Raw genomic sequence first — 57671 nt, forward strand, 5'->3', positions numbered from 1 at the left:
CGAAGCAGTGCACCCACGGCAGCTGTATCCGCGGCCGTGACCACTACCAGCCCGCCGTCCGCCGCCGGACGCACCAGAGCGGCTGCATTGAACCACCGACGCACCGTATCCTCGCCGGCGCGCAGCGTCTCCCGGCGCAGGAGTGAATCACCGTCCAGGAGCAGTGCAGCCGCGTATCCCCCGTCCGCTACCGGTTCGGCCCCCACAGTCGCGACCACCAGTGCCTTGCCCGGACCCACCTCAGCCTTTACCTGGTCTCCCGAGGAAGTAACGACGGTCTTCCCGGGAAAGGCACGGCCGAGTTCCTCAGCTGTCCTGATCACTCCGGTGGCACCCTTGCGCAGGCGCCTGCCGCCGCAGTGCACGCAGTGCCAGTCCGGCGCCGGGGTGGAGCACCAGCGGCATTGGGGCATGGCGGACGTGCCGCTGGCGCCTGCCACGGCCAGTGGTCCCTGGCAGCTGCCGCAGCGCGCCGGCTCCCGGCACATCTCACAGGCCAGTGACGGCGCATAACCGGCGCGGGCCACCTGGACCAGGACCGGTCCGCGCTCCAGCCCCTCCTTGGCGGCCCGCCACGCGGCGCCGGGCAGGCGGGCGATCCTGGCCAGCGGATCCCGCTCCTGCTCGAAGCTGTCAGCAGTGTTGACGATGCGCGGAACTGTCCTGCGGACGTCAGGTCGGCCGGCTTCGACCGCACGTGCCCAGCCCGCTTCTACCAGCCGCTGGGCTTCCGTGCTTCGGGAGTGGCCTGCAAGGAGGCACGCGGCATCCTCCTGCCCAGCCCGCAGGAGCAGCACCTCGCGGGCGTGCGCATACGGGGCGCGCTGCTCGATGTGGAGGTCGTCCCCGTCGTCCCAGCAGGCCACCAGGCCCAGGTCCCGGACCGGGGCAAAAGCTGCGGACCTGGTGCCGATGGCAACCCGGGCGGTCCCTGCCAGGAGCCGCAGGAAACTCCGGTAGCGCGGGGTGGGACCGTCGTCGGCAGTCAGCCGGGCAACTGCGTCTTCGGGCAGCAGGCAGTGGAGCGCCTCTTCAAGGCGGTCAAGGTCGCGGTAATCGGGCACAACCACCACGGCGCCGCGCCCTGATGCGTACGCGGCGGCCACGGCCTCCGCCAGCAGCTGGGGCCACCCACCCGGACCGAATCCCTGCAGCGGGTTCAGCACGGCCCTGGGCGAACCGCCACCGGCCAGGTGCTGCAGGAAGGCCTGGCCGTTATGGTAGGCCGCCCAGGCACTCGGCAGGGCGTCCTGCGCGGGACCGGCCTGCAGGGCCGTGGCCTCGCGGGGTTCTGCCTGGTCCGGGACTGCCGGCCCCCCCGGCTCCGCTGACGCGAACTCCTTTTCCAGCCTGGCCACCCTGGGCGGGACGGCGACGCGGAGGACATCGCTGACCGTCCCGGCGTAGCGTGCGGCGACGGAGGAAACAAGCTCCCGGACGGCGGGCGTCAGCACCGGCACCGGGGACACAACCTTCGCCAGCGGCACCAGGGTGTGCCCGGCGTCGGACTCTGCCACCCGCTCCATGATGAACCCGTTGAGGTCCTGGCCGTTGAACTTGACTTTGACCCGGACTCCCGGCTTGGCGGACTCGTCGAGGGCCTCCGGAACCCCGTAGTCGAAAAGCCGGTCCAGGTGCGGAAGGGAGGATTCCACCAGGACCCTGGCCACGGGCATGTTCTTTGACAGCTGCGGTCCGGGCGGCCGGGACGCGGAAGGAAACCCCTGCAGCAGGGTAGGCTGCACGGCGTCCGGGATGTCCAGGAATGGCTTGAGGGTCCTGTCAGCAGCGATGGCCGTTACCTCCGTTCAGCTCCCGCGTGGACATGTCCAGCCAACCACAGGGCGGTGACATTCCGCCGAAGGCAATGATTCCCAAGGCAAAAAAGGCTCAGGGCGGCCCACCGGGGCTTAGGCGTTGAAGAACGCCTTCAGGTCATCAACGCGGTCCAGCCGCTCCCAGGTAAAGTCCGGCTCGTCGCGGCCAAAGTGGCCGTGGGCTGCCGTCTTGGCATAGATGGGGCGCTTCAGGTCCAGTGCATCGATGATGGCGCGGGGGCGCAAGTCGAAAATTTCCGCGATGGCGGCGCTGATCCGGGCCGGATCGACGGTTTCAGTCCCGAAGGTTTCCACGTAGGTACCTACGGGACGGGCCTGGCCAATGGCGTACGCAATCTGGATCTCCGCACGCTTGGCGAGTCCTGCCGCCACCACGTTCTTGGCAACCCACCGCATGGCGTAGGCAGCCGAGCGGTCCACCTTGGACGGGTCCTTGCCGGAGAAGGCCCCGCCGCCGTGCCTGGCCATGCCGCCGTACGTGTCCACGATGATCTTGCGGCCGGTGAGGCCGGCGTCGCCCACGGGCCCGCCAATCACGAACTCACCGGCAGGGTTGAGGATGTTGCGCACCCGGGACAGGTCCAGGTTGGCACCTGCGAGCACCGGTTCGATGACGATCGACGCGAGGTCGGCGCGGAGCTGGTCAAGACTTGCACCTTCGGCGTGCTGGCTTGAGATAACCACCGTTTCCACCGAGACCGGAACGTCTTTGTCGTATCCGACCGTCACCTGGGTCTTGCCGTCCGGACGCAGGTAGGCCAACTGGCCCGACTTGCGCACTTCGGTGAGTCGTTCGGACAACCGGTGTGCCAGCCAGATGGGCACGGGCATGTAGGAGGGGGTTTCATCGCTGGCGTACCCGAACATGAGGCCTTGGTCGCCGGCGCCCTGAAGGTCGTAATCGTCTTCCTGGCGCCCCTCACGGGCCTCCAGGGAGTTGAACACGCCCCCGGCGATGTCGTTGGACTGCTGGCCGATGGATACGGACACTCCGCAGCGGGCGCCGTCGAATCCATTGGCTGAAGAGTCGTAGCCGATGCCCAGGATGGTTTCGCGCACGATCTGCGGAATCTCCACGTAGGCATCGGTGGTGACTTCGCCTGCAACGTGGACCAGGCCGGTAGTGGCCATTGTCTCCACCGCGACCCGGGATTCGGGGTCGGCGGCCAGCAGCGCGTCCAGGATGGCGTCACTGATCTGGTCGCAGATCTTGTCCGGGTGGCCCTCGGTGACCGACTCGGAAGTGAAGAGCCGAAGCGCGGGAGGCGTGGCCCCGGAAGTGTGGGGAAGGTGCAGCGGTAAAGTCACTTAACTACCTTACTGGTTGGAATACGCCCGCCCCGCAGGAGACGCCGGGAGATGTCTCCGTGCTAAGCAAACGTGGCCTGAAACACTCAGGCGCGGGGCGAAACGGCATTCAGTTCAAAGGCGATCCGGCTGATGATGGCCGCTGACACCTCGGTCTTGGTTCCGGACGCCTCCTGTGGTTCGGACCCGGAGCGGGCAAGGATGACAACCGAAGTGGTGTCCTGGCCAAACACTTTGTCCGTACCCACGTGGTTGACCACCAGCAGGTCGCAGCCCTTGCGTTGCAGCTTCGCTTCGGCGTGGGCCAGGACATCGCCGTCGCTGTCTCCGGTCTCCGCCGCGAAACCGACAATCAGCTGGTGCCCCTCCCCCCGGACGGTACTGTTGCGCAGTTCCACCAGTTCAAGCAGGATGTCCGGGTTGCGGACCAAGGTGATCACGGGATCGGACCGGTCATCACGTTTCTTGATCTTGGTGTCCGAGACCTCCGCGGGGCGGAAGTCCGCCACTGCCGCGGACATGATGACGACGTCGGAATCAGCTGCCGCCGCCAGCGCCGCCTCCCGCAATTGCAGGGCGGTCTCCACTTGGACAACCTCGACGCCGGCCGGCGGCGGAACTTCCATGTGCGCTGCGAGGAGCCGGACGTTTGCCCCTGCATTCCGGGCGGCTACGGCCAGGGCGACACCCTGCTTGCCCGAGGACCTGTTGCCGAGGAACCGCACCGGGTCCAGGGGCTCGCGGGTGCCACCGGCGCTGATGGTGATTGTGCGGCCGGCCAGCGGAAGCTGAAAGTCCTGCCGGCCCTCCACCAGGGCCATGGCGGCGGCGAAAATGGCTTCCGGCTCGGGAAGCCTGCCGGGGCCCGAATCTGCACCCGTGAGCCGCCCGGTGGCCGGCTCCAGGACCGCGGCCCCGCGCCCGCGGAGGGTCTCGACATTGGCGCGGGTGGCCGCGTGCTGCCACATTTCGGTGTGCATGGCGGGGGCAAACAGCACCGGCCCGTGAGCCATCAGCAGCGTGTTCGTCAGGAGGTCCCCGGCCTGTCCGGTTGCAGCCTTCGCCAGGAGGTCCGCCGTGGCCGGAGCGACGACCACGAGGTCTGCCTCGTGGCCGAGACGCACGTGGTTGACCTGGTGGACGTCGTCAAAGACGCTGTTGCTGACCGGATTCCCGGATAGCGCCTCCCAGGTGGCGCTGCCCACAAAACGTGTGGACGCCTCCGTGGGAATCACGGTCACGTTGTGCCCGGCTTCAGTAAAAAGCCGGAGGAGCGACGCCACCTTGTAGGCGGCAATCCCTCCCCCGACTCCGAGGACTATGCGCACGTGGCCTCCGTCACCAGTACGTCAGGCGGCAGTTTTACTCTGCCGGCTGGATCGGCGTGGAGACCAGCTTGCCTTCGTTGATCTCGCGAAGGGCGATCGAGAGGGACTTCTCGTTCAGCTTGGTGTCAACCAGCGGGCCGACGTATTCGAAAAGGCCCTCGTGCAGCTGGGCGTAGTAGGCGTTGATCTGACGAGCACGCTTGGCACCGAAGATCACCAGGCCGTACTTGGAATCCGCCGCTTTAAGCAGCGAGTCGATCGGCGGGTTGATGATGCCTTCAAGGTTCGTGGACACGAATTCTCCAAAGTTCTAGCGGGTTGACGGTTCCGGCAAACCGTGCGGATGCGGGGTCAGCCCCATGAGTGAAACAAGCTCGTCCGCTGCCCGGCGAACGTCGTCGTTGATGACGGTATGGTCGAACTCCGGTTCAGCAGCAAGTTCCAGTTTAGCGGTTTCCAGGCGTCGCTGCTGTTCCTCGGGGGATTCCGTGCCGCGGCCCACCAGGCGGCGCACCATTTCGTCCCAGCTGGGCGGGGCCAGGAACACAAACTGGGCGTCCGGGACAGCGGCCTTGACCTGCCGGGCACCCTGCAGGTCGATTTCCAGGAGCACGGACCGGCCCTCGGCGATGGCATGGTCCACCGTGCTCTTCAAGGTCCCATAGGTGTTCTGGCCGTGGACCACTGCCCATTCGAGGAGTTCACCGTCAGCCACGAGTTTTTCGAACTCTTCCTTGGACTTGAAAAAGTAGTGGACCCCGTCCTGCTCTCCGGGGCGGGGTGCGCGGGTGGTGGCGGATACGGACAGCCAGACCTCGGGATAGTTGTCCCGGATGTAGGTGGACACGGTGCCTTTGCCAACAGCCGTCGGGCCAGCGAGGACTGTCAATCCAGGTTTCTTGCTCACGTATTCCTTTGCCGGGGTTTGGGTTAAGGCGGGTTTAGGGCCCGCCCTGGTTATCGTCTATAAAATCTACCAGCGCCCGGCGCTGGTGAACGCCCAGGCCGCGGACCCTGCGGGAAGCGGCGATTCCCAACTGGCCCATGATGATCGCGGCCCGGACCTTTCCGATGCCCGGAAGGGCCTCGAGCAGCTCCGAAACCTTCATCCGCGCAAGGGCGTCGTCCTGCTGCGCGGAGTCGATGATGTCCGCCGCGGACCTCTCACCGTTCTTCAGGCTTTCCTTGGCCGCCGCGCGGGTGGCCCTGGCTGCTGCTGCCTTGTTCAGCGCGTCAGCCCGTTCCGACGCGGATAACGGTCGCAGGACCATGTGGACACCCCCGGATTCGGCGGACTGTGTCCAAAGGCGGCCGCCCTTGGACCTGTCCTGAAACTACCCTTTGGTGCTGCCCGAATCAATGCATCCGGTGAAACCCGCCGCTATTCGCTGCGGAGGCCGTGCAGGGTCCGCTGCGCGGCGTCCCGCAGGCCGCGCAGGTCCGGCCCGGCGGACAGGATGTCCCGGCTGGATGTTCCGAGGACCTGCGGGTAGGCCGTACCGAACGTGGCGCGGAGGTCGGCGGGCGTGGCGCCCTGGGCCCCGAGGCCCGGCGCCAGGAGCGGGCCGCGGACCGCGGCAAGGTCCAGTTCCAGTTCAGCGAGGGCCGAGCCCACGGTTGCACCCACCACCAGGCCCACGGAGCCCAGGTTCCCCGGGTAGCGCCGGTTTTCCGCCGCGGCGGCTTCGGTAATCCTCCGGGCCACCGAATCGGTTCCGCCGACGTGCTGGACCGAGGCGCCCTCCGGATTGGACGTCAGGGCAAGGACGAAGACGCCGCGGCCGGTCGCGGCAGCGAGGTCCAGGGCTGGCCGCAGGGACTCAAAACCCAGGTACGGGCTGAGTGTCACCGAATCCGCTGCCAGCGGGGAATCGTCACGGAGCCAGGCGTCTGCGTAGGCGGCCATGGTGGATCCGATGTCGCCGCGCTTGGCATCGGCGATGGTGAGCACCGACTCATCGCGCGCTTCGGCAAGAAGCTCCTCCAGGACAGCCATGCCGGCGGACCCGTGGCGCTCATACAGCGCCACCTGCGGCTTGATGGCGGCAGCGAGCGAACCCACGGCCTCCAAAACTGTCAGCGAAAACCGCCTCAGCCCGCCGGCGTCGTCCGCCAGCCCCCAGGCCTTCAACAGCGCAGGGTGCGGATCGATCCCGACGCAGAGCGGACCCCGGGCTGCCATTGCCGCGCCAAGCCGGGAGCCGAAGGGCTCCCGGCCCTGCCCTGCGGGGGACGCTGGTGCCTGCTCAGGCACGCTGCAGCGCCGCCTTCTGGGACTCGGCCAGGGCAGCGGCATGCTCCTGCAGGCTGGTGACCGACCATTCGTAGGTCCGCATGGCCTCGATGGCCTGCACTGCGGCGTTGAACTCGGCCACCGTGGTGATGCAGGGGATGCCGATGGACGTCGCCGCGGCCCGGAGTTCGTAGCCGTCGCTGCGGGCCTCGCCGCCGGAAGGCGTGTTGAAGACCATGTCGATCTCACCCGCGATCACGAGGTCGGCGATGGTGCCTTCGCCTTCGGCGCTGCTGCCTTCTGCCACCTTGCGGACCGGCGTTGCCTGGATGCCGTTGCGGCGCAGGACGTCGGCGGTGCCGCCGGTGGACACGATCTCGAAACCGAGGTCGGAGAGCCGCTTGACGCCCATGATCACCGAGCGCTTGTCCCGGTTGGCCACGGAGACAAAGATCTTGCCTTCGGTGGGCAGTGCGTTGTTGGCGGCGGCCTGGCTCTTCGCGAAGGCGGTGTCGAAGTGCTTGTCGATGCCCATCACCTCGCCGGTGGAGCGCATTTCCGGGCCGAGCAGGGAATCCACAACCTTGCCTTCCAGCGTACGGAAGCGGCTGAACGGCAGGACTGCCTCCTTGACGGAGACAGGGGCGTCCAGGGGCAGGGTGGATCCGTCACCGGTCTCCGGCAGCATCTTGTAGGCGCTGCGGAGCTGGTTGATGGTCACGCCGGTGCCGATCAGCGCGGCGGCCTTGGCCATCTGCACGCCGGTGGCCTTGGAGACGAACGGCACCGTGCGCGATGCGCGGGGGTTGGCTTCCAGGACGTACAGCACATCCGAGGCGAGGGCGAACTGGATGTTGATCAGGCCGCGGACGCCCACGCCTTCGGCGATGGCGCGGGTTGCCGTGCGGACCCGTTCCAGGACATTGGTGCCGAGGGTGATGGGCGGCAGGACGCAGGCCGAGTCGCCGGAGTGGATGCCGGCTTCCTCGATGTGCTCCATGATGCCGCCCAGGTACATGTCCGTCCCGTCGAAGAGCGCGTCGACGTCGATTTCGACGGCGTCCTCCAGGAAGCGGTCGATCAGCACCGGGTGGTCCGGGGTGATTTCCGTGGCGTTGGCGATGTAGCGGGACAGGTTGGGCTCGTCGTAGACGATCTCCATGCCGCGGCCGCCCAGCACGTAGGACGGGCGGACCAGGACCGGGTAGCCGATCTCGTCGGCGATCTTCTTGGCGTCCTCGAAGGACACGGCGGTGCCGTTCTTCGGGGAGATGAGGCCGGCCTTGTCGAGCACCCGGGAGAAGGCGCCGCGGTGCTCGGCGAGGTCGATCGCCTCCGGGGAGGTGCCAAGGATGGGGACGCCGGCGTCGGCCAGCTGCTGGGCCAGCTTGAGGGGGGTCTGGCCGCCGAGCTGGACGAACACGCCCATCACGCCGCCGGTGCGTTCCTCGGCGGCGATGACCTCCAGCACGTCCTCGAGCGTGAGCGGCTCGAAGTACAGGCGGGTGGAGATGTCGTAGTCGGTGGAGACGGTTTCCGGGTTGCAGTTAACCATGACGGTCTCGTAGCCGGCCTTGCGCAGCGCCATGGAGGCATGGACGCAGGAGTAGTCGAACTCGATGCCCTGGCCGATGCGGTTGGGGCCGGAGCCGAGGATCAGGATGGACGGCTTGGAGTGCAGCGCAACCTCGTCCTCCTCGTCGTAGGCCGAGTAGTGGTAGGGCGTGTACGCGGCGAACTCGGCGGCGCAGGTGTCCACGGTCTTGTAGACGGGGCGGATGCCCAGGGCCTGGCGCACTCCGCGGACCACGGCCTCGGAGTTGTGGGTGAGGGAGCCGATCTGCTCGTCGGAGAAGCCGTGGCGCTTGGCCCGCTTGAGCATGTCAGCCGTCAGCGCGCCGGCCTGGCGGATTTCCCGGGAGATCTCGTTGAGGAGCTGGAGCTGGTCGAGGAACCAGGGGTCGATCTTGGTGGCTTCGAAGAGCTGTTCAACGGTGGCACCGCCCAGGAGGGCGCGCTGCACCTGGTGGAGCCGTTCCGTCGTCGGGCGCTTTGCCTTCTCGATGAGGTCCGGCACTTCCCATTCCGGGACGGAGCTGAAGTCCAGCTGCGAACCCTTCTGCTCCAGGGAGCGCAGCGCCTTCTGCAGGGCTTCGGTGAAGTTGCGGCCCATGGCCATGGCCTCGCCCACGGACTTCATGGTGGTGGTGAGGGTGTTGTCCGCCGCCGGGAACTTCTCGAACGCGAACCGCGGAACCTTGACCACAACGTAGTCGAGCGTGGGCTCGAAGGACGCCGGAGTCTTCTGGGTGATGTCGTTGGGGATCTCGTCCAGCGTGTAGCCGAGGGAAAGCTTGGTGGCGATCTTGGCGATCGCAAACCCCGTGGCCTTGGACGCCAGCGCCGAGGACCGGGACACCCGGGGGTTCATCTCGATGACCACGACGCGGCCGGTGGCGGGGTCGATGGCGAACTGGATGTTGCAGCCGCCGGTGTCCACGCCAACTTCACGGATGACGGCGATGGAGATGTCGCGCAGCCGCTGGTATTCCCGGTCGGTGAGGGTGAGGGCCGGCGCCACCGTGATGGAGTCGCCGGTGTGGACGCCTACGGGGTCGAAGTTTTCAATGGAGCAGACCACCACGACGTTGTCGTTCTTGTCGCGCATCATCTCGAGCTCGTATTCCTTCCAGCCGAGGATGCTCTCTTCGAGCAGCACCTCGCTGGTGGGGCTGTACTGCAGGCCCTGGCCGACGATGCGGCGGAGGTCGTCCTCGTTGTAGGCGAGGCCGGAGCCCAGGCCGCCCATGGTGAAGGACGGGCGGACCACCATCGGGTAGCCGAGGTCCTCGGCGGCTTTCAATGCCTCGTCCATGGTGTGGATGATGTGGCTGCGGGCGGACTCGGCGCCGCAGCGCTCCACGACGCCCTTGAACTTCTCGCGGTCCTCGCCAAGCTCGATGGCGGCGATGTTGGCGCCGATCAGCTCCACGTTGTACTTCTCCAGCACGCCGTTCTTGTCCAGCGCGATGGCCGTGTTCAGCGCGGTCTGCCCGCCCAGTGTGGGCAGTACGGCGTCGGGGCGTTCCTTGGCGATGATCTTCTCCACCACCTCGGGGGTGATGGGCTCGATGTAGGTGGCATCGGCGAACTCGGGGTCCGTCATGATGGTGGCCGGGTTGGAGTTGACCAGGATGACCCGCAGGCCCTCCTCCTTCAGGACGCGCAGCGCCTGCGTGCCGGAGTAGTCGAACTCGGCGGCCTGGCCGATGACGATCGGGCCGGAACCAATGACGAGGACGCTTTTGAGATCTGTACGTTTCGGCATTACTTCTTGTCCTCAGTCTTGTTGTCGTTGTTGTGGCCGGTACCAGCGGCGGCACCGGCAGCGGGATGGGCGGAGTCCACCGGTTCCTTGGACAGGTTGGCGGTCCTGCCGTCCCGGGCGCCCTCCATCAGGTCAATGAAGCGGTCGAAGAGGTACGCAGCGTCGTGCGGTCCCGCGGCTGCTTCCGGGTGGTACTGGACGGAGAAGGCGGGGATGTCCAGGCAGGCGAGGCCTTCCACCACATCGTCGTTCAGGCTGACGTGGCTGACTTCGACGCGGCCGTAACGTGCCTCCGGTGCCTGCGTGGCGCCGTCGAGCGGTGCATCCACGGCAAAGCCGTGGTTCTGGGAGGTGATCTCCACCTTGCCGGTGCGCCGGTCCATGACTGGCTGGTTGATGCCGCGGTGGCCGTACTTCAGCTTGTAGGTGCCGAAGCCGAGCGCACGGCCCAGGATCTGGTTGCCGAAGCAGATGCCGAAGTAGGGCAGCTTTTCGTCCAGGACGGAGCGGAGGAGCTTGACCTGGGCGTCGGCTGTGGCGGGGTCCCCGGGGCCGTTGGACATAAAGAAACCGTCCGGGTTGACGGCTTTGACGTCCGCCAGGGTTGCGGTGGCCGGAAGCACGTGCACGCGGACGCCGCGCTCGGCGAACCGGACCGGGGTCATGGCCTTGATGCCAAGGTCGATGGCGGCGATGCTGAAGCGGGGTTCGCCGTCCCAGCCGTGGTCCTTGGGTTCCACCACGTAGGCTTCGTCGATACTGACTTCCTCGGCCAGCCGGGCGCCTTCCATCGGGGCGCTGGCCAGCACGGCGTCGAGCAGTTCCTTGTCCGTGGCCTGGGCGGCCTCGCCGGAGAAGATGCCGGCGCGCATGGTCTTGTGCTCGCGCAGGTGGCGGGTGATGGCGCGGGTGTCCACGCCCTGGATGCCGACGATGCCCTGTGCCACCAGCTCCTCGTCCAGCGAACGCTCGGAGCGCCAGTTGGACGGGCGGCGGGCGGCATCGCGGACGATGTAGCCGGCGACCCAGATGCGGCGGGACTCGGCGTCCTCATTGTTCACGCCGGTGTTGCCGATGTGCGGAGCGGTCTGCACTACGAGCTGGCGGGCGTAGGAGGGGTCCGTGATGGTTTCCTGGTAGCCGGTCATGCCGGTGGCGAAGACTGCTTCGCCCAGCGCGGTTCCAGTGGCGCCGTAGCTGCTTCCGCGGAAGATGCGGCCGTCTTCGAGCACCAGCGCAGCTGGAGCGGACACGGGAGCGGAAACTGGGGCGGTTACTGCGGTGTTTGTTGTCACTGTCTTACTTTCCACTATTGGCATCAGCCGCGGGGGCCGAAGAAATCAATTCCTGAAGTGCTGCGATGAGCACGTCCCTGTCCTCTGCGCGCCTGGTCCGGAAGCCGGTGTCCAGCACATGGCTGCCGTGCGCCCAGGCAAGGACCAGAAGGCCGTCCTTCTCCACGAACTTTCCGGCCATCCCGCTGTCCAGCCGCACGCCGGCCAGGGACGCCGCCGGGATATAGAGCGCCGGAGCCCCGGAACGGTCAAAGAGGACGCCGTGCGGGTAGACCTCCAGCGTGGCATTGGTGCGGATGCCCAGCGCATGCACGGCAATCCGGTCCAGCCAGTCACCGGCGGTGGTGGATGCTACATACTGGCCCTCGGCTGCGGCGAGCGGCTCCCCCGGCGCCTCCGGCACCACGGGCAACCGTTCGACGTCGGACTGGCGTCGGAGTCGGTTCCGCCAGCCCATCCAGATAAGGGCAAATGCTATGGCGATGAGGCCCAGCGTGATGACCAGCGAAAGCAGCTTGGTGTCCATCAGGCTGCGCCTGCGGTTGTGGCCGACCCGTACGGGTACGGGGTGTTGAGCTCGCCGTTGAGGACGGTGGGGTGGCCCTTGAAGAACGTGGCCACCACCTTGCCGGGCAGTTCCATGCCCTTGAACGGGGAGTTCCGTCCCATCGTGGCCATCTTTGCGGGCTCCACGGTCCAGCGCGCGGCCGGGTCCACCAAGGTGATGTTGGCGGGCTCCCCTGCTTCCAGCGGCCGGCCCTGGTCCTCGAGGCGGCCGATCGCCGCAGCCGCCGTGGAGGTCACCCTGGCAAAATCCGCCCAGGTGATCAGGCCGGTTTCGATCATGGTGTGCTGGACCACGGACAGGGCAGTTTCCAGTCCGGTCATTCCCATGGCCGCCTGCGCCCACTCGCATTCCTTGTGCTCACTGGGGTGCGGCGCGTGGTCCGTGCCCACGACGTCGATGGTGCCGTCCGCGAGGCCGGCGCGCAGGGCCTGGACATCGGCGTCGGTCCGCAAGGGCGGGTTCACCTTGTAGACGGGGTCGTAGCTGCGGACCAGGTCGTCGGTCAGGAGCAGGTGGTGCGGGGTGACCTCGGCGGTGACGTTGATGCCGCGCTCCTTGGCCCAGCGGATGATTTCCACCGAACCGGCGGTGGAGACGTGGCACACGTGGAGCCGGGACCCGACATGCCGGGCCAGCAGGACGTCGCGGGCAATGATGCTTTCCTCGGCCACCGCGGGCCACCCTGCCAGCCCCAGCACGGCGGACACTTCGCCCTCGTTCATCTGGGCGCCGGCTGTCAGTCGGGGTTCCTGCGCGTGCTGGGCCACCACGCCGTCGAACGCCTTGACGTATTCCAGCGCACGGCGCATGAGGACGGGATCGTGGACGCAGATGCCGTCGTCGGAGAACATCCGGACCCTGGCGCGGGAATCGGCCATGGCGCCCAACTCGGCGAGCTGTTCCCCGGCCAGGCCCACGGTGACGGCGCCGACGGGCCGGACGTCCACCCAGCCGGCCGTTTGGCCGAGGGTGTAGACCTGTTCCACCACGCCGGCGGTGTCAGCCACGGGAGTGCTGTTGGCCATCGCATGGACAGCGGTGTAACCGCCCAGCGCGGCGGCCCGGGTTCCGGTCTCCACGGTTTCGGCGTCTTCGCGGCCGGGTTCGCGGAGGTGGGTGTGGACGTCCACCATGCCCGGCAGTGCCACCAGGCCGGCGGCGTCGACCACTGTGGCTCCGTCGGCTGAAAGACCCGTCCCACGCTCAGCGATCAGCCCGTCGCGGATCAGCAGGTCCGCCGGTTCGCCGCCCAGGATCGAGGCGCCGCGGATCAGGTAGGTTCCGGTGTTGGCTGCCATCAGTTGCTCTCCTTGGTGGGATGGGTGCCGGCGTACGCCAGGGCGGGGGTGGCGGCTGGTCCGCGGGTGTCCCCGGAGAGCAGCAGGTAGAGTGCGGCCATGCGCACCGAGACGCCGTTGCGGACCTGGGCCAGCACGGTGGAACGCGGTGAATCAGCGGCTGCCGCCGAAATTTCCAGGCCGCGGTTCATCGGGCCGGGGTGCATGATGATGGTGTCCTTCATGCCCAGGGTGTCCAGCGCCCGCAGACGGTTGTCATCAAAGCCCCAGCGGCGGGAGTACTCACGGGTACTGGGGAAGAAGGATGCATTCATGCGTTCACCCTGAACGCGGAGCATCATGACGGCATCAACGCCCTGTTCGAGGGTCTCGTCCAGGTTGTAGCTGACCTTGCAGGGCCACTTTTCGACGCCGATGGGCAGCAGGGTGGGCGGCGCCACGAGGGTGACGTCGGCACCGAGCGTACGCAGGAGCCAGACGTTGGAGCGCGCCACCCGCGAGTGCAGGACATCCCCGGCAATGGCCACCCGCATGCCCTTGAGGTCTGAGCCTTCGGAACCGGTGCCGGCCAGGCGGGCCCAGTGCCGGCGCATGGTGAACGCATCGAGCAGTGCCTGGGTCGGGTGTTCGTGGGTGCCGTCCCCGGCGTTGATGACGGCGGCGTCGATCCAGTCGGTTGCGGCCAGGCGGTGCGGCGCACCGGAGGCCCAGTGGCGGATCACGACGGCGTCCGCGCCCATGGCGGACAGCGTCTGGGCGGTGTCCTTCAGGGACTCCCCCTTGGACACCGAGGATCCCTTGGCGGCGAAGTTGATGACATCCGCCGAGAGCCGCTTGGCGGCGGCCTCGAAGGAGATGCGGGTGCGGGTGGAATCTTCGAAGAAGAGGTTCACCACGGTACGGCCGCGAAGGGCCGGGAGCTTCTTGACCTCGCGGTCGCCCACGGCAGCCATCTCCTCGGCGGTGTCGAGGATACGGATCGCGCTGGCAAGGCTGAGGTCCTCGGTGGAGAGCAGGTGCTTCATGAGCGGCCCTCGATGACTACTTCGTTGACGGGTGCGCCGCCGGGGGCGGTATCGGTTTCCTCCAGCCGGACCCTGACCTTTTCCGCGGATGACGTCGGCAGGTTCTTGCCGACGTGGTCGGCCCGGATGGGAAGCTCCCGGTGGCCCCGGTCGATCAGGACGGCGAGCCGGACGATGCGGGGGCGGCCGAGGTCCACGAGGGCGTCCAGGGCGGCGCGGATGGTGCGGCCGGAGTAGAGGACGTCGTCGATCAGGACCACCACCTTGTTGTCGATGCCCGTGCGCGGCAGCTTGGTGGGGTACGGCGGCCGGGTGCCCTGGTGGGAGAGGTCGTCGCGGAACATGGTGACGTCCAGCTGGCCGACGATGGCCGCTGCGTCAACGGTGGGATCCGCGGCGGCGATTTTTTCGGCGAGCCGGACAGCCAGCGGGAAACCGCGGCGCGGGATGCCCAGCAGGACGAGGTCCTGCGATCCCTTGTTGGCCTCAAGGATCTCATGGGCGATACGAGTGAGCGCCCGGTCAATGTCCGCCTGGCTGAGGACAACCCTGGCTGGAACCGGTGCGCTGGTGACAGAAGTCAACGCTCGTCTCCCCTTTCCCCGCCTCACGGGACGGAATTAAAAAAGGATCATGTGCGTCTCAAAATTACCACAGCGGCCTCCCTGGACATGCGTCGGGAGGACGCGGTGATGGTCACACCCAGGCGGCTTAGTGGAACCGGCAAGGCGTGGTCTTAGGCGTCCGGGCGACTCACACCTAGGCTTTTCGGTATGTCGATGCATCCGAGCAACCCTGCGTCCGGCCGGCCGGAAGACCCCTGGGGGCGGGGAACGGCGCCGCTGCCCGCCCAGGCCAACCCCAGCTGGATGGGGCACGTGCAGCCCGGGAACTACCGTCCGGCGCCCGGGCATGAGGGGGCACCGGTTGGAACTGTGGTGCCGCCGCAGGACCAGGGAACCATGGTGAAGGCGGCCAGGTCCCGCAGCGGCCTGCTGGGTTTGACCGTCGGCGTCAGTGTCCTGGCCCTCCTGAGCCTTTTCCTGGTGGTGCCGTTCCTGCTGTCCAGCACGGGGGCGGCCGGGTTCGTTGTGGGGTTCCTCGCATCATTGATCCCCCTGTCCGTGGTGCTCCTGGCCGTGCACATCATCGACAAGTGGGAGCCCGAGCCAAAGCGGCTGCTGTACTTCGCCTTCACGTGGGGCGCCGCCGTATCCATTGCGGTGACCCTGCTCATCCAGCCGTTTTTCGTCCTGGCGTTCCAGTTTTCTGACGAGGCGGACCTCCGGACCTACATGGCCACGGTGCAGGCGCCCGTCGTGGAGGAGTTCGCCAAATCCCTGGGGCTGCTGATGCTGCTCCTGCTGGCGAGGAAACACTTTGACGGGCCGGTGGACGGCGTGGTCTTCGCGTTCACCATCGCCGGGGGTTTCGCTTTCACCGAGAACATCCTGTACTTCGGCAGGGCCATCGCTGAGTCGGCAGATCCCGCAGGCGACTTCGCCCAGGTCTTTTTCCTCCGCGGGGTCATGTCGCCCTTTGCGCATGCGATCTTCACGGGCACCACCGGGCTGGTCATGGGGTTCGCCGCCCGGCGCTGGCATACCGGCGCCTCGGTGGCCGCTTTCCTGGTGGGGCTGCTGCCTGCCATGTTCCTGCACAACCGCTGGAACAGCATGGGGCAGGGCTTCCTGGCGGACTACATCCTGGTCCAGGTGCCCATCTTCCTCCTCGCTCTAGGCGGCATCATCCTGCTGCGCGTCGCGGAGAAGAGGCTGACCCGGCAGCGGCTGCTCGAGTACTCGGCGGCAGGCTGGTTCACTCCCGCTGAGGTGGAGCTCCTGGCCACCGTGGGCGGACGGCGGACGGCGTTGAACTGGGCCGGCAGCTATGGCAGGAAAAGGCAGATGAGGGAGTTCCTGAAGGCCGCCACGCATCTGGCGAATACCCGGCAGCGCATCCTGAGCGGCCGCGATGTCCAGCTGCACCAGGCTGAGGAGCGCCAGCAGCTGCAGCGCATCCTGGCCCTGCGGGCCGCCGTGGCCAGCTGATGTCCCGCCCGCTCACCTCGCGGGGTACGCCCTCGATGTCAGTGCCAGCGCCTCGTCCAGTACCTTCCCGAAGTTGGCGGGATCGTGGGCAAAGCGGCCCAGGAACAGCCCGGAAACGCCGCTGAGCCTGGGCAGCACGCCGGGCTTGGCTGACCCGCCGTAGATGACCGGGAGCCCCACTAGCCCATGCCCGGCGAGCAGCGCGCGGAGGTGGCTGACGACGTCGGACACGTACCCGGCGTCCGCCGGCTCTGCTGCCCCGATGGCCCAGACAGGTTCGTAGGCCACGATGACCCGGGCGGCCAGCGCCCAGTCGCCGCCAACGGCCGCCCGGATCTGCCTGTACACAACGACGGCGGCGTCACGGGGGGAGCCTTCCCCCAAAGAGTCTTCTCCCACGCAGAGCAGCGGCGTCAGCCCGGCGTCGTCCGCTGCCCGGACCTTGAGCGCCACAATGCCGTCAGTTTCGCCGAAGTGGGCGCGGCGTTCGGCGTGGCCGATCTCCACCAGGAGGACGCCCAGATCAGCCAGCATGGACGGAGCCACTTCCCCCGTCCAGGGCCCGTCCGCCCAGCCGCAGTTCTGCGCGCCGAGGCGGACCGGCGACCCTTCGAGGATCCGGCCGGCGGCCGGCAGCACCGGAAAACTGGGGACGACGAACGGGACCACCCGCCCGGCCGCAAGGGCCGGACGGGTGTCCACTTCGTGCCGGATGCCGGTGAGCCACTCAAGGGAGTCGGCGTACCCCAGGTACATTTTGGTGCTGACGCCGACGTACACCGTTTCGGTGCCCTGGCGGTCCGATGTGCTGCAGTCGGGCATGGGTTCGATCACTTGTGGTCGAGCAGGTCGTCCGCCTTGTTGCGGAACCGCTTGGTGGCGTACATCATGATGGCGGCCACGAACGGCAGGACGCCCAGCGCGTAGACCCCCATGGTGCCGGTGTCGGACGCCGTAACCTGGTTGACCGTTGTGCGCAGGATCGGGGCCACGAAGCCGCCCAGGTTGCCCAGCGAGTTGATCAGGCCAATGCCCGCGGCGGCTGCCGTTCCGGTGAGGAAGGCCGTGGGGTAGGACCAGGCGATGGGGCCGATGGACAGGAAGCTGCACACCGCCAGGGTGATGAAGAGGATGCCCAGGGCCGGGATATGGTTTGCTCCCGCCCAGGCAGAGCCGAAGATGCACAGGCCGGTGGAGAGGAACAGGCCGGTGCCCCAGACACGGCGGCGGACAATGGTGTTGGCGGCCCGGCCGATGAAGTAGCAGGCGAAGATGCCAAAGAACCACGGGATCGCTGCCAGCAGGCCAACCATCAGTCCGACCTTTTGGCCGGTCAGCTGGGACACCTGCTGCGGCAGGTAGAACGTCACGCCATACACAGCCACCTGGAGGCAGAAGTAGATGGCCGTGAAGTACCAGACCTTGCGGTTCTTCATGGCGGCGACGACGCCTCGGGGGCCGGTTTCTTCCTTGACGGTGTCCTCCAGCGCCATGACATCCAGCAGGGCCTGTTTTTCCCCGGGGTCCAGGAATTTGGCGTCCTGGGGGCTGTTGATCAGGAAGAAGTAGGCGGCGATGCCGGCCACAACGGCGAGCATGCCTTCCACGAAGAACATGACCTGCCAGCCGGCCACGCCGGGAACCTGGTCGCCGATGTTTATCAGCCAGCCGGACAGCGGGGCACCCATCATCTGCGAGAACGGCTGCGCGAGGTAGAAGATGGCGAACATTTTCACGCGCACCTTGTTGGGGAACCAGGCAGCGAGGAACATGATGACGCCGGGGAACAGGCCTGCTTCGGTTACACCCAGCAGGAAACGCAGGATGATGAAGGAAGTCTCGCCCTGGACGAAGGCGAAGCAGGCGGACACGATGCCCCAGGTGATGGCGATGCGGGCCAGCCACACCTTTGCGCCGAACTTGGTCAGGAGCAGGTTGCTGGGAATTTCGAACAGTGCGTAGCCGATGAAGAAGATACCGGCGCCAAGGGCGTAGGCCCCCGCGGTGACCCCGCGGTCCACCCCGAGCGCCGCCTCCGCGAAGCCCACGTTGGTACGGTCCAGGAACGCAACGATGTACAGGATGACGAGCATCGGCATGAGCCGGAAGGAGGCCTTGGAGATCGCCGACTTAAGGACCGGCGAGTCCAGGAGCTCCTTGGTGGATGCTGCTGTTAGGGACATCTAAACTCCTCTTTGAGTATGTAAGCGTGGAAATCGGTGCACGTTGGTGCCCGGTTACAGCGGGAAGGCGATGAGAACCACGCCCGCCAGGCAGGCGAGCACGCCGATTGCCAGGTAGATCCGTCGTTCCTTGGTCCAGGCGCCCATGGGGGTCCTTTCCTAGTGCATGTAGAGGCCGCCGTCCACATTCAGCGTCTGGCCGGAGATGTAGCCGGCGTCCTCGCTGATGAGGAAGGCGATGGCGGCAGCGATGTCGCGGGGGGATCCCACCCGGTTGACCACCAGGTCGCGGGTGAGTTCTTCCTTGCGTTCCTCGCTGAGGGTGCCGCCCATGATGTCGGTATCGATCGGGCCCGGGGAGATGGCGTTCACGGTGATGTCGTACTCCCCCAGTTCGCGGGCGGTGGAGCGGGTCAGCCCGATCACGCCGGCCTTCGCCACCGAGTAGGGCGTTTTGGAGAACGTTCCGCCGCCCCGCTGGGCGGACACCGAAGAGATATTGACGATCCGACCGATCCGGTTCTTAACCATTGACTCCGCGACCCGGCGGGTGGCGTAGTGGACGCCGTTCAGGTTGATGTTCAGCACGCGGTCCCACTCGGTCGCGTCAAGGTCCAGGTACGGAACCGGGGAGCTGACGCCGGCAATATTGGCCAGGGCCACCACCTGCGGCAGCTCGGCTTCGATTGAGTCGACCGCGGCGCGGACGGAGCCTTCGTCAGCCACATCGGCACCGGCGCCATGGGCCTGCACGCCGTAGCGGGATGCCAGTTCCTTGGCCGTGGCCTTGCACAGTGCGTCGTCGAGGTCGATGATGCCGATGTTCCAGCCCTGGGCCGCAAGGTAGTTGGCGGTGGCCCGGCCGATGCCGCGCTCAGAGACCGCCCCGGTGACGATGGCGGTGCGTCGTGCAGGGAAAACACTCATGGTTGCTCCTGGGAGTAGGAAGGGATGGTCAGCCGATGGGTGCCGGGCCGAGCTCATCAAGCAATTTCTGCATGGCCACGTAGGCCCTGTTGCGGTAGGCGATGAGCTCGGGGGTGCGCTCGGCCGGGACATTGAGGAAGCCGGCGCCGGTCTTCGTGCCGAGCTTCCCGGCCTCCACCAGGTCGCTGAGGATCCTGGGCGTGGCAAACCTCTCAGGGAAGTCGGTCTGCAGGGACTTGTAGCAGAAGTTGTAGACATCCAGCCCGGCCATGTCCGCGATGGCGAAGGGCCCAAAGAACGGCAGCCGGAAACCAAAGGTGGTGCGGACCAGTGTGTCGACGTCGTCCGCCGTCGCAATCCCCTGCTCCACCAGCTGGGCAGCTTCGTGGAACAGCGCATACTGCAGGCGGTTGAGCACGAAGCCTGTGACGTCCTTGACCACTGCTGTCTGCTTGCCGGCGGCGTGGACCAGGTCGCGGGCTGTCCCCACTGTTGATGCGGACGTGCCGGCGTGGGGAATGATTTCCACACCGGGGATGAACGGCGACGGGTTGGAGAAGTGGACGCCCAGGAAGCGCTCCGGGTTGATGACCGGCCCGGACAGTTCGGCGATGGAAATGGTGGAGGTGTTGGAGCCGATGATGGCATCCGGCCGCGCCGCTGCGCTGATGCGGGCCAGCGTCTGATGCTTGATGGCGGTGACCTCGGGGACGGCTTCTTCGATGAAGTCAGCGTCCGCCACCGCTTCCTCGATGTCCTTGGCGGCCCAGAGGTTCTGCTTCAGGATCTCTGTGGAACCGGCGGGGAAAAGGCCGTCGGCCACGAACTGGTCCGATTCGGCCAGAAGGCGGTCGTAGTTGCCCCGGGCCACTTCGGCGGACACGTCCGCCAGTGCCACGCGCGCTCCGCCGAGCGCCAGGACCTGGGCGATGCCGCCGCCCATGTAGCCGGAGCCGACGACGGCGACCTTCCGCGCGCTGTTGGCGTCCGTTGGAGTCGGGGTGCTTGCTGTTTCGGTCATGGTCAGACTGCCTTCGTGTAGTCGGGCTCATAGGAGCAGATGGCGTCCACCTTGGCGGCGGAGGCTGAAGTCTCATCGAAGCGGTAGTCGAGCCATTCGCCCACCAGCTTCTTGGCCAGTTCGAGGCCGATGACGCGCTGGCCCATGGTGAGGACCTGGGCGTTGTTGCTCAGGACCGAACGTTCCACGGAGTAGCCGTCGTGGGCCGTAACCGCACGGACGCCCGGGACCTTATTGGCCGCGATGGCCACCCCCAGGCCGGTACCGCAGATCAGCAGGGCGCGGTCTGCCTCACCGTCTGCCACCTTGCGGGCGGCGTCCACGGCCACGTGCGGGTACGCGGTCGAGTCGTTCGCCCCTACGCCGATGTCGACGACGGACGCCACGCGGCTGTCTGCCTCGAGCAGCGCCCTCAGGGCATTCTTGTACTCGACCCCGGCTTCATCGTTGCCAATGACGATGCGCCACCCTGCTGCCGCGCCCTGTCCGGGATTCTGTCCTGTGTTCTGTCCTGCGCTCATTCTTGTGCTCCATTTCCGGCCGCGGAAGCGGCCAGCCGGGAATCAGTCAGTGGGTTGTCGGCTGTGCCGGATTCGGCATAGCGTGCTATGCGGGAGGCGATGAGGCCGAAGGATACGGCTCCGGGGTCGGGATGCCCCAGGCTCTTCTCCGCCAGGGGCCGGGCACGGCCCTTGAGCGGTCGGAGGGAAGCCGTGGCATCGGCCGCCTCCCGGGCAGCAGCGGCCGCCGCCGCCAGTGCCCCCTTGACCTGCGTGCCGCCGTCGAACGCTGCCCGGAAAGCCTCCTGGTAGGGAAGCAGCGCGTCCACCATGGTTTTGTCGCCAGGTTCAGCCCCGCCCAGTCCGGTGATGGCATCCACGAACGCGGTCACGGCAGCGGCCGCGTCGCCGCCGCGGTACGAGTCCTTGTTGCCGAGCGCGAGCCCGGCCGCAATCACGGCTGATCCCCACAACGCACCGGAGGTGCCGCCGGCACGTTCACTCCAGGCCTCCCCGGCCGACGTCAGCACGCGCTCCACGGAAACTCCGGCAGCCGCTGCTTCAGCCGCGGCCGCCGCTGCCGCGTCCACGCCGCGGCGCATGCCGATGCCGTGGTCGCCGTCGCCCGCGATGGCGTCCAGGTTCCCCAGTTCCTCTTCATGCTCGACGACGACGCCCTGCACCTGGGCGAGCACGGCGGCGGCCAGCCGGCCCAGCTCGGCTGCTGCCGCCGTCGTGTTCTCCGCTTCACCGGCCACGGCGTCTTCCGGTCCGGCCAGCTCACGGCGGGCCCGCGGAGCCAGGTTGCCCTTGCGGAAGGCGGGGGTGTCGGCAGGTGCGGCCCAGTACCGCTCCAGCTCGTCGTCCAGCCAGAGCAGGGTGAGGGAGAGTCCGGACATGTCCAGGCTGGTGACCAGCTCGCCGCACTCGGGCTCCACCACCGTCAGGCCGGCGGCGGTGAGGAGCTTTTCGATCTTCCCGAAAAGCAGGAACAGCTCGTCGTACTTGACCGTGCCCAGGCCGTTGACGATGGCCACCACACGGTTCCCGGCGTCGTCGGGCTTGTCCGCCAGGAGCCTGGAGACCAGCAGTTCGGCGAGTTCGGAGGCGGTGGGCATGGGGTGTTCGGAGATGCCCGGCTCGCCGTGGATGCCGAGGCCCAGCGACATCTGCCCGGCGGGCACGTGGAACAGCGGCGCGTCCGCTCCCGGCAGCGTGCAGCCGTCAAAGGCCACGCCCAGGGAACGGGTGCGGTAGTTGGTCCGGATGGCCAGGCGTTCGACGGCGCCGAGGTCCAGTCCTGCTTCGGCCGCGGCGCCGGCAATTTTGAAGACCGTCAGGTCCCCGGCAATGCCGCGGCGCTTCTCGATCTGGTCCAGCGGAGCGCTGGCGATGTCGTCCGTGACCAGGACGGTGCGGGTTTCGATGCCTTCGGCGTTGAGCCGCAGCTGGGCCTGGCCGAAGTGGAGCACGTCGCCGGCGTAGTTGCCGTAACTCAGCAGCACGCCCCCGCCCGCGTTGGCGGCCTTGGCCACCCGGTAGACCTGGCCGGCTGCCGGGGAAGCGAACATGTTGCCGCAGGCGGAGCCCGTGGCGAGGCCCGGTCCCACGAGGCCTGCGAAGGCCGGGTAGTGGCCGGATCCGCCGCCCACCACCAGGGCCACTTGGCCGGCGGGCACCTCGGTGGAGCGGACCACGCCGCCGTCCACCCGGGCGACGTACCCGCGGTTGGCTGCCACAAAGCCGTCCAGTGCCTCATCCGCGAAATCAGCGGGGTTGTCGAAGATCTGGGTCATGGTTTCCTCATTGAATCCGAGTTGGAGAAGTAAAGCCGGGAGTCTGAATTGGTGCGGCCGCCACCGAATGCATGCCGGCCGCACCAGGCGCCATGGATCAGACGCTGCTGAGTTCCGGGGCGGGCAGCTGCCTCCCCTGCGCCACCCGGCTCTGCCCGAGTGCGTAGCCGTCGGTCTTGGGGAGGACGTGGCGGCGGAGGTAGTCCTGGTTGCTGGCGGTGACGCTCAGTCCGTCGCCGCCGTAGTGCTCGGTGCAAAGGATGCCCTGGAAGCCCACGGACAAGGCGACTTTGAAGGCCTCGCGGTAGTTGATGAGGCCGCTCTCCATGGGTGCCGGCATGGCGACATACATGTCGCGGGCCGTGTCCTCGTCCCGGATGTAGTTCTTCATGTGCCAGTAGTTGGAGTACGGCAGGGTCTTGGCCACCATCTCGCGCCAGTCCTCGATGGGCCGGTGCAGCCGGATGAGGTTGCCGAGGTCCGGGTTGAGGCCGACGTTGGCGAGGCCGATGTCCTGGACCATCTTCACGGAGGAGTCGGCGGTGCCCAGGTACGTGTCCTCGTACATTTCCAGGGACAGCAGGACGCCCACCTCGGCCGCGTGCCGGCCCAGTTCACGGAGGCGCGTCACGGCGTTGTTCCACGCTTCCCTGTTGCCTTCGGGGTCCTTGTAGCCTTCCACCGTCCAGAACCACAGCTGCTTCTGCTGCTCCGCCGTGATGGCCTGGTGGAGTCCAAAGGAGACAACCTCGCAGCCCAGCGCTGCTGCGGCGTCAATGGTGCGGTGGCTGTAGGCCAGGTTTTCTTCCCACCTGCCTTCTTCGATGACGCTGCGGCGGATAGCCGAGATGACCGGTACGCCGATCCCAACAGCGTCCGCGGCCTCCTTGAACTCGGCCAGGCGCCCCTGGCTCAGATCGCCCGGCCGGACCCAGCTGTCCGTGAGGTCGGCATTGGCGAAGCCGGCCTCCTTCACCTCGGACAGGACGCCGGCCCAGACGGAGGCTTCCGCGTCGTTCACGTGGACACCCCGGGCGTCTGTTGCCGGAAACTGCAGCAGTGCTGCAGTGATGGGCCAGTTGTCGGCTGTGTACGCCATGGTGTAGCTCCCTTGCTAGATCCTCTTTCCTATAGGATTTATTATTAACGGGGTGTTGTCAAGGTCACACAAAGGCGGGGGCAACCCAACTAAGTAGCGCCAAGTGTCGTTTTGGCGGTTCAAAACGACACTTGGCGCTACCTAGTTGGGCGGGAGGGCTGGTTCAGCCTGGCGGGGCGTCAGCCATGGCACGCGCACGGACCTGCCGGATGTGCTCGGCCATCGCGGCCTCCGCCGTGCCGGGGTTGCCCGATGCAAGGGCCTTCAGGACAGCCTGGTGTTCGGCGATTGCACTGTCGGCGTCGGTAATTCCCACTCCCCCGAAGAGCCTGAACCGCTGGATCTGGCCGCCGAGGGACGCATAGGCGGCTTCCATGAACTGGTTGCCGGTGTGCCGGGCGATGAGCTGGTGAAAACGCTCGTCCGCTTCCAGGTAGTCCTTGAACTCGGCGAAGGACGGGCCCCTTGGAGCGGCCTTCAGGTCCTCCACCGCGGTTTCCAGTTCGGCCAGGCCCTTCTGGCCGATCCGTTCACAGGCCAGCTTGGCGTTCACGGGTTCGATAGCCAGCCGCGCCTCCATGAGCTCGGCGAAGTCCTCCCTTGTGAAGACCGGAGCCACCCGGTACCCCTTGAGGGCCACCCTCCGGACCATGCCCGTGTGCTCCAGCCTCGCCAGCGCCTCGCGGACAGGCGTGGGCGAAACGTCGAGGTCCCGGGCGGTGCCGTCAATGCTGACCACGGCTCCCGGCGCCAGGCGGCCGTCCATAAGGGACGCCAGGAGTTCCGCGTAGACGTGGTCGGCGAGCACCTGGCGGTTGACAGCGCGGCCGGGCCGGCGGGCCGTCGCCATGTCCTCCGGCCGGGGCCCGTTGTCCTGGGGGGCTTTCTGCATGTTCAGATCCTATAGGGTTCCAACGATCCGGGACCTGCCACCCGGCCGCGGCCCCGCGGGCAGGCTAGGCACCGAAAAGCCCCGTCCAGGCTTGCCGGGACGGGGCTTGTCAGTTTGGCTATGCGAGCAGGGAAGGCTTCAGCTGCTGAAGCCGGCCCAGGAGACCGTTGATGAATTGGGGCGACTCGTCAGTGGAAAGCGTCTTGGCCAACGCCACCGCTTCGCTCACCGCCACGCCGTCCGGAATATCGTCGTTGTACAGGAGTTCCCAAGTGCCGATGCGCAAAATGATGCGGTCCACCGACGGCATCCGCTCAAGGCTCCAGCCCTGGGAGTACGTCTCCAGGAACTCGTCGATGGCGGTTTGCTGGGACAGCACGCCCTCAACGATTTCGATGGTGTACGGGTTGATTACCTGGTCGGTCTTTTCCCGCCGGGAGCGGATCACGTCAAAGGCCGAAACCGAGCGCTGCTCAGCTTCGAAAAGAACGTCCAGTGCCCTGTTACGGGCTTTACCGCGTGCGCTCACTACTCAGTGACCCGGCCCAGGTAGCTGCCGTCGCGGGTGTCTACCTTGACCTTGGTGTTGTTTTCAATGAACAGCGGAACCTGGATCTCGTACCCGGTTTCCAGGGTTGCGGGCTTGGTGCCTGCGGAGGAGCGGTCGCCCTGCAGGCCCGGCTCGGTGTAGGTGATTTCCAGCACGACGCTGGGCGGGAGTTCGATGTACAGCGGGGTGCCCTCGTGAATGGCGATGTTGACCATCTGGTTCTCGAGCATGAAGTTGGTGGCATCGCCTACCGTTGCGCCGGAGACAGTGATCTGGTCGAAGTCCGAGGTGTCCATGAACACGAAGTCGGCGCCGTCCTGGTACAGGTACTGGTAGTCACGGCGGTCAACCGTTGCGGTCTCGATCTTGAGCCCGGCGTTGAACGTCTTGTCCACGACCTTGCCGGACATCACGTTGCGCATCTTGGTGCGCACGAACGCACCGCCCTTGCCTGGCTTGACGTGCTGGAATTCGATGATGTTCCAGAGCTGGCCCTCGAGCTTCAGGACCGTTCCGTTCTTGATGTCGTTAGTGGTTGCCACTGTTTCCTCTGGTCTCTGTCTGGTCGCGTTGTCAGACGTTGTATGCCGGGCAGGCAACCCAAACGGACTGCCGGCGCGTGTTTGTCAAAAATCGGGTGGTTAAAAATTCAAGAACCATTCTACCGGGTTAATCCGGTGCGCTTCCCGGCTGCGGCTTCAGGCGGCTGCCGGAGGGCAGCTGCACCGATCCGCTGCCGGTATCAGCAGGCCAGGTCCAGGACATCCCGGGCACGCTGCAACGCCACGGTGGACGAGTAGATCTGGGCCGCATCGGCGGACTGCGCCACGCGCAGGTCGAGTGCGCGCGCGAACGATTCAACAGCTGCTGACATCTGGCCGGCACTGTACTGGGTCTTTCCCAGGAACTGCCACACGAGGGCCTCCCGCGGCGTCCCCTGCACTTCGGCCAGGAGCTGGCGGAACAGCTCCACGGCACGGTCAAGGCGGTTTGAAACCCGCAGCACCTCAGCCTCGAAGGTCCGCAGCCGGAAGGATTCGGGGTCCTTGAACCGGGCTTCGGCCAGCAGTTCGGCGGCTTCGGAGGCGTGCCCCTCCACCAGGAGAACGAAAATATGGTCTGCCGGATCGCTGGATACCGCCAGCGCCTCCCGGCAGGCGTCCTCGTTCACAATCTCCGGCAGCAGCGATTCCGGGTTGATCCGGATACCCGGAAAACCGGCCTCGGGCCAGTCTGCTGTTCCTTGCATGTCCCCCTGCATCAGGAAGCAATTTCCTGATATGCGGCGAACAGCAGGGAGGTGTCCGGGACGTCAAGGATTCCGGGCTTTGCCACGCCGTCCAAAACAACAAAGCGCAGCAGGTCACCGCGTGACTTCTTGTCGCGCCGCATTCCGTCAAGGAGGGCTTGCCAACGGTCCCGCCGGTAAGTAACCGGGAGGCCGAGGCTCTCAAGGACGGTCCGGTGCCGGTCGGCGTCGGCATCGCTGAGGCGGCCCACGCTGCGGGCGAGCTCGGCAGCGAACATCATGCCAACCGAGACAGCGGCGCCGTGACGCCACGAGTAGCGTTCGACGAGTTCGATGGCATGCCCGAGGGTGTGCCCGTAGTTCAGGATTTCCCGCAAACCGGATTCCTTGAGGTCCTCGGAAACCACCTTGGCCTTAACGGCGATGGCCCGCTCGATCAACTCCCGGAGGACGTCAGACTGCGGATCCACCACAGCGGCCGTGTCCTTTTCCACGAGGTCGAGGATGGCGGGATCGGCGATGAAACCGCACTTGATGACCTCCGCCATGCCGGAAACCATCTCGTTGCGGGGCAGCGAGTTGAGGGTGTCCAGATCGGCCAGCACGCCCGCGGGAGGATGGAATGCGCCCACCAGGTTCTTGCCTTCGGCGGTGTTGATCCCCGTCTTCCCGCCCACGGAGGCGTCCACCATGGCGAGCAGGCTGGTGGGCATGTGGATGACCTTGACGCCGCGCAGCCAGGTGGCTGCAACGAAGCCGGCGACATCCGTGACCGCGCCTCCGCCGACGGCAACGATGGCGTCGGACCGGGTGAAGTCGTTCTGCCCCAGGACCTGCCAGCAGAAGGCGGCCACCTGGATGTGCTTGCCTTCTTCGGCGTCCGGGATTTCCGCGGTCAGGGAGGTGAAACCGGCGGCGGCCAGCTCGTCGCGGACGGTGTCGCCGGTAAGCCGCAAGGCGCGCGGATGGATGACCAGCACGCGCCGTACCCGCTCCCCCAGCAGCCCCGGAAGGTCACCCAGCAGCCCCCGCCCCACGACGACGTCGTAATTCTCGGCGGCGGAACTGCCTGTGACACTGATGACTGTTGATTCGGTGGTCACTTTTCAACTTCCTGTTTGGCAGCTGCGTAGTCCCGCAGTGCTGCTTCGAGCCGCGCGCCCAGCTCGGAAACCGAGCCGTGGCGCACGTCCAGGGTGAGGTCAGCCAGCCGCTCATAGACTGGCTTGCGGGTGGCGAACATTGCGGTCCAGCGGCCCATCGCGTCCCCGGCCAGCAGCGGGCGCCCGGAGTTCCGGGCGATGCGGCCGGCCACTGTTTGCGCGTCGCATTCGAGGTACACCACGGTACAGCGGCTGATCAGCTGCTGAGTGCCGGAGTCCAATACCGCGCCGCCGCCGAGGGAGATCACCGCGACGGTCTGGTCCGCCGCTTCGACGACGTCGGCTACCGTCCGTGCTTCGATCTCACGGAACGCATGTTCACCGCGCCCGGCAAATATATCCGAAATCGATCCATGGCCGGCCACGATCACGGCGTCGGTGTCCACGAACGGGACGCCGAGCTGATGGGCAAGCTGCTGCCCGATGGCCGACTTGCCCACCGCCATGGGCCCGATCAGGACAATGGGCCGGCCTGAGGGTCCGGTTTTGCTGCGGTGGGGCACTTACTGGCCGATCGAGTCCAGGGACGCCGGAATGTTGTCCAGGTAACCCTTGATGTTGCGTGCGGTCTCCGCGACGGAGTCGCCGCCGAACTTTTCGGTGACGGCCTCGGCGAGGACCAGCGCCACCATTGCCTCTGCCACCACACCGGCGGCCGGAACCGCACAGACGTCCGAACGCTGGTGGTGCGCCTTTGCAGGCTCCCCGGTGCTGACGTCGATGGTCTTGAGGGCGCGCGGCACCGTGGCGATGGGCTTCATGGCGGCCCGGACGCGCAGGACGTCTCCGATGCTCATGCCGCCCTCGATGCCGCCGGCACGGTTGCTGGTGCGGACAATGCGGCCGTCAGCATCCCGGACGATTTCGTCATGGGCGGCGGAGCCGCGGCGCGCGGCCGTCAGGAAGCCGTCGCCGACCTCCACGCCCTTGATGGCCTGGATGCCCATCAGTGCGGCGGCAAGGCGGGAATCCAGGCGCCGGTCCCAGTGCACGTAGCTGCCCAGTCCTGGCGGGAGTCCGTAGGCGAGGACTTCCACCACGCCGCCCAGGGTTTCGCCTTCCTTGTGGGCGGCGTCCACCTCGGCGACCATCGCATCGGAGGTTTCGCGGTCGAAGCAGCGGAGCGGGTCGGCGTCCAGCGCAATGACATCCGCGGGCACCGGAAGGGGACGTCCTTCCGGGACTGCGACAGTGGCAATGCTGACTGTGTGGCTGACCAGCTCGATGCCGAGGTGCTTGAGGAATTGTGCCGCAACGGTGCCCATGGCAACGCGGGTGGCGGTCTCGCGCGCGCTTGCCCGCTCCAGGACAGGACGTGCCTCAGCGAAGCCGTACTTCTGCATCCCGGTGAAATCGGCGTGGCCGGGCCGGGGGCGGGTCAGCGGCGCGTTGCGTGCCTGGTCCGCGAGCAGGTCCGGATCCACAGGATCCGCCGACATGATCTGTTCCCACTTGGGCCACTCTGTATTGCCCACCTGGATGGCCACCGGGCCGCCCTGGGTGAGGCCGTGGCGGACGCCGCCGAGGATGGTGACGACGTCCTGCTCGAACTTCATGCGCGCGCCACGGCCATAGCCCAGCCGGCGGCGTGCCAAGGAGTCTGCGATGTGCCCGCTGGTGATTTCCACACCGGCGGGGACGCCTTCAATAATTCCCATCAGAGCCGGACCATGGGATTCACCGGCAGTCAACCAACGCAACATATCTTCCATCCTGCCACGGCGGGCGGTTACAAAGCGCGTCGGGGAAGGCCGACTGAGGCGCACATCACATCTATGACGGCGGCATTGACGTCATCGCCGCGACGGGTAAAAAGGCGTACCTGTTCCACTGCCTGGTACAGCAGCATCTCCAGGCCGGGCACCACGGTGCCGCCGCCTGCCTGCCACACCGAGGCGACCAGGCTGGGCCAGGGATCGTAGGCAACATCCAGCAGCACGCCGGTAGTGGCCGTTTTCAACTCCGCTATTTCGGCCGCCAGCCCGTCCGCGGCCCGCGGTGGCAGGGTGGAGATGACGACGTCGGCGGCGGCCGTTGGGTGCACCGCGTCAGCCAGGCGGCGGATGTCCAGGTCCATGCCCAGGCTTGCGGCGGCGGAGCGGACCTCCCCGGTCCTGGAGGTGTCCCGGACGAAGACCTGGACGTGGCCGGTCCCAAGCTCCTTCAGCGCCGCGATGGCAGAGGCCGCTGTTCCCCCGCCGCCGAGGATGACGGCGGCGGGGGCTGGCCCCGTCCCGGCATGCCGCAGGGCGTTGACGATCCCGGCAACATCGGTGTTCGATCCAACGATCTTCCGGCCGCCGTCGTGGTCCTCGAAGGACACCGTGTTGACCACACCCAGGATCCCGGCAACGCCGCGGACCTCATCCACCTGCCCGAGCATCGCCGTCTTCAAGGGCATCGTGACGGACAGGCCGCGCCAGCCCGGCTGGTCGCGGATCTGCCGCATCAGCGTCGGCAGCAACTGCTCGGTGACGTCAATCGCCGTGTAGCTGATGCCGACGCCCAGCCGGCCGTAGGCAGCAAGATGCAGTGCCGGCGACTTCGAGTGGCTGATCGGGTGGCCCAGGACGGCAGCCCGAAGGCTCATGTGCAGCGTCCGGCGTTCGCCGCGCACCAGGCGTTGTACTGCTCGACGTACCCGTTGTGCTCGGCCAGCGTCCTGGAGAACTTGGTCTCCTTGGTGTCCAGGTTGATGGTGACCCAGTACAGGTAGTCGTTCGTCTTCGGCCTGGCGGCAGCATCAATGGCCGTCTTTCCCGGAGAGCCGATGGGTCCCGGGGGCAGTCCGGGATTCGCATAGGTGTTGTACGGGTTGGACTTGTCCTGGCGCTGTTCGTCCGTGAAGTTGTAGCTCTTGGTGCCCAGGCCGTACGTCACCGCCGAGTCCACCTGCAGGAAACCTCCGGTCTGGTCGTTGGGCTTGAGCCGGTTGTAGATGGCACCTGCCACGTCCCCGTACTCCGCCTGGCCGCCTTCGGCCTGGACAATGCTGGCCACGATCACGGCCTCGTACTGCTTGGCCGGGTCCGTGATGCCCTGCGACACAAGTTCGTCGGTTGTGATCTTAACCAGGGCCTGGAGGATGTCCTTTGCCGGGGTACCAAGGGGGAAACGGTGTTCACCCGGAGCCAGGTAGCCCTCAAGGTTTTTTGCGGTGGCCGGCAGCCCGAACTGGGCCGGCTGGTTGCTGAGCGCCTGCAGGTCCTGGATGGAAATTCCGGAACCTTGCGAAATTGCCTGCAGGGACTCGCCCACGCGCAGGCCGGCACTGAGGGCGAAGTAGATGACCTTGGTTTGGTCCTTGCCCAGCAGGACGTTTACGGCGTCGGAATTCTTCATCTCGTTCTTGAACGTGTAGTCCCCCGGAGCCAGTGTTCCCCCGGATGCGCTGAAGCTCTGGAGGAAGGTGTCCGCATTCGCCACCACGCGTTCGTTTTCCAGCTTCGCAGCGACGGACCGGGTGCCTTCGCCGTTCTCGACGGTCACCACGACTTCGCCCGTCCCCGGGCCCGGGAAGTCGGCGGGCTTGTCGCTGCCAAGCAACGGCTTCAGGAACTGCGCGCCGACTGCCACGGCCGTGACGAAGACGGCAAGGGTAAGGAACAGTGCCAGCATCCGCCTGCGGCGGCGCACCTTCTTGGACGGTTTGGCCACTACCGCTGCCGTCGACGGGGCGGGAAGGAATTCGTGATGGTGCGCGCCGTCGTCGTGCCCCTCGGCGTAGTGGGCGTCACCGTAGTGCTCCTGGTCGTAGTGGCCATCGTGATAGTGATCCGCGTGGTGCGCTGCAGGGTAGGCGGCCCCGTCCGGGAAGTGCGGCTCGTCGTCGTAATGCGTTCCAGTTCCGTGCTGGTGGGCTCCGAAGGCGGGCGCTCCTGAAAAAACGGGTGCCTCGTGGGCCTGAAGCCCGTCATGCCGGCCGGCTTCTTCATAGTTGGCGTCCCCACGGAAGTCTTCGTTGTGATGTGCCTCTTCCCGGGGGATGTCCTGGATGGACGGCGGAGTGAGGGGAGCAGCCGGAACGGGCTGTTCTACCGGTGTTTCCTGCGGTGCCGCTTCCTGGGGTCCAGCTTCGTTCCGCAATGCTTCGTCCTTAGGCAGGGGGTGCGGCTCGGGTGCCACGGGAGGTTCCGAAGGCTGCGGCGGAATGTCGTGGCCGGTCTCGTAGGCCTGCTCGGGCACCGCGTCCTGGCCTCCGGTGTTGAAGGTTTTTTCCCTTGCACGGAGTTCCTTGCGGGTCAGCGGTCGTGCTGCTCCGGCGTCCAGTGGGCTGGAAGCGTCGTCAATGTTGGCAGGGCTCACTGTTGCCTTCCATTATCTGAAGATTGGGCCGTTTCGCCGGGGGCGGCGCGCACAGTGTCATTCTGCCCGCTGCCTCCCAGGTCCACGGAAGGGGGCGGCGGCGTCACGCGTGAGCCGACGTCCGCTCCCCTGGCTTTCTGCATGTCGATGGCGTGCTGAAGGATACCCGCCGCCGCGACCTGATCAACTACTTTACGGTGATTCCTGCTGCTCATGCCAGCTTCATGCAGGTTGCGGTGCGCGGTCACGCTGCTCAACCGTTCGTCCACAAGGTTAACCGGGACGTCCACAGCACGGGCAGCCAGTTCGCCGGCAAGCAGCCGGGCGTAGTCCACGGCCATCTTGGCGGACGCCCTTTCCTCACCCTTGAGGGTGCGGGGCAGCCCCACGATCACCTGCACGGCGCCGAGCTCCTCGACCAGGTTTGCGATGACCCTGACGTCGGAGTTTTTCCTGGCGTTGCGGTCCAGTGTTTTGTAGGGCGTTGCCAGGATCGAGTCGCGGTCGCAGATGGCAACCCCCACCCGGACCGTGCCGACGTCCACCCCCAGTTTGATGCCCTGGGGGTAGGCGCCGGCAGCTGCAGGATTGGTCATGGGTGGTTAGCGCCGCGTAATGGCGTCAACAACCGCCGCCAGTGCCGGGCCGACCTTGCCGGCGTCGGTGCCGCCGCCCTGGGCGACGTCGTCCTTGCCGCCGCCTCCGCCGCCGAGGACACCCGCGGCGAGGCGAACGAGCGCGCCGGCCTTGACCCCGGCCTCCCTGGCGGCTTCATTGGTGGCCACCAGGATCATGGGACGGTCGTTCGCAACGCCGGCAACGGCCACAGTCGCCGCTGCCGAGCCGAGACGGTTGCGCAGGTCCAGCGCCAGGCCGCGAAGATCGTCCGCGCCACTGACCTGGCCGGCATCATGGGCGATGACGCTCACGCCGGCCGCGTCCTTGGCGCTGCTGACCAGCTGTGCGGCCGAGGCGGCCAACTGCTCCTTGCGGAGGCGGTCCAGCTCCTTCTCCGTGGCCTTGAGTTTGGCGAGGGTGGCGGAAATCCGGTCGGCCAGCTGGCCCGAGGGCACTTTGAGGAGCTCGGTCAGCTCGGTCACCAGGGCGCGTTCGGCGGCCAGGTGGCGGAACGCATCCATGCCCACGAAGGCCTCCACGCGGCGGTTTCCCGACCCCACGGACTGCTCGCCCAGCAGCGAAAGGCTGCCGATCAGGGAAGTGTTGGGCACGTGGGTGCCGCCGCACAGCTCGCGGGACCAGGCGCCGTCGATCTCCACCACGCGTACTTCGCTGCCATAGTTTTCACCGAACAGTGCCATGGCGCCCAGGGCCTTGGCCTCCGCCAGTCCCATCACCTTGGTCTCCACCCGGAAATTGTTCCGGATGGCCAGGTTGGAGACTTCCTCGATCTCGGACCGGGTGGCCGTGCTCAGGCCTTCGCCCCAGGCGAAGTCGAAGCGCAGGTAGCCGGCCTTGTTGTAAGAACCGCGCTGCGTGGCTTCGGGGCCGAGGATCTGGTGGAGCGCCGCGTGCACAATGTGCGTGCCGGTGTGTGCCTGCTCGGCGGCGTGCCGGCGTTCACGGTCGACGGCGGCGCGGACCAGCGAGTCGGACCCGATTTCGCCTTCGCGCACGATCGCCTTGTGCACGCTCAGGCCCTTCAGGGGCCGCTGCACGTCAAGGACCTCGACGACGAATCCGTCACCGGTGATGAGGCCCGTGTCTGCGGCCTGGCCGCCTGCTTCCGCGTAGAACGGGGTCTCGGAGAGCACCAGCTCGATCTCGTCACCCGTGGAGGCCTGCTGGACCGGGCGGCCGCCCGTGAGGATGCCGCGGACCCGGGATTCGCCGTCGAGCTCCGTGTAGCCGGTGAAGACCGTCTCGCCCTGGGCCAGGATGTCCTGGAACGCGCTGAGGTCGGCGTGGCCGCCCTTCTTGCCCTTGGCATCCGCCTGGGCGCGCTGGCGCTGTTCCTGCATGAGGCTGCGGAACGCTGCCTCATCCACCTTGAGCCCGGCTTCTTCGGCCATTTCCAGGGTCAGGTCGATGGGGAACCCGTAGGTGTCGTGCAGGGTGAAGGCGTCCTCGCCGGACAGCGGCTTGTTGGCCGCTTTGGACACCTTGACGGCGTCCTCCAGCCGGGCAGTGCCGGAAGCGATGGTGCGCAGGAAGGCCTTCTCCTCCGCGTAGGCGATGCGGCTGATCCGGGCGAAGTCGGTGTCAACCACGGGGTAGACGCCCTTCATGGCGTCGCGGGAGGCCGGCAGGAGCTCAGGCAGGCATGCCTGTTCCACGCCGAGGAGGCGCATGGAGCGGACGGCACGGCGGATGAGCCGGCGCAGGACGTAGCCGCGGCCCTCGTTGGAGGGGGTCACGCCGTCGGAGATGAGCATCAGCGCCGAGCGGACGTGGTCGGCGACCACGCGCATGCGCACGTCGTCCGTGTGGTGCGGGTCGTCGTCGGACTCGGCGGAGGTGTACTCCCTGCCGGAGAGTTCGGCGGCCTTGTCGATGACGGGGCGGACCTGGTCCGTCTCGTACATGTTCTCGACGCCCTGCAGGATCATGGCCAGGCGCTCCATGCCCAGGCCGGTGTCGATGTTGCGCTTGGGCAGCTCGCCCACGACGTCGAAGTCTTCCTTCGAACGCACGTTTTCGATCTGGTACTGCATGAACACGAGGTTCCAGATCTCGATGTAGCGGGTTTCGTCCGCCAGCGGGCCGCCCTCGACGCCGTATGCGGGGCCGCGGTCATAGTAGATTTCGGAGCAGGGGCCGGCAGGGCCGGGCTGCCCGGTGTGCCAGTAGTTGTCCGCCTTGCCCATTTTCTGGATGCGCTCCGCGGGGACGCCGGTGTTCTTCAGCCACAGTTCCCTGGCTTCGTCGTCCTCTTCGTAGACGGTCACCCAGAGGCGTTCCGGCGCAAGCCCGTAGCCGCCGTCGTCAACGCTCGTGGTGAGCAGTTCCCAAGCGAACTTGATGGCATCTTCCTTGAAGTAATCGCCGAAGGAGAAGTTGCCGCACATTTGGAAGAAGGTTCCGTGGCGGGCAGTCTTGCCCACTTCCTCGATATCGCCGGTGCGGATGCATTTCTGCACGCTGACGGCACGCGAGTAGGGTGGTTCCTCCCTGGCCGTCAGGTAGGGAATGAACGGCACCATGCCGGCAACCGTGAACAGCAGCGAGGGGTCGCTGGAAACCAACGATGCGGAGGGAACCGCGGTGTGGCCCTTGCTGACAAAAAAGTCCACCCAGCGCTTTGTGATCTCCTGCGACTTCATGAGCTGTTACGTACCCTTCTTGCTCCGCGCACTGACCGGCGCGGAGGTTCTTTCGCGTGCGGTTCCCGTAGCTGTACGGTTCCCGCCGGTGTTGTTATAACGTTTGGTGCCGCCGCATCGTGCGGTCGGCAGGGTGCGGGCCGGCGTGGTGCCGGACTGCGGGGCCTGGTCAGCGGCGGACCAGGTCTTCCGATTCGACGCCGAGGGCGGCCCGAAGATCGGTCTCGCGCTCACGCATCCCTGCGCGGACGGCATCGGCGAAGTCGTAGACGCCGTCAGCGAGCCGGTTCACCGCGCGGTTGAGGCCCTCCGGGCCAAGCGCGGACTGCATGCCGGCCTGCGCTTCGGTCACCTTGCGGAAGGCGATCACTCCGATCGCCACGCCGATTCCCATCCAGACAAGTCGTTTCATTTTATGTTCTCCGGAATTCAGCGGCTGCGGCGGCCGGCAGCGGGTTTCTTGCGGTTGGCAAACGCGGTGCGGACACCGTAGCTGAAGGCGGCCACCTTGATGAGCGGGGATCCGACTGTGGCGGCCACCAGCGAGGACAGCGCCGACAGGTTGGCCGAGGCGTCCGAAACGTTGGACGAGATACCGTCCACTTTCTTCAGCTGCTGGTTGGTGGTGGACACGGTGGCCGTGACCTCGTCCATCAGGGGCGTGGCGCCGTCGCTCAGGGACCGGATGGCCGTGCGCACCTCGTCAAACACCTTGCCCAGCTTCACGATGGGCACCGCGAGCAGCAGCACCAGGAGCGCAAACACCCCGGCAGCGATCAGGCCGGCAATATCGCCACCAGACATAGACGTTTCATCTCCTCGAAATTCTGTGGTTCGTGTCATCAGCGGATGCGTCAGCAAAACGCGTTTCCGCAGATGTCCCCCAAGTACCTTACATACAAAGAAGCCCGCGGCGCTTGCCACGGGCTTCTTTGGATACGCTGCCGGAATTTAGCGTGCGTAGAATTCGACGACGAGCTGCTCTTCGCAGGTCACGGGGACCTCGGAGCGCTTGGGGCGGCGGACCAGGCGTGCCTGCAGGGCCTCCAGCTTGACGTCCAGGTAGGCCGGAACGGCGGGCAGGACGTCGCGGTGGGCGCCGGCTGCTGCAACCTGGAGCGGGACCATGGTTTCGCTGCGGCTGTGGACGTGGACCAGCTGGCCCTCGCCGACGCGGAACGACGGACGGTCAACGCGGACGCCGTCAACCATGATGTGGCGGTGCACAACCAGCTGGCGGGCCTGGGCGATGGTGCGGGCGAAACCGGCACGCAGGACCAGGGCGTCAAGGCGCATTTCGAGCAGTTCGATGAGGTTTTCACCGGTCAGGCCCTTGGTGCGGCGGGCCTCTTCGAAGGCACGGGTCATCTGTGCTTCGCGGATGCCGTACTGGGCGCGCAGGCGCTGCTTTTCGCGGAGGCGTACGGCGTAGTCGGAGTCCTGCTTCTTGCGGGCACGGCCATGCTCACCGGGGCCGTACGGGCGGCGCTCCATGTACTTGGCGGCCTTGGGGGTCAGAGCGATGCCGAGGGACCGCGAGAGGCGGGCCTGACGGCGAGCACGAGTGTTGTTAGCCACTTGTGTCCTTCCAATATCTGCGGTGTGTCAGTGTTACTGGCCTCCACGATGGAGAGCATCGGCCAACCGCTGCCTTTTGCTACTGGGCACAGGGCATAACCTTCTCAACGTAAATTGGGGAGATTGTGCGTCCGTGCCTTGCCAGACAAACATCTATCCTACCACGGCGGCTACTTGCCCCGGACAATCTTCCGCAGCCGCTCCAGGCGCACCGCAATGTCCCGCTCCGCGCCGTTGGCCGTGGGCTGGTAGTAGTCCCTCCCCACGAGGTCGTCCGGGGGATACTGCTGGGCGGCTACTCCGTGCGGCGCATCGTGGGCGTATTTGTACCCCACGCCGTGGCCCAGCTGTTTGGAACCCGGATAGTGCGCGTCCCGCAGGTGCGCGGGGATGCCGTCCCCCAGGCCTGCCCGGACGTCGGCGATGGCCTTGTTGATGCCCATGTAGGCGGCGTTGGACTTCGGGGCGGTGGCCAGGTGCACCACGGCCTCGGCAAGGATGATGCGGCCCTCCGGCATCCCGATCAGCTGCACGGCCTGGGCCGCTGCCACTGCCGTCTGCAGCGCAGTGGGATCGGCCATCCCCACGTCCTCGGCCGCAGAGATCACGATCCTTCGGGCCACAAAGCGGGGGTCCTCCCCCGCTTCCAGCATCCGCGCCAGGTAGTGGAGGGCTGCGTCCACGTCAGACCCGCGGATCGATTTGATGAAGGCACTGATGACGTCGTAGTGCTGGTCCCCGGCACGGTCGTAACGGACGGCGGCAACATCGAGGGCACGCTCGGTGTGCTTGAGTTCGACGACGACAGGCCCTTCCCCTGCATCGTCCGCATCCCCGAACGCAACCCCGGCTGCCGCTTCCAGGGCCGTCAAGGCACGGCGGGCATCACCCCCGGAAAGCCTTACGAGGTGGTCCAGTGCTTCCTCATTGAGGTCCACTTTCCCGTTCAGGCCGCGAGGATCTGCAACGGCGCGCTGGATCAGTCCCTCGATGTCCGCATCGGTCAGTGGCTTGAGGGTCAGCAGCAGGGAACGGGACAAAAGCGGCGAGACGACCGAAAACGAGGGGTTCTCGGTGGTGGCAGCCACCAGGACCACCCACCGGTTTTCGACGCCGGGCAGCAGGGCATCCTGCTGGGCTTTGTTGAAGCGGTGGATCTCGTCGAGGAACAGGACGGTGGTGGTCTTGTAGAGGTCCCTCGCGGTGAGGGCGTCGTCCATCACCCGCCGCACGTCCTTGACGCCGGCAGTGATGGCAGAGAGTTCCACGAACTTCCGGCCCGGTCCCCTGGCGATCACGTGCGCCAGGGTGGTCTTGCCGGTCCCGGGAGGACCCCAGAGGATGAGCGACGTGGGTCCTGCCGGGCCGGTTGTGTCCGCTCCCGCCCCGGCAGCGAGCTGGCGCAAGGGTGACCCCTGACCCAGCAGGTGTTGCTGGCCCACCACCTCATCGAGGGTGCGGGGACGCATCCGGACGGCGAGCGGGCCGCGGGGGGAAGCGCTGCCTCCTCCCCCGGCAGGCCGCCCGACGGCAGGTGCAGCACTGTCGCCGTCGTCGTCATCATTGCCGGGCCCGTGCCCGAAGAGATCTTCCACATAGATAGGCTACTTCCAGTTCACCTTCCGGTTTCGCCGGAAGCCACGCGCGTCAGCGAAGGGTTGACCCATGTCCGTGCATGCCACCGGCGGAGCCAGGCCGCCGTCCGTACGGACCGCTTTCGTCCCCGGCGCCCGGCTGGCCGGATGGGCAGGGCGGTTCGGTGCTGCGCACGGCGGGTACCGGATGACGGATGACGACGACGGACTGCGGCTGATTGCCGCGGACGGCACCGAAGCATTGCTGCAGCCGCCGTGGCCGGTTGACGGACGGCCGGGCCGTGGGGCGGATGCCCTTGAACGGCTCGCGTCCCTCGCGTCCCAGCCGCGCAGGCTCGGCCTCCTGCTGGTCCGGCGCGGAGGATACGGCGTAGCGGTAGTAAGTGAGGGCGTGGTCCTGGCCTCCAAGGTGGGCTCCACCTATGTGCAGTCCCGGACCGCCGCGGGCGGCCAGTCGCAGCAGCGCTTCGCACGCCGGCGGAGCAACCAGGCAGACGCGCTGGTGGGGGCAGTCGCCGAACATGCCGGCCGCGTGTTCAGCAGTGCATCTTTTGAATACGTGGTTCCCGGGGGCGACAGGACCCTGGCCGGCCTTGTCCTCGAGCACCCGGCCCTGAAGGGCTATACCGCCTTGCCCCGGCTGGCCTGTCTCGACGTCCCGGATCCCAAGGCCTCGGTGCTGAGGAAAACCGCCGCCGATGCGTGTGCGGTGCGGATCCAGGTCTCAGACCCGTCCTAGTCAACAGCCCGTGAGAGCCCTGCGCGGCCGCTGCTGGCGGTAAATGTACCGTCCCGACTCCGTAAAACCCGCCTTGCTGTACAACTGCCGGGCAGCTTGGTTCGCGGCTGTAACCAGCAGCCAGAACCTGTCCACTCCGTGCGCGCCTCCCTCAGCAAGGAGGGCCTGGAGCACCGCCGTCGCATATCCCCGGCGGCGGCCCGACGCGGATGTGGCCATGCAATAGATTCCTCCCGTGCCGTGCACCATGGCGAGGCGCCCTACCGCGGCGGGGACACCGTCGTCGCCCCTTACGAGGGCATACAGCGACGGGCATCCGGTCAGGATGGCGCGCGCCGTGTCACGCTCCCCCTCTCCGCCTCGGCCGTCCACGCTCCACCAGAGGTGCAGCCACTCCTCGTCCGGCGCGTCCTGAACCTCCACCCGTCCGCTTCCGGAACCTGGGAAGCCGTTCCCCGAAGGCCGGGACATGATCAGCGTTTCCGACTGCCGGGTGAAGCCTTGGGCGTCCAGGACCTGGTTCAACCCGTCGTTGGCGGGAGTGTCCGTCATCTGGAAAATGAGCGGCAACCGCCGCTCCCGGTACCACTGCATCGCCTCGCGCAATGCTGCCAGGGGCTCCCCGGCAGTGTTCCGGGGCCACACCGAGTTCGCCCTCTGCGTGACCCCGGCCGCAGCACGGAGCACCCACTCCCCCGTGTCCCGGCGCTCAACCGCAGGCCAGGCGGCATCCATGAGTATCTCGAAGGCGCCGGTCTGGTGACCCGGGAGGCTGTGGACCACTGGGGTTCCTGTCTGCGGATAAGCCTGAAGGCCCTCCCATCCGGGAGGGCCTTCAGGCCAAACGGGGTAATGCCCTACTTGCCCTCTGCCGGCTTGGACTCCGGCTTGAAGTCGACACCGGCTTCCTTGCGCTGCTGGGGCGTGATCGGGGCGGGGGCGGCGGTCAGGGGATCGTACCCGTTGCCGGTCTTGGGGAAGGCAATAACGTCGCGGATGGACTCAACCCCAGCCAGCAGTGCCACCACGCGGTCCCAGCCAAAGGCGATGCCGCCGTGCGGAGGGGCACCGTACTTGAAGCCCTCCAGCAGGAACCCAAACTTGGTCTGGGCATCTTCCCGGTCGAGGCCCATCAGTTCGAACACCCGTTCCTGGACGTCGCGCTCGTGGATACGGATGGATCCGCCGCCGATTTCGTGGCCGTTGCAGACGATGTCGTAGGCGTACGACAGCGCTGATTCCGGGTCCTTGTCAAAGGTCTCCAGGAACTCGGGCTTGGGCGAGGTGAAGGCGTGGTGGACGGCGGTCCACTTGCCTGCACCCACCGCCACGTCACCTGAAGCAACGGCCGCGGCCGCAGGTTCGAACATCGGCGCGTCGACCACCCAGCAGAAGGCCCAGGCGGCGGGATCGATCAGGCCGGTGCGATGTCCTATTTCCACCCGGGCAGCGCCGAGCAGTGCCCGTGCCGCAGGCTTCTCGCCGGCAGCGAAGAAGATGCAGTCACCGGGCTTGGCGCCGACCGCGTCTGCCAGGCCTGCGCGCTCCGTGTCGGTCAGGTTCTTGGCCACCGGACCGGCAAGTTCGCCATCTTCCTTGAACAGGACATAGGCAAGTCCCTTGTGGCCGCGCTGCTTGGCGAATTCCTGCCAGCCATCCAAGGTCCGGCGCGGCTGGGAGGCGCCGCCGGGCATCACCACGGCACCGACGTAAGGCGCCTTGAACACACCGAAGTTGGTGTCCTTGAAGAACCCGGTCAGTTCGGTGAGCTCCACGCCGAAACGGAGGTCGGGCTTATCCGAGCCGTACCGGGCCATGGCGTCGGCGTAGGTGATCCGCTGGATGGGAGTGGGGATCTCGACGTCGATCAGCTTCCACAGGGCCTTGAGGATGTTTTCGCCGAGGGCAATGATGTCGTCCTGGTCCACGAAGCTTGCTTCGATGTCCAGCTGGGTGAACTCCGGCTGCCGGTCGGCGCGGAAGTCCTCATCGCGGTAGCAGCGGGCAATCTGGTAATACTTCTCAAAGCCGCCCACCTGCAGGAGCTGCTTGAACAACTGCGGGGACTGCGGAAGGGCATACCAGGAACCCGGTGCCAGGCGGGCCGGGACCACGAAGTCGCGGGCGCCTTCGGGCGTGGACCGGGTGAGGGTGGGGGTTTCAACCTCCACGAAGCCGTCCTTGTGCAGCAAGTCGCGGGCCACACGGTTTGCCTCGGAACGCAGCCGGAGGTTTCGGGCGGGACCGGGCCGGCGCAGGTCCAGGTAACGGTGCTTCAGGCGTGCTTCCTCGCCCACTTCAACATGCTCGTCGATCTGGAACGGGAGCGGCTCGGAGGTGTTGAGGATAACCACCTTGTCCGCCATGACCTCGATCCCGCCGGTGGCCAGGGCAGGGTTCTCGTTGCCCTCGGGCCGCTTGGAGACAGTGCCGGTGACCTGCAGGACATACTCGTTGCGCAGGCCGTGGAAGACTTCTTCCTCGCGGACCACAACCTGGGCCACGCCGGAAGCATCGCGCAGGTCCACGAAGGCCACACCACCGTGATCACGACGGCGGCCCACCCAGCCGGCCAGGGTTACGGTTTGTCCAATGTGCTCGGAACGAAGGGATCCGAGGTCATGTGTGCGCAGCACAGCACGCCTTTCTGCGGGGTTACAGCGGGAAGTCGATCGGGAAGTTCAATAGGATCGTTGCAGGAACGATTCCGTTCGAGTTTACCCGCTGCCAAGGGACTGTCACCGCATGAGCGCACACCAGCAACTTCAACGCAGGCTCGGCACGTTCGACGCCACCGCCATCGGGCTGGGCTCAATGCTGGGAGCAGGGGTGTTCGTGGTGTTCGCCCCCGCGGCGGCGCTGGCCGGCCAGCTGCTGGCCCTGTCGGTGGTCATCGCCGGGGCGGTGGCCTACTGCAACGCCGTGGCTTCAGCCGCCCTTGCCGCGAAGTACCCCACCAGCGGGGGGACGTACGTCTATGGGCGCGAACAGCTGGGTAAGTGGCCGGGATTCCTTGCCGGCTGGGGCTTTGTGACCGGCAAGACGGCGTCCTGCGCTGCCATGGCCCTGACATTCGGCAGCTACATCTCGCCGCAGTACGCCGTGCCGGTGGCCGTGGCTGCCGTGGTGGCCCTGACCGGCGTGAACCTGCTGGGCATCACGCGGACGGCGCTGCTCACCAGGGTCCTGCTGTGCGTCGTCCTGGCCACCCTCAGCTTCGTGGCTGTTGCCGCAGCGGTCGGGCCGCACCCCGATGCGGGACCTGCCGGATCCGCGGACATGGCCTCCCCGGGGGGCGTGTTGCCCGCGGCAGGCCTGATGTTTTTCGCCTTTGCCGGCTACGCCCGGATTGCCACCCTCGGCGAGGAGGTCAAGGATCCTGCCCGCGCCATACCGCGTGCCATCCTTGCGGCCCTCGCGGGTGCCTTCGCCATCTACCTCACCCTGTCGCTGCTCCTGCTGAACCACCTTCCCGGCGGGCGGCTCGCTGCCACCAGGACGCCGCTGCTCGACGCCGTGCTGCAGTCCGGGCTGGCGGCGGGGGCTCCCGCCGTCCAGGCAGGAGCCGCGGCGGCCTGCCTGGGCGCGCTCCTGGCACTCATCACCGGTGTCGGTCGCACCACCCTCGCCATGGCCAGGGAACGCGACCTGCCTGTACTTCTTGCGCGGGTCGGGGGAAAGCACACCGTGCCGTACGCCGCAGAACTCGCCGTGGCCGCCGTCGTCATCCTGCTGCTTGCCACCACGGACGTTATGACGGTGGTGGGCTTCTCCAGCTTTGGCGTACTGATCTACTACGCTGTGGCGAACGCATCGGCGTACACGTTGCCGACGCACCCGGCATATGCGCCCAAGTGGCTCAACGCCGTCGGCTTCGTGGCCTGCCTGTTGCTGGCCTTCACCCTGCCGCCGGTCCCGGTAGTGGCCATGGCCGGGGTCCTGGCCGCCGGCGTGGCGGGGCGGTGGCTGATGCTTCGGCTGCGCCGCTAAACGGACGCGGCGGCCTCTGCCGCCGTCAACACCTGTACTGCCAGGTCTTCCGACGGCGGCGTCCAGGTCTCCGGGGCTGCCACCACCTGTTCGCCAGTGCGGATGTCCTTGACCTGGTGTGTTCCGTCGTCGTCCGTGAACCATACAAAGGGGATGCCGCGGCGGTCGGCGAACTTGATCTGCTTGCCGAACTTTTCCGCTTTCGCTGCCACTTCGGTAGGAATGCCCCGGCTGCGCAGCTGGGCGGCCACGTCCTGGGCGGCATCCCAGCTGTCATCGTGGGTGAGGGCCACCAGCACCGCGGTGGGAACGGACCGTGACGCCCTCGCCAGGTCCTGGCTCAAAATGCGGGACACCAGGCGGGTGACCCCGATCGAAAGACCCACGCCCGGGAACTTCCGGTTTCCCTTCGACGCCAGTGCGTCATACCGGCCGCCGGAGCAGATGGAACCGAGCTGTTCGTGGCCCACCAGGACGGTTTCCACCACCGTTCCCGTGTAATAGTCCAGGCCGCGGGCAATGCTGAGGTCAGCCACCACCTTGCCGGGGGCGCGCTGGACGGCCGCCTCGATCACCTGTTCGAGCTCGCTCAGCCCTTCGTCGAGGAGTTCATTGCTGACCCCCAAAGCCTGGACCTGTGCCACGAACGAGGTGTCCTCGGTGCGGATTCCAGCCAACTGCAGGGCCTTCCGGGCCTGCTCGTCGGTGGCGCCCAGTTCCGTCTTCAGCAGTTCGGCAACCTTCGCCGCACCGATCTTTTCGAGTTTGTCGATGCTCCGCAGCACCCCTGCGGTGTCGTCCAGCCCGATTCCACGGTAAAAGCCTTCGGCAAGCTTCCTGTTGTTGATGCGCAGCCGGAAGTCAGGGATGGGGAGGGCGCTGAGCGCCTCGGCGATCACCAGCGCGATCTCGACGTCGTAGCGGAACGGCAGGTCGCCGTCACCCACCACGTCAATGTCCGCCTGGGTGAATTCGCGGGCGCGGCCCTCCTGGGGACGCTCGCCGCGCCAGACCTTCTGGATCTGGTACCGCCGGAAGGGGAACGCCAGGTAGCCGGCGTTTTCTACGACGTAGCGGGCAAACGGAACGGTGAGGTCGAAGTGCAGGGCAAGTGCGTGCGGATCGGCCTTGCCCTCCTTAACGGGGCTGGCGCCCTCATCATCCTGCAGCCGGCTGAGCCCGTAGACTTCCTTGTCGATTTCGCCCTTGCGCAGCAACTGGCCCACCGTCTCCACAGCGCGGGTCTCAATGGAGGAAAACCCGTGCAGTTCAAAAACGCGGCGCAGCGTATCCAGCACATGGAGCTCCACCAGCCGCTCCTCGGGAAGCCACTCGGGGAATCCGGACAGGGAGGCGGTGCGTGCCATGGTGGAGTTTCTCCTCTTGGTGAACGGTTGCCGGAACCTGCGTGGCAATCGGCCCGAAACGGGCTTGCGACGGCGGCAGTCCAGCCAGTCATGCATAAACTATGTGCGGCAGTCAGTTTATGCGTCATCCGCCGGCATCTCTAATGCAGCGGAGCGGCAGGGCTTGGCCGCCAACAACTGCTGACGCGGCCCCAAAGCCGCGCCTGCAGCAGCCCGACTATAAGGAGGACCCTTGGCGGCCAGTTCACGCAGTGCCCGCGAAACCAAACGGCGCATTCAGCAGATGGAAGCCAAGCGTGCCCTGCGGCGGGACCAGGAGGGCCGGCGCAAGCGTGACAACCTGATCGCCGCCGGTGCCGGGGCAACCGCAGTGGCCCTCGCCGTCGTACTCCAGCTCACTGCCTTTGCCGGCAACCCGACCGAGGATGAATTCGCTGCGGCGCAAGCCGGGTTGTCCAGCCCGCCCGCCACCGCCAGCCCTTCGGCGACGCCGTCGGCCCAGGCAACGAACGGTCCCAACATTCCTGCGGCCGGCATCGCCGCCGGCAAGACCTTCACGGGCGAACTCGTCCTCAACGGCAGCCCGCTCGGTGTGGAGCTGGATGGGACCAGCGCGCCGCAGGCCGCCGCGGTCTTCAAGTCCCTCAGCGATGAGGGCTTCTACAACGGAAAGAACTGCCACCGGTTGACCACCGGTGAGGCATTCGGCGTCCTGCAATGCGGCTCGGCCACGGGCGACGGGCAGGGAGACCCGAATTACACGTGGGGGCCGCTCGAAAACACGCCGGCGGACAACAGCTATCCGGCGGGAACCATCGCTGTAGCCCGGACGGGCAACAACGCCTACGGGAACGGCACCCAGTTCTTCATCGTCTACAAGGACACCGTGATCCCGGCAGACAGCGCCGGAGGCTACACGGTGGTCGGAAAGGTGACGTCGGGGCTGGACCTGGTGTCGAAAGTGGCCGCTGCAGGGGTCACCCCGGGCAGCAGTGTCACAGACGGCGCGCCCGTTGAACCAGTCACGATAGACTCGTTTTCTCTGAAGTAGGAAGCCCGGCCGGCGCGGCCGCGGTGCAGTACGTGCGTATTTCCCTCCAAGCGAAAGACTTTTAGCGGTGACAGACAGTCAGAAATCCGACGAAACAGCAACAGACCTGGCCGAAGCGGCGGCACCCGCAGCCGGCGGTGAGGCCACTGAAGCGGCCGGCACCCCCGCTGCGGAGGCAACCGAAACCGGGGCCGCTGCAGAAGAACCAGCCGCCGGCGAGGCTCCAGCGGCCGAAACGCCGGCTGACGCTGCACCTGCACCTGCACCTGCACCTGCGCCATCTCCAAGGTCAGTAGCGCCGTCTCCGGCCGCGTTCGCTTCCCGCCCCAAGCCTGCTGCCGCGGCCCCGGCCGCAGCAGCAGTACCGGCAGCCCCAACCACCTCCCTTGCGGAAGCCTCGAAGTGGGGCCGGGTTGAAGGCGACGGGTACGTCTTCCTGACCATTGACGGCAGCGAGCACGCCGTCGGGCAGTACCCGGGCGTGAGCGACGACGAAGCCCTCGCGTACTTCGCACGGAAATACGACGACGTCGTGGCCCAGATTGTGCTGCTCGAACAGCGCGTCAGCTCAAAGGCGCCCAGCACTGATATGCAGAAGACCGTGACGCACCTGCGGGAGCAGCTTGCGGAGCGCAACATGGTGGGCGACCTGCGTTCTGCGGAGGCCCGGCTGGACAAGCTCTCCGAACAGATAGTTGAGCTGGAGAAAGCCGAGAAGGCAGAGCACGACGCCGTCCGCGCCTCTGAACTGGCGGCCCGCGAGGCTATCGTGGCGGAGGCCGAGCAGATCTCCGGCCAGGACCCGGCACAGACTCAGTGGAAGACCTCCAGCGCCAGGATGAACGAACTCTTTGAGAGCTGGAAAACAGCCCAGAAGAGCGGCGTACGCCTGGGCAGGAGCAACGAGGATGCCCTGTGGAAGAGGTTCCGCGCCGCCCGCACGGTTTTCGACCGCCACCGCCGCGCCTACTTCTCCCAGCTGGACAGCAACAATTCCGCTGCCAAGTCGGCCAAGGAAAAGCTGATCGCTGAAGCCGAAGCGCTGTCCAGCTCCACCGACTGGGGTTTCGCCGCCGGCGAGTACCGCAGGCTGATGGATCAGTGGAAGGCGTCACCGCGCGCCAGCCGCAAGGACGATGACGCGCTGTGGGCCCGTTTCCGTGCGGCGCAGGATGTGTTCTTCACGAACCGCCAGGCCGCCAACGACGAAATCGACCAGGAATACGCCGCCAACCTCACCGTCAAGGAAGCGCTCCTGGCAGAGGCCAACGCCATCCTTCCGGTGAAGGACCTCGCGGCGGCAAAGAAGGCACTGCAGTCCGTCCGCGACCGGTGGGAAGAAGCGGGCAAGGTTCCGCGGGCCGACATGGGACGCATCGAGGCTGGCCTGCGCAAGGTCGAAGACGCCGTCCGCAGCGCCGAGGACGAACAGTGGCAGCGCTCCAACCCGGAGCGGAAGGCGCGGACCAACAGCGCCCTCTCCCAGCTGGAATCCGCGATCTCCGGCCTGCAGGATGATCTCGCCAAGGCGGAGAAGAGCGGCGACCAGCGCAGGATCAAGACGGCCCGCGAGGCCCTCGAAGCACGCCAGGCATGGCTGGACCAGATCCAGCGCTCGGCCAGCGAGCTTTCCTGATACACCTGCCCTGACCAGCGGGCCCGGTTCCGGTTATCCACATAACCTGAACCGGGCCTGTGCCAGTTAACGGCCCCCGGTGCAGGATGGACGAATGGTGATTCCACCGGCTCCTCCGGGCCCCGATCATGCAGCTGCGGCAGACGCTTTGGCGCCCCGCTTTCCCGAACTCTATTCCCCGGACATGCCCTTCGCCTGGCCCGAGCTGCAGTCCCTCGCGGCGGACGGGCTGCTGGACAGGATCCACCACCGCGGCTATACACTGCCAGGGCTCCCGGCCTCTCCGCAGCTGCGGGCACGGGCGGCGGCGGGGGCGGTGCCCGCTTCGGTCCGCCAAAGGGTGGTTGCCGGCCGGATGACGGCTGCCTGGATCTACGGCTGTGCCAGTGAGCCGGACAGGCTGGCCCTCCTCGTGGATGCGACGCGGAGGGTCTCCAGCCTCCGGACCACAAGGGGATGCACCCTCCATGAGGTACGGCTCGGGCCGTTCGATGTTGTCAGCCTCGGTGGCCTGATGGTCTCAAGCCCGTTGCGGACCGCCCTGGACATCGCCTTGCACGTGGACGCCGAGCGTGCCATCCCCACCCTGGAAAGACTGCTGGCGCGGCCCCAGAACGACGTCCGCCTGCGCCTGCTGGTCCTGGCAATAGAAGCCACGCCGCGGGTGCCCCACAAAAAGGCTGCCCTGGAAAAACTCGCTGCACTAGCTCCGGCGCTTGTTGCCGGTGGTCCGGTAGACGTCAAACACCCCGTCGATCCTGCGGACTGCACTGAGGACGTGGCTCAGGTACTTGGGGTCCCCCATCTCGAAGGCAAACTTTGAGATGGCCACCCTGTCCGTGGAGGTGTGCACACTGGCTGCCAGGATGTTCACGTGGTTCTCGGACAGGACCCGGGTGACGTCGGACAGCAGGGACTTGCGGTCCAGTGCCTCCACCTGGATCTCCACCAGGAAGACGCTGGACTGCGTCGGGGCCCAGTCCACGTCAACAATCCTGTCCGGCTGGTCCTTCAGGTCGGAGATGTTGGTGCAGTCGGTCCTGTGCACGGAGACTCCCGAGCCCCGGGTGACGAAACCGAGGATGGGATCCGGCGGGACCGGCGTGCAGCAGCGGGCCAGCTTCACCCAGACGTCGCCCACCCCACGGACCACCACGCCCGAGTCGGAGAAGCGGGCCTTGGTGACCTGGGTGGGAATGCTGACTTCGGCAATATCGTCGTCGGTGCTTTCATTGCCGCCGAGGCTCTCGACCAGCTTCTCCATGACCGACTGCGCGGACGTGTGGCCGTCACCGACGCCGGCGTACAGGCCGGAGATGTCGACGTACTTGAATTCCTCCGCCACCGCTGCGAGGGCCTCGTGGGTCATGAGCCGCTGCAGGGGAAGGTTCTGCTTCCGCATTGCACGGGTCAGCAGTTCCTTGCCGCGATCAATGGCTTCTTCGCGGCGTTCCTTGCTGAACCACTGGCGGATCTTGTTCCGGGCCCTGGCGCTCTTGACGAAGTGCTGCCAGTCCTGGCTCGGCCCTGCCCCCTCAGCCTTCGAGGTGAAGATCTCCACCCAGTCACCGTGGTTCAGTTCACTGTTGAGCGGAACCAGCTTGCCGTTGACCCTGGCGCCGATGGTGCGGTGGCCCACCTCGGTGTGCACGGCGTAGGCAAAGTCCACGGGGGTGGAACCCGCCGGCAGTGCCATGACCTCGCCCTTGGGGGTGAAGACAAAGACCTCCCGGGCGTTGATTTCGAAGCGGAGCGAATCAAGGAACTCGCCGGGATCGGAGGTTTCCTGCTGCCAGTCCACCAGGGAACGCAGCCAGCCCATGTCCCCGTCGCGGGGGCTGCCCGGGCCGACGGCCGTGCGGTTGGGCTGGTCCTTGTACTTCCAGTGTGCAGCGACGCCGTATTCAGCCCGGCGGTGCATTTCATGGGTGCGGATCTGGATTTCCACGGGTTTGCCGCCGGGCCCGATCACCGTTGTGTGCAGCGACTGGTACATGTTGAACTTGGGCATCGCGATGTAGTCCTTGAACCTGCCGGGCAGCGGGTTCCAGCGCGAATGCATGGTGCCCAGCGCGGCGTAACAGTCCCTGACCGAGTCCACCAGCACCCGGACACCCATGAGGTCGTTGATGTCGTCGAAGTCCTTATCGCGGACGATCATCTTCTGGTAGATGGAATAGTAGTGCTTCGGACGGCCAGTGATGGTCGCCTTGATCTTCGCGGCGCGCAGGTCTTCGGTGATCTGGTCCCGGATGACGCTCAGGCTCTTCTCCCGCTCGGGGGTCCGGTCCCCCACCATGCGGACAATTTCTTCGTACACCTTGGGATACAGCGCGGCGAAGGAAAGATCCTCCAGTTCCCACTTAATGGTGTTCATGCCCAGCCGGTGCGCCAGCGGGGCGAAAATTTCGAGGGTTTCGCGGGCCTTGCGGGCTGAGGATTCGGCCGACACGAAGCGCCAGGTCCGCGCGTTGTGCAGCCGGTCGGCCAGTTTGATCATCAGCACGCGGATGTCCTTGGCCATCGCCACAACCATCTTGCGGACGGTTTCGGACTGCGCCGCCTCGCCGAAGCTGACTTTGTCCAGCTTGGTCACGCCGTCCACCAGCATGGCAACTTCGGGCCCGAAGTCCCGCTTGAGGTCGGCGAGGGTGTAGGGGGTGTCCTCCACCGTGTCATGGAGCAGGGCGGCGGCAAGCGTTGTGCCGCTCAGGCCCAGTTCGGCGAGGATGGTGGCCACGGCCACCGGATGCGTGATGTAAGGATCGCCGCTTTTGCGCTTCTGCCCGCGGTGGCTCTGCTCAGCGACGTCGAACGCCCGCTGGATAAGGTCGAAGTCCTCTTTGGGATTGTTGGCCCGGACGGTCCTCAACAGTGGTTCAAGAATGGGTGAGTACGTGGCCGTGCTGCGCCCCGTCAGCCGGGCGAGCCTGGAGCGGGTCCGCTCCCTGCGGCCGGGGAATGTGGGACGGGACCCGGAGTTGTCGACCGGAACGAGCGGCCCGGGGCGCGCGGAGGCGGCCACCCCGGTCTGCATGCCGGGGGCAGGACTTTTGTCTCCTTGTGCCGTTGGCGCCGACGCCGAACGTTCTTCCAATGAAGTACCCCTCACCACCGTTTTAATTACTTCAGTCTATTCCCCGCGGCGGTGACTTTTATAACCGGCCCACTAAACGCCGACGGGCCGGACAACGCCAGGTTCCTGGCGCCGTCCGGCCCCTGCTGAAAAGTCAGGCCTGGGCGGGCTCCGCAGCCGCGTTCTGCCCGGCGGTGGCACGCCTCTGCTCAACGCGCTTGGCCTGCCTGACGAGGTCAGGCTCATTCTGCCGCAGCCAGGCGTACATCGGGGCCGCCACGAAGATCGTGGCCGCCGTTCCGATGAGGATTCCGACGAACAGCGCAAGGGAAAGGTCGCGCAGGGTACCGGCGCCCAGGAGTCCGGCGCCGATGAAGAGGATGGCCCCCACGGGGAGGATTGCCACCATCATGGTGTTGATCGAGCGGACCAGGGTCTGGTTGACGGCGAGGTTGACCTCCTCGGCGAACGTCCGGCGGGTCGAGGCGTCCAGGTCCGCGGTATTCTCGCGGATCTTGTCGAACACCACCACCGTGTCGTAGAGGGAGTAGCTGAGGACGGTCAGGAAACCGATGATGGCCGAAGGGGTAACCTCGAAGTCGCTGAGGGCGTAGACGCCGGCAGTGATGAACATCGTCACCGCCATGCCGGCAATTGCCGAGAGCGACATCTTCCACGTGCGGAAGTACAGGGCCATCAGCACGGCCGCGAGGAGCACGAAGACCACCAGGCCGATCAGCGCCTGCTTGGTGACATCGGCGCCCCAGGTGGGACCGACGAAGGTGGACGTCACCTCGTTCTCGGTGACACCGTACGCGCCGGTGAGTCCCTCCTTGATGCGAAGCGTCTCATCATCGGTGAGTTTGTCCGTTTGGATCCGCATGGTGGTGCCGGCGACGTTCGCCACGCGCGGGACACTGCCGGGCACCACATCGGTGACGGCCTTCTCCCCCACGGCTGCATCCGTGGTCTGCACGTTGGAGACCGTGAACTCCGATCCGCCGCGGAACTCGATGCCAAGGTTGAAGCCGCCCTTGGCCACCGGGATGAGAATGGACAGCGCAACAGCCACCGCCGCAATGATGAACCAGAGTTTCTTGGCGCCGACAAAGTTGTAGGAGCGTTTTCCGGTGTAGAGCTCGTTGCCGAAGTTGGCGAAGCCTGACATTACTTGTTCTCCTTCGCTGCGGACTTCGAGGAGCCCGCAAGCTGCTCCTGCTTCTCCGCCAGTCGGCGTTCCGCAATGGTCATCCTGCGTTCGGCTTCCGCTGCCGCGCCGGCGTTCTTGGCGCGGACCAGGGCCGGCTTGGCGTCCGGGGTACGGACACGCCCGGCACCGCGGTAAAGCGGGACGGCACCGAGGCGCTTGGGATCGAGGCCGGACAGCGGGTGGCCCTCGCCGAAGAACCTGGTGCGGGCCAGGAGCTGCAGCGTGGGGTGGGTGAACATGAACACCACGATGAGGTCGGCGATGGCCGTCAGGCCGAGGGTGAAGGCGAACCCGCGCACGTTGCCCACGGCCACGAAGTACAGGACCAGGGCTGCCAGCAGGTTGACGGCCTTGGAGGCCAGGACGGTCCGCTTGGCCCGCTTCCAGCCGTTTTCGACGGCGGAAACCAGGCCGCGGCCTTCACGGAGCTCATCCCTGATCCGCTCGAAGTAGACGATGAACGAGTCGGCCGTCTGGCCGATGGCCACGATGATGCCCGCCACGCCGGCCAGGGACAGGCGGTAGTTCTCCGTCCAGCCCAGGATGGCGATGGCGAGATACGTGAGGATGCCGGCCACCACCAGCGACGCGATGGTCACGAAGCCCAGCGCCCGGTACTGGAACAGGGAATAGACCACCACGAGCAGGAGTCCGATAAGGCCCGCGAGGAGGCCCATCCGCAGCTGTTCCCCGCCCAGGGTGGCGGAAATCTGCTGTTCGCTTTGGATTTCGAAACTGATGGGGAGGGCGCCGAACCGGAGTTGGTCGGACAGGGCCTTGGCACTTTGTTCGGTGAACCCGCCGGTGATCTGCGGGCGTCCGTCGGTGATGACCGCAAGGGACCGGGGCGCGGAAATGACCTGGTCATCAAGAACAATGGCGAACTGGGCCTTGGGGTCGTTGCCTGCGTCGCCGCCGGCGGCCACGTAGAACTGGTTCAGGCGTTCCGTGACCTCCTTGAACTTGGCTGTTCCCTGGTCGTCGAACTGGATGTTGACCGCCCAGTCGTTCGTGACGGCACCCTGCGCACCCTGCTGAAGCTGGAAGGAGGACGTGACGATGTTGCTGCCCTTGACCTCCACCGGGCCGAGGATGTACTTGATGGCAGGGGTGGAGTCGGTGGCAGGCTCGCAAGTCACCAGCGGCTTGGCCGGGTCCGAGCGTTCCTGCTTGTCCTGGGCAGGGTTGTCGCAGTCCAGCGTCTCGAACTGGCGGTAGACCTCAGGGGTGATCCAGTTCGTGTCGCTGCTGTTGGCAGGTTCCGCCGTCGGCTTTGGCAGCTGATCCTCGGGCGCCCGCTGCTCCTCCGGCACCGGCGCACCTGCTCCGGCGAGCAGGACGGGGCGGAAGTTCATGTCCGCCGAGGCCTGGATCAGGTCTCGGGTCTGGCTCGAGGGGGTGCCGGGAAGGCTGACCACCACGTTGCGCCCGGACTGGGTGCTGATCTCAGCCTCGGCAACACCTGAACCGTCAACACGCTGGCGGATGATCGCCACGGCCTGGTTGAGCTGTTCCTCATTGATGTCCGAGCCGCCCTCGACCTTGGGCGCCAGGATCATCTGGGTGCCGCCTTCGAGGTCCAGGGCCAGTTTGGGTGCCCAGCTTGCCTGTCCGGCAAGGGTGCCTCCGGCCAGGACGGCAGTGAGTGCGGCGAGGATTACACCGAGCCAGACCAGGACCCGGAGGCCTGGTTTCTTGGGGCCAGTTCGTGCCATTGTCGATCTTTCTCTTATTCACGGAGGAACCGCCGGTGCCTGCCGTGCTTGCACCGGCGGCGGTCCGCAGCGGTAGAGGTTGTTGGGAAGCAGCGGGGACTAGCTGTCCTTCTTGCCCTCGTCATTGAGGCGCTGCGGGGTTTCGTCCGGTGTCTCCGCCGTCGCAGCGGTGCTGCCGCCTTCGGACGCCGTCAGGGAGGAAGCATCGTCCGGCACGGCCGGGGAAACAACCTCGGGCTCGGCTGCCACCGCGGGTTCCACAATCTTGGTGACGGCCTGGCGGTGCACGGTGGCGAGGTTGCCCGGCGACAGTTCCAGGGTGACCTTGTTTTCCTCCTCGTCGATGGCCACGATGCGGCCGAACAGGCCGAAGCTGGTCATTACCTCCACGCCCGGGCCGAACTTCGACTGGAGCTCCGCCTGCTGCTGCTGCGTCTTCTTGTTGCGGCGGAACATCATGAAGATGAAGACGCCGAGCATGACGAACAGGAGAATTGACATTGGATCCAAGGGGAATTCCGTCCTTTATTTACATAGCTGATTTTCCAGCAACTTCGGCTTCGCTCCGGCCGGGGCAGGACAGTAAGGCAGGCAAAAGCCTGTCGGGTTCCCTTCCCCAGCGACGCAGGAGGCCGGTGGCCGCCCACGAAACAAAGACCCGAACGTGCCGAGCGTCATACCAGTCTAAAGGGAAAAGCTGAACGCAGCCTGCCTATGGGCCCTCCGGGGCCCAGCCGCCCGCGGGTTCGGCGTCCCCGGCCGGTTCGAACAGGTCCAGCTGCTCCTGCGCGAAGACTCCTGACGGAATGGCATAGCCGAGGTGCGTCCAAGCGGGAGCCATGGCTATCCTGCCCCGGGGGGTGCGGCCCAGGAGTCCTTCCCGTACCAGGAAGGGCTCCGCGACCGTTTCCACTGTTTCGGTTTCTTCGCCGACGGCGATCGCGAGCGTGGACAGCCCCACGGGCCCGCCGCCGAACTTGGTGATGAGTGCTTCAAGGACGGCGCGGTCAAGCCGGTCCAGGCCCTTCTTGTCCACCTCGTACATGTCCAGGGCAGCGGACGCCGCCCGCGCGTCAATCTGCTCAATTCCGTGGACCAGGGCCCAGTCCCGCACTCGCCGCAGCAACCTGTTGGCAATACGGGGGGTGCCCCGGGATCGTCCCGCTATTTCGCTGAAACCGGCGGAATTGACTTTGAGGTCCAGCAGGCCGGCAGAGCGGCGCAGCACGAGTTCGAGCTCGGGGACGGAGTAGAACTCCAGGTGGCCGGTGAATCCGAACCGGTCGCGCAAGGGCCCGGGCAGCAGGCCGGCGCGGGTGGTGGCACCCACCAGGGTGAAGGGCGGCAGTTCAAGCGGAATCGCAGTCGCCCCCGCCCCCTTGCCCACCACGATGTCCACCCGGAAATCCTCCATGGCCATGTACAGCATCTCTTCCGCCGGCCGGGACATGCGGTGGATCTCGTCCAGGAACAAGACCTCGCCCTCGGAAAGGGAGGACAGAATGGCGGCGAGGTCTCCAGCGTGCTGGATGGCGGGACCGCTGCTGATCCGCAGCGGGGCACTCATTTCGGACGCAACGATCATGGCAAGGGTCGTTTTACCCAGGCCTGGCGGCCCCGAGAACAGCACGTGGTCCGCGCTGCGGCCGCGCATCCGTGACGCCTTCAGCACCAGGGACAGCTGTTTCCGCACCCGGTGCTGGCCCACGAAGTCATCGAGGTTCTTGGGCCTGAGCGCTGCCTCAATGGCCCGCTCCTCGGGTTCCTCGCCCGCGGCCACAAGGGACGGTTCAGCCACGGCTGGCTAGCCGGTTGCCGGCGCGCGCGCCGTCCTGGCCCAGCCACCGGAGGGTAGTGCGCAGGATCTCCGGCACGTTGCCGCGGAAGGAAACCTCGGGCTCGTCCGCCAGGGCTTTGTCGATGCTTGCCGAGGCGTCCTTCTCGGACCAGCCCAGGCTCGTCATCGCGGCTACCACCTGCGGTTTCCAGGCGGCCCCGGCTGCCGTGGACGCCGCGGCGGCACCCGCGGTGCCGTGCGGCACGAGCTTTCCGGCCAGCTCCAGCACGATCCGCCCGGCCACCTTGGGACCGATGCCCGGCACCTTGGTGAACGTCTTGCTGTCCCCGGTGTGCGCGGCCACCCGGATGGCCTCCGGTTCGTGCACGGCCAGGACAGCCAGCGCCAGCCGGGGGCCAACCCCGCTCACACTGAGCAGGACATCGAAAACCTCACGCTCGTCGTCGGACGCGAAACCGAAGAGGGTGAGCGAATCCTCCCGCACAATCAACGAGGTGAAGAGCTGGCCCTCTTCCCCGGCCCGAAGCCGGCTCAGGGTTTGCGGGGTGGCGTTGACGCTCATGCCCGCACCGTTGAGGTCAATGACAGCCGTGGAAAGACCCACGTGCGCTACCGTCCCGCGTAGGAAACTGATCAAGGCCGGGCTCCTGGTGTATTGCCGGGCTCCAGGGAGCAGGACCGGCTATCCGAACATATCTACGAATACCCTAGCAAGCCGCCGGGACAATCAGCGTGCGCGGCGCGCCTTTGCCTCCGCCTCGGCCCAGGCCCGCTGGGCGGAAGTGAGGGATGAACTGCCGGGTCCTGTGGTGACTGCACCCTTGTTGGAGGTGCCGCTGCCTGACCGCCAGGCGTGGGTGATGGCCAGCGCCAGGGCGTCGGCCGCATCCGCAGGCCGTGGCGGCGCATCGAGGCGAAGGATCTTGGTGACCAGCTTCGTCACGGCATCCTTGTTGGCGGAACCGCTGCCGGTGACGGCCGCCTTGACCTCCGACGGCGTATGCAGGGCCACCGGGATCCCCCTCCGGGCAGCGGCGGCGATCACCACGCCCGACGCCTGGGCCACGCCCATCACCGTGCTGACGTTCAGTTGGGAAAAGACGCGTTCGACGGCGAGGACCTGCGGTTCATAACGGTCCAGCCATTCATCGATCGAGGTGGCTATGACCAGGAGCCGCTGGTCGAGGCTTTCGTCGGGCGAGGTGCCCACGACGCCCACCGCAACCATGGTGGCCCGCCGGTTCCGTTCCACGTCCACCACGCCGATCCCGCATCGGGTCAGGCCCGGGTCCACCCCGAGGACGCGCAGCGTCACGGTTGGGCGGGCGCGGCGGGCGGGCGGTACGTCACTCAGATTCCAGGGCGGCCTGGACGTCGTCGCTGAGGTCGGCGTTGCTGTAGACGTTCTGGACGTCGTCGAGGTCTTCCAGCGCGTCAACGAGCTTCATGAACTTCCTGGCTGCTTCCAGGTCCAGGGGAACTTCCATGGACGGAACGAACTCAGCCTCATCAGTGTCGTACTCGATGCCGGCCTCCTTCAGGGCGTCGCGGACGGCCTGGAGGTCCTTGGGGTCTGAGTGGATCTCGAAGGTTTCGCCGTTGTCCTTGACTTCCTCGGCTCCGGCGTCCAGGACAGCCATCAGGACGTCGTCCTCGGTCAGGTCCTTCTTGGGCAGCGTCACCACGCCCTTGCGGCTGAACAGGTAGCTCACCGAGCCGGGATCGGCAATGGTGCCGCCGTTGCGGGAGATCGCGAGGCGGACCTCGGAGGCGGCGCGGTTTTTGTTGTCCGTGAGGCATTCGATCAGCAGGGCGGAACCCTGCGGGCCGCGGCATTCGTACATGATCTCTGTGTAATCGACCACTTCACCGGTGAGCCCGGCTCCGCGCTTGATGGCACGGTCGATGTTGTCGGCCGGGACAGACGTCTTCTTCGCTTTGGTGACGGCGAGTTCCAGGCCCGGGTTGCCTTGCAGGTCAGGGCCGCCCATGCGCGCGGCAACTTCAATATTCTTGATCAGCTTGGCAAACGACTTGGCGCGCCGGCTATCGAGGATGGCCTTCTTGTGCTTGGTCGTTGCCCATTTGGAGTGGCCTGACATGCTCTACGCTTCTCCTCTGATCATGCGGATAAAAAGTTCGTGTACGCGTTTCTCCCCAGTCACTTCCGGGTGGAAGGAGGTGGCCAGCAACTGGCCGGAACGCACTGCAACAATTCTAGCCGTCCCGGGCAGCGGGACCGCGTGGGACGCGTGTTCCGGGTCGGCCGGCTCAACCTGGGCAAGGATTTCGACGCCGGGACCCACCCTCTCCACCCAGGGCCCCCGGATGAACACGGCATGGACGGGCGGGACGCCGTCTTCCGTTGCGCTGAATTCAAGGCCTTTGAACTCCAGGTCCGTCTCGAAGGACTCGCGCTGCCGGCCGAAGGCGTTGCGGCGGACGGTGATGTCCAGGCCGCCGAAGGTCTGCTGCGGTGCCCCGGACAGGTCCGTCGCGGGATCGGCAATGTCGTCGGCAAGCAGGATCATCCCTGCACATGAGCCATAGACGGGCAGGCCTTCGGCGATGCGTTCCCGCAGCGGTTCGGCCAGATCAAAGGCGCGCGCCAGCTTGTCGATTGCAGTGGACTCGCCGCCCGGAATCACCAGCCCGTCCAACCCGTCCAGTTCCTTCGG

At 66.6% G+C, this 57671-nt stretch carries 53 protein-coding genes (2 of these 53 only partly in view); 6 read left to right on the top strand and 47 right to left on the bottom strand.

Translation table 11 applies throughout. From position 1 onward, the window contains the following. From SMD14_RS10590 to pyrR, 13 genes are all read right to left on the bottom strand, one after another. Positions 1 to 1676: the 5' portion of a primosomal protein N' gene (locus SMD14_RS10590; RefSeq protein ID WP_321216254.1), read on the bottom strand. The gene continues 364 nt to the left of window position 1, outside the view; only the first 1676 of its 2040 coding nucleotides appear in the window; its start codon is at positions 1674 to 1676; its stop codon lies off the left edge, out of view. A gap of 234 nt (positions 1677 to 1910) precedes the next feature. Beyond that, a complete protein-coding gene (gene metK / locus SMD14_RS10595; RefSeq protein WP_321213609.1) occupies positions 1911 to 3146 on the bottom strand; it encodes a methionine adenosyltransferase in 1236 nt (411 codons plus the stop codon). A gap of 86 nt (positions 3147 to 3232) precedes the next feature. Beyond that, entirely contained in the window at positions 3233 to 4474 is a 1242-nt protein-coding gene (gene coaBC, locus SMD14_RS10600) for a bifunctional phosphopantothenoylcysteine decarboxylase/phosphopantothenate--cysteine ligase CoaBC (protein ID WP_321213610.1), read from the bottom strand. 34 nt (positions 4475 to 4508) lie between these two features. Then, a complete protein-coding gene (rpoZ, locus tag SMD14_RS10605; protein WP_321213611.1) occupies positions 4509 to 4769 on the bottom strand; it encodes a DNA-directed RNA polymerase subunit omega in 261 nt (86 codons plus the stop codon). 15 nt (positions 4770 to 4784) lie between these two features. Then, positions 4785 to 5381, bottom strand: coding sequence for a guanylate kinase (gene gmk / locus SMD14_RS10610; RefSeq protein ID WP_321213612.1), 597 nt, complete (start codon positions 5379 to 5381; stop codon positions 4785 to 4787). Positions 5382 to 5415: 34 nt separating this feature from the next. After that, on the bottom strand, positions 5416 to 5745 hold the full coding sequence (mihF, locus tag SMD14_RS10615; RefSeq protein ID WP_157242087.1) for an integration host factor, actinobacterial type: 330 nt from the start codon (positions 5743 to 5745) through the stop codon (positions 5416 to 5418). A gap of 110 nt (positions 5746 to 5855) precedes the next feature. Beyond that, positions 5856 to 6728 carry an orotidine-5'-phosphate decarboxylase gene (gene pyrF / locus SMD14_RS10620; protein ID WP_321213613.1) on the bottom strand — a complete coding sequence of 291 codons (873 nt, stop codon included), beginning with the start codon at positions 6726 to 6728 and terminating at the stop codon, positions 5856 to 5858. Continuing rightward, complete coding sequence (gene carB / locus SMD14_RS10625) at positions 6721 to 10035, bottom strand: carbamoyl-phosphate synthase large subunit (RefSeq protein ID WP_157242085.1); 3315 nt, start codon at positions 10033 to 10035, stop codon at positions 6721 to 6723. Before carB ends, pyrF begins: the two co-directional genes overlap by 8 nt. Continuing rightward, positions 10035 to 11354, bottom strand: a complete 1320-nt coding sequence (gene carA, locus SMD14_RS10630) for a glutamine-hydrolyzing carbamoyl-phosphate synthase small subunit (RefSeq protein ID WP_321213614.1) — start codon at positions 11352 to 11354, stop codon at positions 10035 to 10037. The genes carB and carA overlap by 1 nt, the downstream gene beginning before the upstream one ends. After that, positions 11335 to 11856, bottom strand: coding sequence for a hypothetical protein (locus SMD14_RS10635; RefSeq protein WP_157242083.1), 522 nt, complete (start codon positions 11854 to 11856; stop codon positions 11335 to 11337). The genes carA and SMD14_RS10635 overlap by 20 nt, the downstream gene beginning before the upstream one ends. After that, entirely contained in the window at positions 11856 to 13196 is a 1341-nt protein-coding gene (locus SMD14_RS10640; protein ID WP_157242082.1) for a dihydroorotase, read from the bottom strand. The genes SMD14_RS10635 and SMD14_RS10640 overlap by 1 nt, the downstream gene beginning before the upstream one ends. Continuing rightward, complete coding sequence (locus SMD14_RS10645) at positions 13196 to 14221, bottom strand: aspartate carbamoyltransferase catalytic subunit (RefSeq protein WP_321213615.1); 1026 nt, start codon at positions 14219 to 14221, stop codon at positions 13196 to 13198. The genes SMD14_RS10640 and SMD14_RS10645 overlap by 1 nt, the downstream gene beginning before the upstream one ends. Then, a complete protein-coding gene (gene pyrR / locus SMD14_RS10650; protein ID WP_321213616.1) occupies positions 14218 to 14805 on the bottom strand; it encodes a bifunctional pyr operon transcriptional regulator/uracil phosphoribosyltransferase PyrR in 588 nt (195 codons plus the stop codon). Before pyrR ends, SMD14_RS10645 begins: the two co-directional genes overlap by 4 nt. A 189-nt stretch (positions 14806 to 14994) precedes the next feature. Here pyrR and SMD14_RS10655 point away from each other — a divergent pair, with 189 nt between their 5' ends. Then, entirely contained in the window at positions 14995 to 16272 is a 1278-nt protein-coding gene (locus SMD14_RS10655; RefSeq protein ID WP_321213617.1) for a PrsW family intramembrane metalloprotease, read from the top strand. A gap of 12 nt (positions 16273 to 16284) precedes the next feature. On the opposite strand, the gene SMD14_RS10660 is transcribed toward SMD14_RS10655, so the two are convergent. From SMD14_RS10660 to SMD14_RS10765, 22 genes are all read right to left on the bottom strand, one after another. After that, positions 16285 to 17094: a triose-phosphate isomerase family protein gene (locus SMD14_RS10660; protein WP_321213618.1), complete on the bottom strand. Its 810-nt coding sequence runs from the start codon at positions 17092 to 17094 to the stop codon at positions 16285 to 16287. A gap of 8 nt (positions 17095 to 17102) precedes the next feature. Next, a complete protein-coding gene (locus SMD14_RS10665; protein WP_321213619.1) occupies positions 17103 to 18455 on the bottom strand; it encodes an MFS transporter in 1353 nt (450 codons plus the stop codon). Positions 18456 to 18614: 159 nt separating this feature from the next. Next, the gene (locus SMD14_RS10670) at positions 18615 to 19382 is read right to left on the bottom strand and encodes an SDR family oxidoreductase (protein ID WP_321213620.1); all 768 of its coding nucleotides are present in this window, start codon (positions 19380 to 19382) and stop codon (positions 18615 to 18617) included. A gap of 28 nt (positions 19383 to 19410) precedes the next feature. Next, on the bottom strand, positions 19411 to 20403 hold the full coding sequence (locus tag SMD14_RS10675) for a 3-hydroxyacyl-CoA dehydrogenase family protein (protein ID WP_321213621.1): 993 nt from the start codon (positions 20401 to 20403) through the stop codon (positions 19411 to 19413). Between the two features lie 2 nt (positions 20404 to 20405). Further along, positions 20406 to 20924 carry a ribose-5-phosphate isomerase gene (locus SMD14_RS10680; RefSeq protein ID WP_157242074.1) on the bottom strand — a complete coding sequence of 173 codons (519 nt, stop codon included), beginning with the start codon at positions 20922 to 20924 and terminating at the stop codon, positions 20406 to 20408. After that, positions 20921 to 22699, bottom strand: coding sequence for a dihydroxyacetone kinase subunit DhaL (gene dhaL, locus SMD14_RS10685; RefSeq protein ID WP_321213622.1), 1779 nt, complete (start codon positions 22697 to 22699; stop codon positions 20921 to 20923). Before dhaL ends, SMD14_RS10680 begins: the two co-directional genes overlap by 4 nt. A 97-nt stretch (positions 22700 to 22796) precedes the next feature. Continuing rightward, entirely contained in the window at positions 22797 to 23798 is a 1002-nt protein-coding gene (locus tag SMD14_RS10690) for a sugar phosphate isomerase/epimerase family protein (protein WP_321213623.1), read from the bottom strand. Positions 23799 to 23961: 163 nt separating this feature from the next. After that, the gene (locus SMD14_RS10695) at positions 23962 to 24648 is read right to left on the bottom strand and encodes a GntR family transcriptional regulator (RefSeq protein ID WP_157243165.1); all 687 of its coding nucleotides are present in this window, start codon (positions 24646 to 24648) and stop codon (positions 23962 to 23964) included. Positions 24649 to 24808: 160 nt separating this feature from the next. Continuing rightward, on the bottom strand, positions 24809 to 25219 hold the full coding sequence (gene nusB, locus SMD14_RS10700; protein WP_311217652.1) for a transcription antitermination factor NusB: 411 nt from the start codon (positions 25217 to 25219) through the stop codon (positions 24809 to 24811). Next, a complete protein-coding gene (gene efp / locus SMD14_RS10705; RefSeq protein ID WP_321213624.1) occupies positions 25219 to 25782 on the bottom strand; it encodes an elongation factor P in 564 nt (187 codons plus the stop codon). Before efp ends, nusB begins: the two co-directional genes overlap by 1 nt. Positions 25783 to 25982: 200 nt before the next feature. Beyond that, on the bottom strand, positions 25983 to 26501 hold the full coding sequence (locus tag SMD14_RS10710) for a tetratricopeptide repeat protein (protein WP_321213625.1): 519 nt from the start codon (positions 26499 to 26501) through the stop codon (positions 25983 to 25985). Then, positions 26501 to 27592, bottom strand: a complete 1092-nt coding sequence (gene aroB / locus SMD14_RS10715; protein ID WP_321213626.1) for a 3-dehydroquinate synthase — start codon at positions 27590 to 27592, stop codon at positions 26501 to 26503. The genes SMD14_RS10710 and aroB overlap by 1 nt, the downstream gene beginning before the upstream one ends. Next, a complete protein-coding gene (locus SMD14_RS10720; protein ID WP_321213627.1) occupies positions 27589 to 28155 on the bottom strand; it encodes a shikimate kinase in 567 nt (188 codons plus the stop codon). The genes aroB and SMD14_RS10720 overlap by 4 nt, the downstream gene beginning before the upstream one ends. Then, positions 28156 to 29355, bottom strand: coding sequence for a chorismate synthase (aroC, locus tag SMD14_RS10725; RefSeq protein WP_157242070.1), 1200 nt, complete (start codon positions 29353 to 29355; stop codon positions 28156 to 28158). Positions 29356 to 29381: 26 nt separating this feature from the next. Next, positions 29382 to 30242 (bottom strand): shikimate dehydrogenase, encoded by an 861-nt coding sequence (locus SMD14_RS10730; protein ID WP_157242069.1) that lies wholly within the window; start codon positions 30240 to 30242, stop codon positions 29382 to 29384. Continuing rightward, positions 30239 to 31957, bottom strand: a complete 1719-nt coding sequence (mltG, locus tag SMD14_RS10735; protein WP_321213628.1) for an endolytic transglycosylase MltG — start codon at positions 31955 to 31957, stop codon at positions 30239 to 30241. The genes SMD14_RS10730 and mltG overlap by 4 nt, the downstream gene beginning before the upstream one ends. Continuing rightward, a complete protein-coding gene (gene ruvX / locus SMD14_RS10740) occupies positions 31954 to 32553 on the bottom strand; it encodes a Holliday junction resolvase RuvX (protein ID WP_321213629.1) in 600 nt (199 codons plus the stop codon). The genes mltG and ruvX overlap by 4 nt, the downstream gene beginning before the upstream one ends. A gap of 6 nt (positions 32554 to 32559) precedes the next feature. Further along, positions 32560 to 35238: an alanine--tRNA ligase gene (gene alaS, locus SMD14_RS10745; RefSeq protein WP_157242067.1), complete on the bottom strand. Its 2679-nt coding sequence runs from the start codon at positions 35236 to 35238 to the stop codon at positions 32560 to 32562. 169 nt (positions 35239 to 35407) lie between these two features. Continuing rightward, a complete protein-coding gene (locus SMD14_RS10750; RefSeq protein ID WP_231754896.1) occupies positions 35408 to 35650 on the bottom strand; it encodes a hypothetical protein in 243 nt (80 codons plus the stop codon). A gap of 17 nt (positions 35651 to 35667) precedes the next feature. Then, positions 35668 to 36042 (bottom strand): DUF948 domain-containing protein, encoded by a 375-nt coding sequence (locus SMD14_RS10755; RefSeq protein WP_157242066.1) that lies wholly within the window; start codon positions 36040 to 36042, stop codon positions 35668 to 35670. A 147-nt stretch (positions 36043 to 36189) separates the two neighbouring features. Then, positions 36190 to 36816, bottom strand: coding sequence for a 30S ribosomal protein S4 (rpsD, locus tag SMD14_RS10760; protein WP_066276228.1), 627 nt, complete (start codon positions 36814 to 36816; stop codon positions 36190 to 36192). Positions 36817 to 36986: 170 nt separating this feature from the next. After that, on the bottom strand, positions 36987 to 38411 hold the full coding sequence (locus SMD14_RS10765; protein WP_321213630.1) for a replication-associated recombination protein A: 1425 nt from the start codon (positions 38409 to 38411) through the stop codon (positions 36987 to 36989). Between the two features lie 70 nt (positions 38412 to 38481). Between SMD14_RS10765 and SMD14_RS10770 the strand changes: the two genes are divergently transcribed. Continuing rightward, on the top strand, positions 38482 to 39150 hold the full coding sequence (locus tag SMD14_RS10770; RefSeq protein ID WP_157242065.1) for an acVLRF1 family peptidyl-tRNA hydrolase: 669 nt from the start codon (positions 38482 to 38484) through the stop codon (positions 39148 to 39150). Here the strand turns inward: SMD14_RS10770 and SMD14_RS10775 are convergent, their stop codons facing one another. Then, the gene (locus SMD14_RS10775) at positions 39151 to 39885 is read right to left on the bottom strand and encodes a GNAT family N-acetyltransferase (protein ID WP_157243157.1); all 735 of its coding nucleotides are present in this window, start codon (positions 39883 to 39885) and stop codon (positions 39151 to 39153) included. A 122-nt stretch (positions 39886 to 40007) separates the two neighbouring features. Then, positions 40008 to 41786: an aspartate--tRNA ligase gene (gene aspS / locus SMD14_RS10780; protein ID WP_321213631.1), complete on the bottom strand. Its 1779-nt coding sequence runs from the start codon at positions 41784 to 41786 to the stop codon at positions 40008 to 40010. A gap of 109 nt (positions 41787 to 41895) precedes the next feature. Here aspS and SMD14_RS10785 point away from each other — a divergent pair, with 109 nt between their 5' ends. Continuing rightward, positions 41896 to 43140 carry an APC family permease gene (locus SMD14_RS10785; protein WP_321213632.1) on the top strand — a complete coding sequence of 415 codons (1245 nt, stop codon included), beginning with the start codon at positions 41896 to 41898 and terminating at the stop codon, positions 43138 to 43140. On the opposite strand, the gene hisS is transcribed toward SMD14_RS10785, so the two are convergent. Next, on the bottom strand, positions 43137 to 44507 hold the full coding sequence (gene hisS, locus SMD14_RS10790; RefSeq protein ID WP_157242063.1) for a histidine--tRNA ligase: 1371 nt from the start codon (positions 44505 to 44507) through the stop codon (positions 43137 to 43139). The genes SMD14_RS10785 and hisS overlap by 4 nt on opposite strands. Before the next feature lie 232 nt (positions 44508 to 44739). On the opposite strand from hisS, the gene SMD14_RS10795 reads away from it, so the two are divergent. From SMD14_RS10795 to SMD14_RS10805, 3 genes are all read left to right on the top strand, one after another. Next, entirely contained in the window at positions 44740 to 45558 is an 819-nt protein-coding gene (locus SMD14_RS10795; RefSeq protein ID WP_157242062.1) for a peptidylprolyl isomerase, read from the top strand. Positions 45559 to 45625: 67 nt separating this feature from the next. Beyond that, positions 45626 to 47194: a DUF349 domain-containing protein gene (locus SMD14_RS10800; RefSeq protein WP_321213633.1), complete on the top strand. Its 1569-nt coding sequence runs from the start codon at positions 45626 to 45628 to the stop codon at positions 47192 to 47194. Positions 47195 to 47288: 94 nt separating this feature from the next. Next, positions 47289 to 48017 (top strand): type IV toxin-antitoxin system AbiEi family antitoxin, encoded by a 729-nt coding sequence (locus SMD14_RS10805; protein WP_231754895.1) that lies wholly within the window; start codon positions 47289 to 47291, stop codon positions 48015 to 48017. On the opposite strand, the gene SMD14_RS10810 is transcribed toward SMD14_RS10805, so the two are convergent. The 9 genes from SMD14_RS10810 to pdxT form a co-directional block, all read right to left on the bottom strand. Further along, positions 47898 to 50291, bottom strand: coding sequence for a bifunctional (p)ppGpp synthetase/guanosine-3',5'-bis(diphosphate) 3'-pyrophosphohydrolase (locus tag SMD14_RS10810; RefSeq protein ID WP_157242061.1), 2394 nt, complete (start codon positions 50289 to 50291; stop codon positions 47898 to 47900). The genes SMD14_RS10805 and SMD14_RS10810 overlap by 120 nt on opposite strands. 133 nt (positions 50292 to 50424) lie before the next feature. Continuing rightward, positions 50425 to 51438, bottom strand: a complete 1014-nt coding sequence (gene secF, locus SMD14_RS10815) for a protein translocase subunit SecF (RefSeq protein ID WP_321213634.1) — start codon at positions 51436 to 51438, stop codon at positions 50425 to 50427. Then, positions 51438 to 53195: a protein translocase subunit SecD gene (gene secD, locus SMD14_RS10820; protein WP_157242059.1), complete on the bottom strand. Its 1758-nt coding sequence runs from the start codon at positions 53193 to 53195 to the stop codon at positions 51438 to 51440. Before secD ends, secF begins: the two co-directional genes overlap by 1 nt. Before the next feature lie 99 nt (positions 53196 to 53294). Then, positions 53295 to 53696 (bottom strand): preprotein translocase subunit YajC, encoded by a 402-nt coding sequence (yajC, locus tag SMD14_RS10825; protein WP_157242058.1) that lies wholly within the window; start codon positions 53694 to 53696, stop codon positions 53295 to 53297. Between the two features lie 211 nt (positions 53697 to 53907). Beyond that, positions 53908 to 54993 carry a Holliday junction branch migration DNA helicase RuvB gene (ruvB, locus tag SMD14_RS10830; RefSeq protein WP_321213635.1) on the bottom strand — a complete coding sequence of 362 codons (1086 nt, stop codon included), beginning with the start codon at positions 54991 to 54993 and terminating at the stop codon, positions 53908 to 53910. After that, positions 54986 to 55630 carry a Holliday junction branch migration protein RuvA gene (gene ruvA, locus SMD14_RS10835; RefSeq protein ID WP_321213636.1) on the bottom strand — a complete coding sequence of 215 codons (645 nt, stop codon included), beginning with the start codon at positions 55628 to 55630 and terminating at the stop codon, positions 54986 to 54988. Before ruvA ends, ruvB begins: the two co-directional genes overlap by 8 nt. A 90-nt stretch (positions 55631 to 55720) precedes the next feature. Beyond that, positions 55721 to 56308, bottom strand: a complete 588-nt coding sequence (ruvC, locus tag SMD14_RS10840) for a crossover junction endodeoxyribonuclease RuvC (protein WP_321213637.1) — start codon at positions 56306 to 56308, stop codon at positions 55721 to 55723. A gap of 31 nt (positions 56309 to 56339) precedes the next feature. Then, positions 56340 to 57095 carry a YebC/PmpR family DNA-binding transcriptional regulator gene (locus SMD14_RS10845; RefSeq protein ID WP_157242056.1) on the bottom strand — a complete coding sequence of 252 codons (756 nt, stop codon included), beginning with the start codon at positions 57093 to 57095 and terminating at the stop codon, positions 56340 to 56342. A gap of 3 nt (positions 57096 to 57098) precedes the next feature. Continuing rightward, positions 57099 to 57671 carry the 3' portion of a pyridoxal 5'-phosphate synthase glutaminase subunit PdxT gene (pdxT, locus tag SMD14_RS10850; protein WP_157242055.1) on the bottom strand. The gene runs 138 nt beyond the window's last position, so 573 of the gene's 711 nt are visible here — the last part of the coding sequence; its start codon lies beyond the right edge, outside the window; it ends in the stop codon at positions 57099 to 57101.

This window comes from Pseudarthrobacter oxydans, from assembly GCF_034258515.1.
Lineage (GTDB): Bacteria > Actinomycetota > Actinomycetes > Actinomycetales > Micrococcaceae > Arthrobacter.

What these genes read in the sequence shown, in the direction of transcription:
- mihF (WP_157242087.1), bottom strand. Translation starts at nt 5,745, where the DNA reads ATGGTCCTGCGACCGTTATCCGCGTCGGAACGGGCTGACGCGCTGAAC.
- carB (WP_157242085.1), bottom strand. Translation starts at nt 10,035, where the DNA reads ATGCCGAAACGTACAGATCTCAAAAGCGTCCTCGTCATTGGTTCCGGC.
- carA (WP_321213614.1), bottom strand. Translation starts at nt 11,354, where the DNA reads ATGCCAATAGTGGAAAGTAAGACAGTGACAACAAACACCGCAGTAACC.
- SMD14_RS10635 (WP_157242083.1), bottom strand. Translation starts at nt 11,856, where the DNA reads ATGGACACCAAGCTGCTTTCGCTGGTCATCACGCTGGGCCTCATCGCC.
- SMD14_RS10640 (WP_157242082.1), bottom strand. Translation starts at nt 13,196, where the DNA reads ATGGCAGCCAACACCGGAACCTACCTGATCCGCGGCGCCTCGATCCTG.
- SMD14_RS10645 (WP_321213615.1), bottom strand. Translation starts at nt 14,221, where the DNA reads ATGAAGCACCTGCTCTCCACCGAGGACCTCAGCCTTGCCAGCGCGATC.
- SMD14_RS10655 (WP_321213617.1), top strand. Translation starts at nt 14,995, where the DNA reads ATGTCGATGCATCCGAGCAACCCTGCGTCCGGCCGGCCGGAAGACCCC.
- SMD14_RS10660 (WP_321213618.1), bottom strand. Translation starts at nt 17,094, where the DNA reads ATGCCCGACTGCAGCACATCGGACCGCCAGGGCACCGAAACGGTGTAC.
- SMD14_RS10665 (WP_321213619.1), bottom strand. Translation starts at nt 18,455, where the DNA reads ATGTCCCTAACAGCAGCATCCACCAAGGAGCTCCTGGACTCGCCGGTC.
- SMD14_RS10670 (WP_321213620.1), bottom strand. Translation starts at nt 19,382, where the DNA reads ATGAGTGTTTTCCCTGCACGACGCACCGCCATCGTCACCGGGGCGGTC.
- SMD14_RS10675 (WP_321213621.1), bottom strand. Translation starts at nt 20,403, where the DNA reads ATGACCGAAACAGCAAGCACCCCGACTCCAACGGACGCCAACAGCGCG.
- SMD14_RS10680 (WP_157242074.1), bottom strand. Translation starts at nt 20,924, where the DNA reads ATGAGCGCAGGACAGAACACAGGACAGAATCCCGGACAGGGCGCGGCA.
- dhaL (WP_321213622.1), bottom strand. Translation starts at nt 22,699, where the DNA reads ATGACCCAGATCTTCGACAACCCCGCTGATTTCGCGGATGAGGCACTG.
- SMD14_RS10690 (WP_321213623.1), bottom strand. Translation starts at nt 23,798, where the DNA reads ATGGCGTACACAGCCGACAACTGGCCCATCACTGCAGCACTGCTGCAG.
- SMD14_RS10695 (WP_157243165.1), bottom strand. Translation starts at nt 24,648, where the DNA reads ATGGCGACGGCCCGCCGGCCCGGCCGCGCTGTCAACCGCCAGGTGCTC.
- SMD14_RS10710 (WP_321213625.1), bottom strand. Translation starts at nt 26,501, where the DNA reads ATGCAGGGGGACATGCAAGGAACAGCAGACTGGCCCGAGGCCGGTTTT.
- aroC (WP_157242070.1), bottom strand. Translation starts at nt 29,355, where the DNA reads ATGTTGCGTTGGTTGACTGCCGGTGAATCCCATGGTCCGGCTCTGATG.
- SMD14_RS10730 (WP_157242069.1), bottom strand. Translation starts at nt 30,242, where the DNA reads ATGAGCCTTCGGGCTGCCGTCCTGGGCCACCCGATCAGCCACTCGAAG.
- ruvX (WP_321213629.1), bottom strand. Translation starts at nt 32,553, where the DNA reads ATGACCAATCCTGCAGCTGCCGGCGCCTACCCCCAGGGCATCAAACTG.
- alaS (WP_157242067.1), bottom strand. Translation starts at nt 35,238, where the DNA reads ATGAAGTCGCAGGAGATCACAAAGCGCTGGGTGGACTTTTTTGTCAGC.
- SMD14_RS10750 (WP_231754896.1), bottom strand. Translation starts at nt 35,650, where the DNA reads ATGAAACGACTTGTCTGGATGGGAATCGGCGTGGCGATCGGAGTGATC.
- SMD14_RS10755 (WP_157242066.1), bottom strand. Translation starts at nt 36,042, where the DNA reads ATGTCTGGTGGCGATATTGCCGGCCTGATCGCTGCCGGGGTGTTTGCG.
- SMD14_RS10770 (WP_157242065.1), top strand. Translation starts at nt 38,482, where the DNA reads ATGTCCGTGCATGCCACCGGCGGAGCCAGGCCGCCGTCCGTACGGACC.
- SMD14_RS10775 (WP_157243157.1), bottom strand. Translation starts at nt 39,885, where the DNA reads ATGGATGCCGCCTGGCCTGCGGTTGAGCGCCGGGACACGGGGGAGTGG.
- SMD14_RS10785 (WP_321213632.1), top strand. Translation starts at nt 41,896, where the DNA reads ATGAGCGCACACCAGCAACTTCAACGCAGGCTCGGCACGTTCGACGCC.
- hisS (WP_157242063.1), bottom strand. Translation starts at nt 44,507, where the DNA reads ATGGCACGCACCGCCTCCCTGTCCGGATTCCCCGAGTGGCTTCCCGAG.
- SMD14_RS10805 (WP_231754895.1), top strand. Translation starts at nt 47,289, where the DNA reads ATGGTGATTCCACCGGCTCCTCCGGGCCCCGATCATGCAGCTGCGGCA.
- secF (WP_321213634.1), bottom strand. Translation starts at nt 51,438, where the DNA reads ATGTCAGGCTTCGCCAACTTCGGCAACGAGCTCTACACCGGAAAACGC.
- secD (WP_157242059.1), bottom strand. Translation starts at nt 53,195, where the DNA reads ATGGCACGAACTGGCCCCAAGAAACCAGGCCTCCGGGTCCTGGTCTGG.
- yajC (WP_157242058.1), bottom strand. Translation starts at nt 53,696, where the DNA reads ATGTCAATTCTCCTGTTCGTCATGCTCGGCGTCTTCATCTTCATGATG.
- SMD14_RS10845 (WP_157242056.1), bottom strand. Translation starts at nt 57,095, where the DNA reads ATGTCAGGCCACTCCAAATGGGCAACGACCAAGCACAAGAAGGCCATC.